Origin of the sequence: Pectobacterium versatile, from assembly GCF_020166435.1 — a bacterium.
Lineage (GTDB): Bacteria > Pseudomonadota > Gammaproteobacteria > Enterobacterales > Enterobacteriaceae > Pectobacterium > Pectobacterium versatile.
In genome coordinates, this window is sequence record NZ_JAINZP010000012.1 from 1 (window position 1) to 57,671 (window position 57,671).

Annotated in this window: 48 protein-coding genes and 1 pseudogene (1 of these 49 running past the window's edge); 25 read left to right on the plus strand and 24 right to left on the minus strand. The window is 50.3% G+C overall.

Annotated features, from left to right (window positions below; all coding sequences use genetic code 11):
• Positions 1-102 precede the first annotated feature (102 nt).
• On the plus strand, positions 103-1,206 hold the full coding sequence (locus K7X24_RS14315) for a hypothetical protein (protein ID WP_224555458.1): 1,104 nt from the start codon (positions 103-105) through the stop codon (positions 1,204-1,206).
• A gap of 659 nt (positions 1,207-1,865) precedes the next feature.
• A complete protein-coding gene (locus tag K7X24_RS14320; protein WP_224555459.1) occupies positions 1,866-3,338 on the plus strand; it encodes a hypothetical protein in 1,473 nt (490 codons plus the stop codon).
• Positions 3,339-3,514: 176 nt separating this feature from the next.
• Here the strand turns inward: K7X24_RS14320 and K7X24_RS14325 are convergent.
• Positions 3,515-3,712: pseudogene (locus tag K7X24_RS14325) on the minus strand (Tn3 family transposase); the annotation flags it as partial.
• Positions 3,713-3,893: 181 nt separating this feature from the next.
• Between K7X24_RS14325 and K7X24_RS14330 the strand changes: the two are divergent.
• Both K7X24_RS14330 and K7X24_RS14335 read left to right on the plus strand, forming a co-directional pair.
• On the plus strand, positions 3,894-5,375 hold the full coding sequence (locus K7X24_RS14330) for a GIY-YIG nuclease family protein (protein ID WP_411961346.1): 1,482 nt from the start codon (positions 3,894-3,896) through the stop codon (positions 5,373-5,375).
• Between the two features lies 1 nt (position 5,376).
• Positions 5,377-6,234, plus strand: coding sequence for a hypothetical protein (locus K7X24_RS14335; protein ID WP_224555460.1), 858 nt, complete (start codon positions 5,377-5,379; stop codon positions 6,232-6,234).
• 675 nt (positions 6,235-6,909) lie between these two features.
• Here the strand turns inward: K7X24_RS14335 and K7X24_RS14340 are convergent.
• The 3 genes from K7X24_RS14340 to pth form a co-directional block, all read right to left on the minus strand.
• A complete protein-coding gene (locus K7X24_RS14340) occupies positions 6,910-8,091 on the minus strand; it encodes a tyrosine-type recombinase/integrase (RefSeq protein ID WP_224555461.1) in 1,182 nt (393 codons plus the stop codon).
• A gap of 214 nt (positions 8,092-8,305) precedes the next feature.
• Positions 8,306-9,397: a redox-regulated ATPase YchF gene (gene ychF, locus K7X24_RS14345; RefSeq protein ID WP_039314921.1), complete on the minus strand. Its 1,092-nt coding sequence runs from the start codon at positions 9,395-9,397 to the stop codon at positions 8,306-8,308.
• Between the two features lie 129 nt (positions 9,398-9,526).
• Positions 9,527-10,114 (minus strand): aminoacyl-tRNA hydrolase, encoded by a 588-nt coding sequence (pth, locus tag K7X24_RS14350; RefSeq protein WP_039489398.1) that lies wholly within the window; start codon positions 10,112-10,114, stop codon positions 9,527-9,529.
• 439 nt (positions 10,115-10,553) lie between these two features.
• On the opposite strand from pth, the gene ychH reads away from it, so the two are divergent.
• Positions 10,554-10,823, plus strand: coding sequence for a stress-induced protein YchH (gene ychH / locus K7X24_RS14355; protein WP_029368994.1), 270 nt, complete (start codon positions 10,554-10,556; stop codon positions 10,821-10,823).
• A 359-nt stretch (positions 10,824-11,182) separates the two neighbouring features.
• Here the strand turns inward: ychH and prs are convergent, their stop codons facing one another.
• From prs to lolB, 3 genes are all read right to left on the minus strand, one after another.
• A complete protein-coding gene (gene prs / locus K7X24_RS14360; RefSeq protein ID WP_010274915.1) occupies positions 11,183-12,130 on the minus strand; it encodes a ribose-phosphate diphosphokinase in 948 nt (315 codons plus the stop codon).
• A 137-nt stretch (positions 12,131-12,267) separates the two neighbouring features.
• Complete coding sequence (ispE, locus tag K7X24_RS14365; protein ID WP_224555462.1) at positions 12,268-13,140, minus strand: 4-(cytidine 5'-diphospho)-2-C-methyl-D-erythritol kinase; 873 nt, start codon at positions 13,138-13,140, stop codon at positions 12,268-12,270.
• A 3-nt stretch (positions 13,141-13,143) separates the two neighbouring features.
• Complete coding sequence (lolB, locus tag K7X24_RS14370; RefSeq protein ID WP_224555463.1) at positions 13,144-13,767, minus strand: lipoprotein insertase outer membrane protein LolB; 624 nt, start codon at positions 13,765-13,767, stop codon at positions 13,144-13,146.
• A gap of 232 nt (positions 13,768-13,999) precedes the next feature.
• Between lolB and hemA the strand changes: the two genes are divergently transcribed.
• The 6 genes from hemA (at position 14,000) to kdsA (ending at position 19,366) form a co-directional block, all read left to right on the plus strand.
• Positions 14,000-15,256 (plus strand): glutamyl-tRNA reductase, encoded by a 1,257-nt coding sequence (hemA, locus tag K7X24_RS14375; protein WP_010274925.1) that lies wholly within the window; start codon positions 14,000-14,002, stop codon positions 15,254-15,256.
• Positions 15,257-15,289: 33 nt separating this feature from the next.
• On the plus strand, positions 15,290-16,372 hold the full coding sequence (gene prfA / locus K7X24_RS14380) for a peptide chain release factor 1 (protein WP_039489407.1): 1,083 nt from the start codon (positions 15,290-15,292) through the stop codon (positions 16,370-16,372).
• A complete protein-coding gene (gene prmC / locus K7X24_RS14385) occupies positions 16,372-17,217 on the plus strand; it encodes a peptide chain release factor N(5)-glutamine methyltransferase (protein ID WP_224555464.1) in 846 nt (281 codons plus the stop codon). Before prfA ends, prmC begins: the two co-directional genes overlap by 1 nt.
• Positions 17,218-17,222: 5 nt before the next feature.
• On the plus strand, positions 17,223-17,624 hold the full coding sequence (locus tag K7X24_RS14390) for a SirB2 family protein (RefSeq protein ID WP_010304660.1): 402 nt from the start codon (positions 17,223-17,225) through the stop codon (positions 17,622-17,624).
• Between the two features lie 2 nt (positions 17,625-17,626).
• Entirely contained in the window at positions 17,627-18,436 is an 810-nt protein-coding gene (sirB1, locus tag K7X24_RS14395; RefSeq protein WP_224555465.1) for an invasion regulator SirB1, read from the plus strand.
• Between the two features lie 75 nt (positions 18,437-18,511).
• Positions 18,512-19,366: a 3-deoxy-8-phosphooctulonate synthase gene (gene kdsA / locus K7X24_RS14400; protein ID WP_224555466.1), complete on the plus strand. Its 855-nt coding sequence runs from the start codon at positions 18,512-18,514 to the stop codon at positions 19,364-19,366.
• A 93-nt stretch (positions 19,367-19,459) separates the two neighbouring features.
• Here kdsA and ydgH read toward each other — a convergent pair whose 3' ends face one another.
• A complete protein-coding gene (gene ydgH, locus K7X24_RS14405; RefSeq protein WP_224555467.1) occupies positions 19,460-20,413 on the minus strand; it encodes a DUF1471 family protein YdgH in 954 nt (317 codons plus the stop codon).
• 580 nt (positions 20,414-20,993) lie between these two features.
• Here ydgH and pntA point away from each other — a divergent pair.
• On the plus strand, positions 20,994-22,523 hold the full coding sequence (pntA, locus tag K7X24_RS14410; protein ID WP_103860657.1) for a Re/Si-specific NAD(P)(+) transhydrogenase subunit alpha: 1,530 nt from the start codon (positions 20,994-20,996) through the stop codon (positions 22,521-22,523).
• Positions 22,524-22,533: 10 nt separating this feature from the next.
• Positions 22,534-23,922 (plus strand): Re/Si-specific NAD(P)(+) transhydrogenase subunit beta, encoded by a 1,389-nt coding sequence (gene pntB, locus K7X24_RS14415; protein ID WP_103860658.1) that lies wholly within the window; start codon positions 22,534-22,536, stop codon positions 23,920-23,922.
• Positions 23,923-24,089: 167 nt separating this feature from the next.
• Here the strand turns inward: pntB and uspE are convergent, their stop codons facing one another.
• The 3 genes from uspE to ogt all read right to left on the minus strand — a co-directional run bounded on the left by uspE (position 24,090) and on the right by ogt (position 26,780).
• Positions 24,090-25,040, minus strand: a complete 951-nt coding sequence (uspE, locus tag K7X24_RS14420) for a universal stress protein UspE (RefSeq protein ID WP_224555469.1) — start codon at positions 25,038-25,040, stop codon at positions 24,090-24,092.
• A gap of 190 nt (positions 25,041-25,230) precedes the next feature.
• The gene (gene fnr, locus K7X24_RS14425; RefSeq protein WP_005968491.1) at positions 25,231-25,977 is read right to left on the minus strand and encodes a fumarate/nitrate reduction transcriptional regulator Fnr; all 747 of its coding nucleotides are present in this window, start codon (positions 25,975-25,977) and stop codon (positions 25,231-25,233) included.
• Positions 25,978-26,246: 269 nt separating this feature from the next.
• On the minus strand, positions 26,247-26,780 hold the full coding sequence (gene ogt, locus K7X24_RS14430) for a methylated-DNA--[protein]-cysteine S-methyltransferase (protein ID WP_224555471.1): 534 nt from the start codon (positions 26,778-26,780) through the stop codon (positions 26,247-26,249).
• 591 nt (positions 26,781-27,371) lie between these two features.
• On the opposite strand from ogt, the gene K7X24_RS14435 reads away from it, so the two are divergent.
• Both K7X24_RS14435 and K7X24_RS14440 read left to right on the plus strand, forming a co-directional pair.
• Positions 27,372-28,667 (plus strand): Gfo/Idh/MocA family protein, encoded by a 1,296-nt coding sequence (locus tag K7X24_RS14435; protein ID WP_224555473.1) that lies wholly within the window; start codon positions 27,372-27,374, stop codon positions 28,665-28,667.
• 118 nt (positions 28,668-28,785) lie between these two features.
• Positions 28,786-30,105 carry an ABC transporter substrate-binding protein gene (locus K7X24_RS14440; RefSeq protein WP_224555475.1) on the plus strand — a complete coding sequence of 440 codons (1,320 nt, stop codon included), beginning with the start codon at positions 28,786-28,788 and terminating at the stop codon, positions 30,103-30,105.
• A gap of 82 nt (positions 30,106-30,187) precedes the next feature.
• Here K7X24_RS14440 and K7X24_RS14445 read toward each other — a convergent pair whose 3' ends face one another.
• The 5 genes from K7X24_RS14445 to K7X24_RS14465 are packed head-to-tail and all read right to left on the minus strand — an operon-like array spanning position 30,188 to position 34,598.
• Positions 30,188-31,417: an SAM-dependent methyltransferase gene (locus tag K7X24_RS14445; RefSeq protein WP_109225206.1), complete on the minus strand. Its 1,230-nt coding sequence runs from the start codon at positions 31,415-31,417 to the stop codon at positions 30,188-30,190.
• A complete protein-coding gene (locus K7X24_RS14450; RefSeq protein ID WP_224555476.1) occupies positions 31,414-32,139 on the minus strand; it encodes a DUF1365 domain-containing protein in 726 nt (241 codons plus the stop codon). The genes K7X24_RS14445 and K7X24_RS14450 overlap by 4 nt, the downstream gene beginning before the upstream one ends.
• Positions 32,132-33,400: an NAD(P)/FAD-dependent oxidoreductase gene (locus tag K7X24_RS14455; protein WP_224555478.1), complete on the minus strand. Its 1,269-nt coding sequence runs from the start codon at positions 33,398-33,400 to the stop codon at positions 32,132-32,134. Before K7X24_RS14455 ends, K7X24_RS14450 begins: the two co-directional genes overlap by 8 nt.
• A 5-nt stretch (positions 33,401-33,405) precedes the next feature.
• On the minus strand, positions 33,406-34,122 hold the full coding sequence (locus tag K7X24_RS14460; protein ID WP_224555479.1) for an SDR family NAD(P)-dependent oxidoreductase: 717 nt from the start codon (positions 34,120-34,122) through the stop codon (positions 33,406-33,408).
• Positions 34,119-34,598, minus strand: coding sequence for a nuclear transport factor 2 family protein (locus K7X24_RS14465; RefSeq protein ID WP_224555481.1), 480 nt, complete (start codon positions 34,596-34,598; stop codon positions 34,119-34,121). Before K7X24_RS14465 ends, K7X24_RS14460 begins: the two co-directional genes overlap by 4 nt.
• A gap of 343 nt (positions 34,599-34,941) precedes the next feature.
• Here K7X24_RS14465 and K7X24_RS14470 point away from each other — a divergent pair, with 343 nt between their 5' ends.
• The gene (locus K7X24_RS14470) at positions 34,942-35,340 is read left to right on the plus strand and encodes a hypothetical protein (RefSeq protein ID WP_224555484.1); all 399 of its coding nucleotides are present in this window, start codon (positions 34,942-34,944) and stop codon (positions 35,338-35,340) included.
• A 326-nt stretch (positions 35,341-35,666) separates the two neighbouring features.
• On the opposite strand, the gene K7X24_RS14475 is transcribed toward K7X24_RS14470, so the two are convergent.
• The 4 genes from K7X24_RS14475 to K7X24_RS14490 form a co-directional block, all read right to left on the minus strand.
• Positions 35,667-38,129, minus strand: a complete 2,463-nt coding sequence (locus K7X24_RS14475; RefSeq protein WP_224555486.1) for a putative virulence factor — start codon at positions 38,127-38,129, stop codon at positions 35,667-35,669.
• Positions 38,126-41,113, minus strand: a complete 2,988-nt coding sequence (locus K7X24_RS14480; protein WP_224555487.1) for a virulence factor SrfB — start codon at positions 41,111-41,113, stop codon at positions 38,126-38,128. The genes K7X24_RS14475 and K7X24_RS14480 overlap by 4 nt, the downstream gene beginning before the upstream one ends.
• Before the next feature lie 2 nt (positions 41,114-41,115).
• Positions 41,116-42,525 carry an SrfA family protein gene (locus K7X24_RS14485; protein ID WP_224555489.1) on the minus strand — a complete coding sequence of 470 codons (1,410 nt, stop codon included), beginning with the start codon at positions 42,523-42,525 and terminating at the stop codon, positions 41,116-41,118.
• Between the two features lie 288 nt (positions 42,526-42,813).
• A complete protein-coding gene (locus tag K7X24_RS14490; RefSeq protein ID WP_010275007.1) occupies positions 42,814-43,503 on the minus strand; it encodes an expansin EXLX1 family cellulose-binding protein in 690 nt (229 codons plus the stop codon).
• A gap of 308 nt (positions 43,504-43,811) precedes the next feature.
• Here K7X24_RS14490 and K7X24_RS14495 point away from each other — a divergent pair, with 308 nt between their 5' ends.
• From K7X24_RS14495 to K7X24_RS14525, 7 genes are all read left to right on the plus strand, one after another.
• A complete protein-coding gene (locus K7X24_RS14495) occupies positions 43,812-44,240 on the plus strand; it encodes an OsmC family protein (RefSeq protein WP_010295994.1) in 429 nt (142 codons plus the stop codon).
• A 316-nt stretch (positions 44,241-44,556) separates the two neighbouring features.
• Positions 44,557-44,952: a cytochrome b562 gene (locus K7X24_RS14500; protein WP_224555491.1), complete on the plus strand. Its 396-nt coding sequence runs from the start codon at positions 44,557-44,559 to the stop codon at positions 44,950-44,952.
• 105 nt (positions 44,953-45,057) lie between these two features.
• Positions 45,058-45,612 carry a TetR/AcrR family transcriptional regulator gene (locus K7X24_RS14505; protein WP_224555492.1) on the plus strand — a complete coding sequence of 185 codons (555 nt, stop codon included), beginning with the start codon at positions 45,058-45,060 and terminating at the stop codon, positions 45,610-45,612.
• A gap of 135 nt (positions 45,613-45,747) precedes the next feature.
• On the plus strand, positions 45,748-46,944 hold the full coding sequence (locus K7X24_RS14510; RefSeq protein WP_103860674.1) for an MFS transporter: 1,197 nt from the start codon (positions 45,748-45,750) through the stop codon (positions 46,942-46,944).
• A 137-nt stretch (positions 46,945-47,081) separates the two neighbouring features.
• Positions 47,082-47,570 carry a GNAT family N-acetyltransferase gene (locus K7X24_RS14515; RefSeq protein WP_224555494.1) on the plus strand — a complete coding sequence of 163 codons (489 nt, stop codon included), beginning with the start codon at positions 47,082-47,084 and terminating at the stop codon, positions 47,568-47,570.
• A 166-nt stretch (positions 47,571-47,736) separates the two neighbouring features.
• The gene (locus K7X24_RS14520; protein WP_224555497.1) at positions 47,737-49,710 is read left to right on the plus strand and encodes a methyl-accepting chemotaxis protein; all 1,974 of its coding nucleotides are present in this window, start codon (positions 47,737-47,739) and stop codon (positions 49,708-49,710) included.
• 190 nt (positions 49,711-49,900) lie between these two features.
• On the plus strand, positions 49,901-50,782 hold the full coding sequence (locus K7X24_RS14525; RefSeq protein WP_224555498.1) for an HTH-type transcriptional regulator ArgP: 882 nt from the start codon (positions 49,901-49,903) through the stop codon (positions 50,780-50,782).
• Between the two features lie 40 nt (positions 50,783-50,822).
• Here the strand turns inward: K7X24_RS14525 and K7X24_RS14530 are convergent, their stop codons facing one another.
• Positions 50,823-51,089, minus strand: coding sequence for a DUF3811 domain-containing protein (locus K7X24_RS14530; protein ID WP_224555500.1), 267 nt, complete (start codon positions 51,087-51,089; stop codon positions 50,823-50,825).
• A 155-nt stretch (positions 51,090-51,244) separates the two neighbouring features.
• Here K7X24_RS14530 and K7X24_RS14535 point away from each other — a divergent pair, with 155 nt between their 5' ends.
• Together K7X24_RS14535 and K7X24_RS14540 are read left to right on the plus strand one after the other, a co-directional pair.
• The gene (locus tag K7X24_RS14535) at positions 51,245-51,580 is read left to right on the plus strand and encodes a nuclear transport factor 2 family protein (RefSeq protein WP_224555502.1); all 336 of its coding nucleotides are present in this window, start codon (positions 51,245-51,247) and stop codon (positions 51,578-51,580) included.
• Positions 51,581-51,810: 230 nt separating this feature from the next.
• Positions 51,811-53,070 carry a D-amino acid dehydrogenase gene (locus tag K7X24_RS14540; protein ID WP_224555503.1) on the plus strand — a complete coding sequence of 420 codons (1,260 nt, stop codon included), beginning with the start codon at positions 51,811-51,813 and terminating at the stop codon, positions 53,068-53,070.
• A 349-nt stretch (positions 53,071-53,419) separates the two neighbouring features.
• Here K7X24_RS14540 and K7X24_RS14545 read toward each other — a convergent pair whose 3' ends face one another.
• From K7X24_RS14545 to yeaG, 3 genes are all read right to left on the minus strand, one after another.
• A complete protein-coding gene (locus K7X24_RS14545; protein WP_224555505.1) occupies positions 53,420-54,619 on the minus strand; it encodes a multidrug effflux MFS transporter in 1,200 nt (399 codons plus the stop codon).
• Between the two features lie 230 nt (positions 54,620-54,849).
• On the minus strand, positions 54,850-56,124 hold the full coding sequence (locus tag K7X24_RS14550; protein WP_010295252.1) for a YeaH/YhbH family protein: 1,275 nt from the start codon (positions 56,122-56,124) through the stop codon (positions 54,850-54,852).
• A gap of 36 nt (positions 56,125-56,160) precedes the next feature.
• A protein-coding gene (yeaG, locus tag K7X24_RS14555; RefSeq protein ID WP_224555507.1) for a protein kinase YeaG crosses the window boundary here: on the minus strand, positions 56,161-57,671 show its 3' portion. It continues 424 nt past the right edge of the window; 1,511 of the gene's 1,935 nt are visible here — the last part of the coding sequence; the start codon falls outside the window, past its right edge — the gene reads right to left on this strand; the stop codon is at positions 56,161-56,163.

Here is a 57,671-nt window from a genome sequence, read left to right on the forward strand (position 1 = left end):
CCCCCAATGAACCCATAGAGAATATAGCAATAGTGATGATACCTCCTCGTGTGGGTGGATCACTATTGCCTGTTGGTGAGCCTAGGCCGCCGGGAAGATATGATGAAGAAGACATTTAATCGTGAACGAGTTGATTCACTGGCAAACGCAGTATCACTAGGATGCAATAATACCGGACAGCCATGTTATGGGCATTTCGACAAAATAGCCTGGGTAACGGACTTGTTCGACAAGCGAGAGAATCGGATGCTGATAGACCGTTTATTTCAGCTTGAGTCTGGTGATAACTATCAGGTCAGGGTTCGTACTGCTGGTAGGGATGAATGCGGCAGTCTTTATGGTCGGGTGGTTGAAATCCGGTTATCAAGTAAGCCTAAGCATCATCCTGTACTATTGATGATCTTCTTTGAGCCACTCAACAAAATACGCGGAGCAGTTCGTATGGAACTGAGCCCTCAGCATTATCAGTCCGAACAGATAACTGATTTATTCATCTGGCTGGGGCGCAAAGGCTGTATTGGGAAATACTTATACCAAGGATTGAGGAATGCATGGATAACGACCGTCCATTACGCGTTGGATGTGATGGGTATGAAGCTACATGACTTTCTGATTGGTCTTGCCAAAGCCCATGATGGCGATTTCCATGATCTTCATGGTGAGCAGGAAGGTTTACGGCTAGGAACTACCACCGTCGTAGCTTCGATATACGAAAAAATCAACGCTCCCGAGTTAAGCGTGGAAGAACGTCGGGCAACAGCTCAGTTAACACTGGATGAAAGCCAGCATGAGTGTTTTTTACGTCTGGAGCTGCGTCTGTCTCCAGGTAAGCAGAAACTGATGCTGAGTAACCTGTTGCAAATGGAGAACGTCCTATCACGATTGGCGTTCTACGATTGTAAGCTAATGAAGGATCGCAAGCTGGACGCAAACTTTGCCCGGCGTCTGAAATACATGACTGTACCACGCGCTCGTAAAACGTTCCGTCCGGCCAGAGAGGTGAATGGCAGGGCTGTTAGTCCGACCAAAGCGGCAGCTAAAAAGCGGGTAGATAAGGTGATGAAAAGGTATCTGGTGGACTTGTTCGATGCAGACGCTATCTGGCACAAACTTCCACTGGTTGTCGAGAAGCTGGGTATTCTGGGACAGCCGCAGTATTGGCAACTGGACATCCGTAAGAAATGGCTTAAATCTCGCGGGAAATAAGCGCGGTGGCGTTACGGCAAGGATGCTGCATCCTCATCTGTGGGTTGTTCAACGGCAAACCTAAAATAGCGGATAGAAAATTAAATCTGGGAAAATGAACGCCTTTTTACCATTCAAGGTTGCCAGATATTACTGCTACAAACCGGCTAACTACGGGTGTTATTGAGAGTCAGATTGGCACCTCGTACAATGGTAGGGGTAAACTGGCGATGGGTTTTGCAGATCCTGAAGATGGCAAGGATCGGCGGTTTTGAGTGAAATCGCGGTTTCAAAAGAGTGAAATTCAGGAAATAACGTGCGTCTACCACCGCAATCTATTAGCCCCTGACCGTTATTATACCGCCTAATAACGGGTAACGTTGGGGGTGACCGCTACTCCCATTCTGGCTAAGCTGGGAATTAATCGCTCCTTCAGTCTACCAGGTATATTACTGTATCTATTAAGCTCTATAGGTACTGTATCTCTATATATTGTATATATGGTTTATCCATACTATAGCCATTACCCAGTATCAGCTATCATGAGGCTCCAGCCTCCAATATTATCATCATCTAATAACCATCTGAACCTTGTTGGGTTCACGCGCGATTTTGCGTAATTCAGTTGTAAATAAATGGGGTCAGGGCATGGTGCTCTGGCCTCTATATACAGGTGAATTATGAAGCCATATATTACACATAACAATATCCTTGTGACAGATTCAACGCTGGATTATTTCAAGAAGATTGTTTTCAGCATTCCTTATAATGGTGTGCAGAGTTTACGGCGTCCTTTTTATCGTAATATTTCAGTATTTCTCCAGCACGTTATTTGTGTCGCTACCTGTAGTCGTAAGAACAGGAAAAAAGCAAAAATTAAGGCGAATAAAAAATGGTCTTATTCTGTGCCAGTACCGTTTGAGCTGGGACGGGAGAAACTTCCCGGTGTCTTTAAGAAAAGTGGGCCGACCCATGAGCGCGCAATGGAGGCGCTGGCAGGCGCGGGAATCATTAAACTAACCGGTTATTCCAATGCTAAAAGTTCATGCCGGGAGTATGCTGTTTCTCAACGTTTTCTGCGTAAGTTGTTTGGCAACGACCGCGAGGCATACCTTAGCCGTGAGGATCGCTACCATTATCTGACTGACATTTTCACCAAGCGTAAAAGCTACTCATTAGATGAACTGATTGGGATTGCCATTGAACGCGGTCAGCATGCTAAACATAAACAGTCGAAACGCGATATCCCAAACGTTGCCTTCAGGAAACGGGTAGTCGATGTATGGAACAACCTTGAACCGCTGGAAATCAATCTGGAGGCACTGCTGGATTACTATAACGAGAATCCCACCAAGAAGAACAAAATATTCATTTTCAACTTCCTGTCGCGACTGGCTGAAACAGGTGTGGATCTGGTGAAGGAGTCACCGTTGACGGTCTCTTACAGGCAATCTTATAAGACTGCGTACATTGGCGGGCGATCCTTTGAGATTGGCACTGGCTTTCAAAGTCTGCCTTCTGACATGAAGTGGGCGTGTCTGGCACGTGGTGTTAATTATGACATTAAGGGATGCCAGCTCGAGATACTACGACATGAGCTGTTGAGTATTGGCATTTCGGCCGAGTCGCTGGAAGTTCTGGAAACTCAATATATCTGCCGGGTATTGCGTGTTGCGGAGGAACTGGTGAAGCAATTCAGGTTTTCCAGCGTATTCAACGTCGGGTTCGTCTCATTATCGCTTAAATCCAGCACCCGACGTCTGTTGAATCGTGAGTTAGGCAAGCTCGAGGCTGAACGAGTACTGAAGCAATGGAAACGCCTTCTGAAACCTTTACGAGATGATTTGGGGTTGCTGCTTGATCACTATGAGGGCACAGCTAAAACCAATCGTTACGGTAAATGCGTTACCAACGCGGTAGGGCAATCTTTCAACATTACCTGGAAAGATGTGGCAGCGCGTAAACGCTGGAAGTCAGATGTGATGCGCCGGAAGCTGCTATCGCATATGTTACAGGGGCTGGAAAGTCAGGCTGTATACGATTATGTTGCCAGCCATAAGGGTGTTTGCGCACTGGAGCATGATGGGTTTGTTTCATATGAGGAGGTAACGGACTGGTCACATCCATACCTGTTGATTGAGAAAAAACATTAGGGAAGGTTATGTCATTTACTGTCCGGGGAGTTGGGCTGCTTTGAGCGATTAGCAGATGTTGCCTGTTATGGAAACCGTAAGCCCCTTCCCCAGAGAGGAACATGGTCTGGTAAAAGTGTAACGATATTACACACGGTTATTTAGGGGGCCGCTTGGAAAACGGAAATTATCCCACGTTAAGACTGCTTTTTGTACAATTTGGCATCGACTGTGCGTAATGGCCGATATTTCCCGGACCCCAGCTTAAGATTATTACGCCAGACGTAATCTCCACTCAGATTGATATGTTCCCAACCCAGGGGAGAAAGATGAGATACCAGTTGCTCATTAATCGGGATGCCTTTTCGTTTCAATGACTCAATGGCTCTTTCTATAGATGCATGGCTGACGATTCCAACGTAGAATCAACTCTAACTAGATAAAATCAACAGATTGATCACCCGTAACGGACCTGAACACGTTCATTCGGAGCCTGCCATTCCGGTGCTTTCGTTATTTTGTTGCATTTCGAGTGGGAAATAGGCCTTTCAACCACAGCCAGAGAGACACACCATTATGTCATCACCTACCATGGTTCAGGAATACCCGGAACTCAATACTCTTAACCCCCTGCTGAACAGTATTGTTGATAAAACCGTTGATAATGTTGCACGAAAACTGATCGGCGGTTTTCGTAATAAACGAAATTCTCAACCGAATGCCAAGGCCCCCAACCTCAGTACAACGGTGGATGATACGCTTAACGCCACGTCGTCTGCGAGTGTGCTTGCCGTGGCGAATCGGGGTGTTCAGTGGAAGGAAATGATAAGCAAAAGTTTCACTCATGGCATTTCCTCTATTTCCACCATGAAGTTTGATGGTCAGTTCACGATCAAGAATGGTGTGCCGGAAGGCCTGAAAGATGTGCCGAATTCCCCGGGGGTCTATGTGGTTTATGACAGCGCCGGTGAGGTGCGGTATATCGGCGATGCGAAGGATTTACAGAAACGGTGGCATGCCGGGCATCTGAATGAAAATAAAAACGCCGAAAAGAATGGCACAGAATACAAAATGGCGGCGGAGTTTGAAGAGGGCTGCACCGTCAAATTTATGGTCATGGATTCGGCAGAGACGGCAGCGGCGGTCGAGGCTAACATTTTAAAAAATGAGAAACCCCCGGTAAATAAGAAAGAAGAGCTGTGCACAGAACAGGGTACGCGTTCTAATATCGAAGCAAAAAAAATGAAAGATGCGGCAAACGAGGCGGGAGGTCTGGCCTTTGGCGCAGGGAAAGAGGCATTAAAAAATGTCGGGTGGGATGTGTTGGAAACGCTCAGTACCACGATGATTAAAGCATTGAAGGATGAAGTTGTTGACCTGTTTATCACCCAGAAAGCGCAGGTGAAAATCCGTCTAAAACGCTTTTTTGATAAAATATGGCAGGTTATCGTTAACCTGATAAAAGCCCCGTTAAATCTGCTTAGAGGTTTATTCGAGTTCGTGTTAAATGCACTGTCTCAGGCCATCGGGAAAATTTATCAGTTAGCAAAAAATATCTATGATCTGGGCATGGCGGCACTCTCGCTGATGAAGGGGAGCAAAACCATGACCAGGGAAGAAACCATCTATAAGGTCTCTGAGGTCATTATCACCAGCGGGACTCTGGTGTTCTGGGATGCGGTAGAACCGGTGATTGAATCCGGTATGGTGGCTCTTTTTGCTCCACTGGCTCCCTTTGCCCCTTATATTTCTGCCTCCCTGTGCGCGATGGGATTTGGGCTGAGCAGTTACCTTTTGGCCGATATCGTCCCTAAAGCCGTCAGCCTGATACTCTCAACGGAACCTGCCTATACTGCAAAAGGACGGGAGGCTTTCCAGCAGTTGATTGCTAACCATGAAACTAGTATGGGTATGGTGGCTGAACTGCAAAAATATGCAGGTAGCGCGGTGAATCTGATGAGTGAAACCCGGGAGCATACGGCAGAACTGAACAATGATGTCATCAGACTGACTCGCTTCTCTCTTGCCGAAGAGATTAAAAAGCTGGGAGCGCAGTAATATGACGGTTGTCACGATTGTTGAGAAGAACAAAGACTCCAGCATCGCCAGTTTCAAAAAAAATCTCCACGAAATAGGCAAAAAGCTGAAAGAGGAACGAGAGAGAAGTAAAGGGATACAAGAAGCGGCAGATGACTTCAATAATCGGGGTTTTTTGGAGCGTTGGGGTGGCAGTCTCACCTCGAGAAATGACACTGACTTAGCGACGATGATTGCAAGCTTGGGTGGCAGTCTGAATATCACCCAAGAAGTGATCGAGTGTTTATTACAAATCCAGTCAGAAAAAAATGTCGTGCTGAAAGAGTTTCATCTGGCGTTAATGAATACGATTCGAGACTTGAAACACAACGACACGATGCTGGATCTCAGCAGCCGTGAAAACTCACTGGCTATTCTTGAACATCTGAAATCCCAGGTGGAAGACAAACTGGAACAGGCACAGCGTGTCGAGGAACATGAAGAGGAGATTAACCGGTTACAGTCATTGAGCTGGCAGCAGGAGGAGATACTTCAACGTTTGCAGGCAAGTCAGGATGAGCACGCAACACAGCTTGCCCTCCTGAAGCAGGTTGTCCCAAAATTCGAGCGACAGCAGCAGGAGCAATGGCAACAGTCAGGGAAGCTGGCTCTGGCCCTTGAAGAGCAGGCGGATCAGTACCAGCAACAGTTGGCCTTACTGATGGACAAGCTGACCTTGCAGGAAAACGTCGCAACAGGCATGGCAGCGCGGGTCAGCGAATTAGAGAAGACGTCTCGATTAAAACGTGCAGGACTGCGCGATTACTTGCTGTTTGCGACTAGCGCTCTTGCCGCCGGACTGGTCGTTATCGAAGTGATGCGTTTTAACGGCGTTATTTAACGGCGAGGTTTACCCATCTATCTCCGCTGGGATGGGAACACATCAACCTGAGTGGAGATTGCGTCTGGCGAACAAACCTCAAGCTGGGACAGGGAAAATACCGTTCGTTATGCTCAGTAGATAGCAGTCTGTACAAAAAATAGGCTTAACGTATGATGTTTTCCGTTTTCCAAGTGGACCCCATTTAGAACCATTTAAGCAGCGGTAAACAGCGGTCATTCGGTCTGAGTGTCTCAAAGTTTTTTGCAACATATGGACATTGCTAATGAGCCAGCTGTTAGACATTCCTATCGAGCCTTGACAATCTATGTAACAGCAAAGTTGTAATGTCCGTTCTGGGCTAGGTTTAAGACGTCCGTCACGAGATTTACCATCAAGAGATTCTGATAACGGCCCATGCAGCGGAGTTTTTTACTTTGGATGACGTCAACCGACTTAAAATCATTCAGGGTGTTGTCGACCGGCACCTGACAACGCAGATGGCCGCGTAGCGCCAGGGTACCTCCTATCAGCTAAATCAAGCCAGGGCATGTGAAAATTTCGGTTGCTTGATAATGAGGTTAATCAACATCCGTTATTCATGCTTTATACATAATATAGGTTGAATTGTAGGTTATTTTAAATAATCACAAATTTAATATATTAATCAACGGTGAAACACCAACGCATCAGCGTTTACGAAACATCAGTACTGCTTACCCATTCATCAAGTTTATCAGCCCATTCCTGCATCATCACTTTACGCTCATCAAGGTAAGTTGCATGGTTGTATGTGCGGCGAACATTATTGGTATCCGCATGGGCAAGCTGAGCCTCGATAGCATCAGGCCGATAGCCCATCTCGTTTAAACGTGTACTGCCTGTGGTTCGGGTCGCATGTGGGCTATACGTTCCGCTCCAGCCGAGGCTTTTCAGTAGCTGACGAAGAGAGTGTGATGTCATCGGGCCACGCGGATTATCTCGGCCCGGAAAGATGTGTTGTCGATGTCCGGTTAATCCCTGTAACGTTCTGAGCATGCTGACCGCTTGTGAGGGAAGGGGAATAACGTGTTCTCTGCGGGCTTTCATGCGCGTTGCCGGAATGGTCCACAGTCCGTTATCAAGGTCGAATTCTGCCCATTCTGCTTCGGTTACTTCGGCTGGCCGCGCCAGCGTCCACCACATTAGCCACATGCAATAGTTAACCTGGTATGAGCCGCGACTGTTGTCAAAACAGCTTAATAACTTTCCGATTTGCTGAGGATTCAGTGCCTGTTTGTGCTGTGTCTTATTGGCGGGAAGGGCCTTGCGCACCGGCCATACAGGATCGCTATCAGCTCTGAGCGTCGCGACTGCCAACTCAAAAACCGATGAAATGGTGCGGCGGGCTTCAGCGGCAACGGTCGGAGCGCCGCGTTTAGCGATTTCCTGAAGAATTTTAAGAATGTGATGCGGGGTGATTTCCCTGATAGGAAGTTTGCCGATGGCGGGGAAAACTACACGCTCAAGCATATCAAGGCGGCGTGTTTTGGTGATGTCGGCCCAGTCTTTCATCTGCAACCACTCTTTGGCGATAAGCTCAAAGGTGTTGGAGGCATCGTTGACCTTGCGGATCTTATCTAACTGGCGAGCCTGTGTCGGGCTAACTCCATCTGCGACTTGTTTACGCGCTTGCTCACATTTCTCGCGAGCTTCGGCAAGTTTGACCGTCGGGTACTCACCCAACGCGAACATGCTGGATTTGCCGTTGAGTTTAAACCGATAGCGCCATGCCTTTTTGCCGTTGGGTTTCACTTCGAGGTAGAGACCGTTGAAGTCATTGAGTCGATAGAGTTTTTCTTTCGGCTTGGCAGTACGGCATTGCGTATCAGTGAGCATAGCGAGTCCTTGTCTATTTCTTATACCGCTATTGTACTCACCTAAAATGAAGATGGAAACTGATTGTACTCATGCCTGTACTCATTTTTGACTGCGCTGTCATGAGATTAAGTGAGACGCCATGAAAAGAAAAATCCACGCAATTGCGTGGATTTTATGGGGTTTTCTGGTGTTCATGTGATGTTGTGATATCCCATGAGAAAACCGAAATGATTTAGACGTTGAACAGGAAGTTCATCACATCGCCATCTTTAACGATGTATTCCTTGCCTTCTGAACGCATTTTTCCGGCTTCTTTCGCGCCTTGTTCACCTTTGTAGGTGATGAAGTCTTCATAGGCGATAGTCTGGGCGCGGATGAAGCCTTTTTCGAAATCGGTGTGAATCTTACCAGCGGCCTGCGGGGCGGTGGCGCCGACAGGGATGGTCCAGGCACGAACTTCTTTCACGCCAGCGGTGAAGTAGGTTTGCAGGTCAAGCAGTTCATAGCCTGCACGGATTACGCGGTTCAGGCCCGGCTCTTCTAAACCTAATTCAGCCATGAATTCTTCACGGTCGGCGTCATCCAGTTCCGCAATATCTGATTCAACGGCGGCGCAGACGGCCACAACGACAGAACCTTCAGCGGCTGCGATTTCGCGCACTTTATCGAGGTATGGATTGTTTTCGAAACCGTCTTCGTTAACGTTAGCGATGTACATCGTTGGTTTCAGCGTCAGGAAGCTCAGGTAGCGGATAGCTGCTTTGTCTTCATCGCTTAAATCCAGTGAGCGCAGCATGCCAGCGTTTTCCAACTGCGGTAAACATTTCTCCAGCGCGGCCAGTTCAGCTTTAGCATCTTTATCGCCGCCTTTCGCTCTCTTCTGCACGCGATGAATGGCGCGTTCGCAGGTGTCGAGGTCAGACAGTGCTAATTCAGTGTTGATGACTTCGATGTCATCAGCCGGATCAACTTTGTTGTTTACGTGGATAATGTTGTCGTTTTCGAAGCAGCGTACAACGTGGCCGATGGCTTCCGTTTCACGAATGTTAGTCAGGAACTGGTTACCCAAACCTTCACCTTTGGACGCGCCTTTTACCAGACCAGCGATATCAACAAATTCCATGGTGGTAGGAAGGATACGCTGCGGCTTAACGATCTCAGCCAGCTTGTCCAGACGTGGATCGGGCATCGGTACTACGCCGGTGTTCGGCTCGATGGTACAAAACGGGAAGTTGGCCGCTTCGATGCCGGCTTTGGTCAACGCATTGAACAGAGTGGATTTACCGACGTTAGGCAGCCCAACGATACCGCATTTGAATCCCATGTTTATATCACCTTAAATAACTTATTAATCAGGCAATTACTATCTCTTGCCTGTCAGAATGGAAATATTTCGGCCGATTATACACGGAATGGCGATTTATCTCGATCTGCCATCCGCATTCTGACCAGATTATGCCGCTTTGAAGGCATGCAAGCGGTTCATCGCTTTGATCATGTCTTCTTTCATCAGGATTTCTGTGCAGCGTACGGCTTCGTCAATGGCATCGTCGATCAGCGTCTGCTCGCTCGTTGGCGGTTTACCCAGCACAAAACCGGTCACTTTGCTTTTATCGCCCGGATGGCCGATACCGATGCGTAAACGATGGAAGTTCGGGTTGTTGCCCAATTTACTGATGATGTCTTTCAGACCGTTATGGCCGCCGTGTCCGCCGCCTAACTTAAGTTTGGCAATTCCCGGTAATAAATCCAGCTCATCGTGGGCAACCAGAATTTCATCAGGCTGGATGCGGTAGAAAGTGGCCATTGCCGCGACGGCTTTGCCGCTCAGGTTCATGAACGTGGTGGGAACCAGCAGGCGTACATCTTGCCCAGCCAGATTCAGGCGAGAGGTGTAACCAAAAAATTTGCTTTCTTCTTTCAGCGGCTGACGGTAAGACTCCGCCAGACGATCGACAAACCAAGCACCCGCATTATGACGAGTGGCGGCATATTCCGCGCCAGGATTAGCCAGGCCGACAATTAATTTAATGCTGCTCACGGTATATTCCAGATTACGTGCTTAAACTTACGCAGGGTAGTGTGATAAACGAAAGCGCTAGTTTACACACCGCATGAGGTATAGCCAAATATACACGTCATACTTCAAGCTGCACGTGCGTTGGCTTTCCTCGCTCACCCCAGTCACTTACTTGAGTAAGCTCCTGGGGATTCACTGCGTTGCCGCCTTCCTGCAACTCGAATTATTTAGGGTATATCGGTGTTGGAATGTGAAAACATTGTTATTTGTTTAGTGGTGTGATTATTCGGATTTTTGTCTATTTGTTTGTTTAAACGTAAAAAAATATTAATCATTCCCCTTATCTGTGATCCCTCCCGCAATCATCTCAGTACATTATTGTCTATAATTACATCAACAATAAGACAGTAAACAGTAATGGCACTCCGATTCATCCACAAAATTAATCTGGAGGTGGCAGATGAAACGCAAGAACGTGACAGTACTAGGTAATGTATTGATGGGTATCGGGATGATCATGATGATTGGCGGCATCGGTTTTTCTATCGCCAGCCAGTTCCCGAAACTGAATGTTCCTGAATATATGACTTACATTGATCTGGTCAGTATTTTTTCTGGCGCAATATTTTGGTTGGCGGGGGCGCGTATTAGCGGGCGTGAAGAAGTCGCAGACCGTTATTGGTGGGTTAAGCACTTTGATAAGCGTTGCCGCCGCCAGCGTCATCCATAACCGTTAATGAAGTTATAGGCGTTAATGTACATTGAACAATAGAGCCGCTGTAGCCTCGCTATGGCGGTTTTTTGTTTTTTATCGTGGTATACACTAAATAATTCGCGTTTCAGGCAGGCGGCAAGGGAAGGACAAATTCGTCGGGAACGAATTTGACCAGCCAAAGGCCTGGCCTTCGGTGAGAGATAGGATGTCTCTCATTTCATCCCGATGAGCTTACTCAAGTAAGTGATTCGGGTGAGTGAACGAAGCCAACGCACATGCAACGTGAAGTATGACGTGTATAGAAATAAGAAAGCCACCTTGTTACAGGTGGCTCCATCATTATCGTTTTTGATCGGTTACCCGATCAGCGGCGATTAATGTTCAAACATCGCAGAAATGGATTCTTCGTTGCTGATACGACGAATCGCTTCGGCCAACATCCCGGACAGCGTTAGCGTGCGAACATTCGGCAGTGAACGAATGTTTTCCGCCAGCGGAATGGTATCGCAGACAATCACTTCATCAATTACAGAGTTCTTGATGTTCTCGTAAGCATTGCCTGAGAAGATCGGGTGTGTGGCATAAGCGAATACACGTTTAGCCCCACGTTCCTTCAGCGCTTCCGCCGCTTTGCACAGCGTGCCACCGGTGTCGATCATATCGTCAACCAGCACACAGTCACGGCCAGCGACGTCACCGATGATGTGCATCACCTGAGAAACGTTGGCACGCGGACGGCGCTTGTCAATGATCGCCATGTCGGTATCGTTCAGCAGTTTAGCGATTGCGCGAGCACGCACAACGCCACCGATATCAGGAGAAACCACGATTGGGTTTTCCAGATTCTGTTGCAACATGTCTTCCAGCAGGATCGGGCTACCGAATACGTTATCTACCGGCACATCAAAGAAACCCTGAATCTGCTCAGCGTGCAGATCCACAGTCAGAACACGGTCAACACCCACGCTGGACAGGAAGTCAGCAACGACTTTCGCGGTGATTGGCACACGTGCGGAACGCACGCGACGATCCTGACGAGCATAGCCGAAGTAGGGGATAACGGCGGTAATACGTCCCGCGGAAGCGCGACGCAGAGCATCGACCATCACAACCAGTTCCATCAGGTTGTCATTGGTGGGTGCACAGGTGGACTGGATGATGAAAATATCACCACCGCGTACATTTTCATTGATTTGCACGCTGACTTCGCCATCGCTAAAACGACCGACAGCGGCGTCGCCAAGGCTAGTGTACAAACGGTTGGCAATACGTTGTGCTAGTTCCGGGATGGCGTTACCAGCAAAAAGCTTCATATCAGGCACGAGAAGAACCTCAGGCTTGCGTCCAGAGAAATATTGCACCTGCCAAGCAAGGAAAAACAACAGGTACAACATGCATACGGGTGTATGAATTAAGTTTGCTACAGACTGGCCGCGTGGCAGCCGGTGTGTGGCAAAACCTAACGTTGCCCAGAAAGCGTACGTTGTAGCGGAGAGATATTAACACCTCTTGCGACGAAACCGTTTAACCATTCCGGGGCCTGGTCAAGCACCTGACGGGCTGCGAACTCGGTGTCAAACTCTGCAAACACACAAGCCCCCGTTCCAGTCAGGCGCGCCGGGGCATATTCTAGCAGCCATGAAAGTAGCTGTTCAACCTCACGAAAACGTTTTCTTGCGATAGCTTCACAATCATTGACGAAGGTCTGGTTTAATAAAGTTTCTAAATCACGAATTGGCGAATTCCGCGTCAACTCAGGATCGCTGAAAATCAACGGTGTGGCGATACTAACACCAGGGTGGGCGACCAGATACCATTTCTCTGGCGGATTTGCAGGTGTTAACTGTTCACCGATACCCTCGGCAAAGGCGGCATGCCCACGAACAAAGACGGGAACATCCGCACCTAATTGCAGGCCCAGTTCGGCCAACGTATCAACGTTCAGCCCGCTTTGCCACAAATGGTTGAGAGCGACCAAAACGGTAGCCGCATTGGATGATCCGCCGCCCAGCCCGCCGCCCATTGGCAGGTACTTATCGATACTGATGTCTGCGCCGAACCGGGCAGTGCGAAGTGTATGGTATTCGCAGTGCTGCTGTAATAAGCGTGCGGCGCGGACGATCAGGTTTTGCTCGTTCTCTACCCCGTCGACAGGGGTAAGTAGGTTAATCTGGTCGTCATCACGCGGCCGAATCGTCAGAGTGTCACCATAATCCAGAAACTGAAATAGCGTTTGCAACAGGTGATACCCGTCCTCTCTCTGACCGGTAATGTAAAGAAACAGGTTCAGTTTGGCGGGGGCAGGCCATGTCTCGATAACCGTCGGTTGCATCGCTTATTTAACCATCCAGTTATTCATCTTCAGCTTAATACGCTGTTCACCTTGAACCAGCTCCAGACTGGTTGGCAGCGGAGGTGTCAGCTCAGTGTTGTAGCTCTGATAGCTGACATTCCAGTTTTGATTGCCCTGGCGATAGGTGATGGTTTTCAGCAGGTAGCGTTCATCCAGCGTGAATTCGGTCGCATCACCTGGGATGCCGAGAATCCACTGGCGCAGATTGTTCAGTGGGATCGCCATGCCAGTCAGTTGCTGAATCATGTGTTCGGCATCCTTACCCACGTAACGCTTGCCTTGATTGTCGGTGATTTGCACGCCGTCAGGTTGGGCACGCAGTTCTAATTCGGTGCTACCGAGCGGGTTGGTCAACAGCAACCGATAACGCTGCGGCGGTGTGTCCTGCCAGAAGAAATTGGCTGATACTCTTTTACTATCGGAGATATAGGCAAAAGCACCGCGCGTCTGATATTGGCTGAGTTGCTGTACGTTTTGCTGATGTTGTTGCCACTCTGGCGACGTTGGGCTTTTACCCGTTTGAGTCGGTTGATTAACGCTACAGGCGGCTAGCAATACGCTGGCTAAAGGCAGTAAACGCAGGCATCGGACGGTTTGGGTTGGCATGTTGGTCGTATCCTGTAAATGAACGAAGTTCGTGAGACATGTCACGCTAACGGGCTTACTACTCAGCGTCAATGATTGTTATTCGTTAATGATATTTATTATTTTTTGTCAAAAAACGTATACCTCAGATGAGGTGTATCGCGTGCTGTCGCTTTTCTTGCTCTCCTGCATCAAGTAGAATGCGATTCAAACGAAATCCATACTAAGATCGGTATTACTCAGAAACAGCCTAATGACCCTGCTTGCGCTTGGTATTAATCACAAAACCGCACCGGTTTCTCTGCGTGAACGTGTTGTGTTCTCACCAGATAAATTAGGAGTGGCCCTCGACAGTCTGCTACAGCAACCGCTGGTGCAGGGCGGTGTTGTGCTGTCTACCTGCAATCGTACGGAACTCTATCTTAGCGTTGACGAACAGGAAAACCAGCGTGAGCAACTGATTCGCTGGCTGTGTGAATATCACCAATTGCGCCCAGAAGAAGTCAACGGCAGCCTGTACTGGCATCAGGATAACGCCGCTGTTAGCCATTTGATGCGCGTTGCCAGCGGTCTGGATTCTCTCGTGTTAGGTGAACCGCAGATTTTGGGGCAGGTGAAGAAGGCCTTTGCCGAATCACAGCGTGGTCATTCTCTGTCCAGCGAGCTGGAGCGGCTGTTTCAGAAATCCTTTACCGTTGCCAAGCGGGTTCGTACGGAAACGGATATCGGTGCCAGTGCGGTATCGGTGGCGTTTGCTGCTTGTACGCTGGCGCGGCAGATTTTTGAATCACTGTCGGATGTCACGGTGCTGCTGGTTGGTGCCGGAGAAACCATTGAACTGGTCGCTCGCTATCTTCGCGAGCACAAAGTGCAGAAAATGGTGATCGCGAACCGCACCCGTGAACGCGCACAGGCGCTGGCAACGGAAGTCGGTGCAGAAGTCATCACGCTGGCAGAGCTGGACGAACAGCTCGTCCATGCCGATATCGTGATCAGTTCAACGGCAAGTACACTGCCGATTATCGGAAAAGGGATGATGGAACGGACGCTGAAAGCGAGACGGAATCAGCCAATGCTGATGGTAGATATTGCGGTACCGCGTGATATTGAGCCGGAAGTTGGCAAATTGCCTAACGTTTATCTCTACAGCGTGGACGATCTGCATGCGATCATTCAACATAACCTCGCGCAGCGCAAAGCGGCGGCGGTACAGGCTGAATCTATCGTGCAGCAGGAAAGCTCCGACTTCATGGCGTGGCTGCGTGCGCAGTCCGCGGTGGAGACCATTCGCGATTATCGCGCTCAGGCCGATGAATTGCGTGCGGAAATGACGGCCAAGGCGCTGGCTGCCATTCAACAAGGCAATGACGTTGAAGCGGTGATTCAGGAACTGACACACCGTTTAACCAACCGTCTGATTCACGCGCCGACCAAATCCCTTCAGCAAGCCGCTCGTGACGGCGACCAACACCGATTACAAATTTTACGTGACAGCCTTGGGCTGGACTAGCATTCATCTCTATTACAGGATTTAACCGCCCGCATGAAGCCTTCTATTGTTGCTAAACTGGAAGCGTTACAAGAACGCCATGAAGAAGTCCAGGCGTTACTCGGTGAGCCCAGCGTCATCGCTGATATGGATCGCTTTCGCGCGTTGTCGCGAGAATATGCGCAGCTCACTGATATTACCCGCTGTTTCCAGCAATGGCAGCAGGCGCAAGAGGATCAGCAAACCGCAGAAATGATGCTGGACGATCCTGAAATGCGCGATATGGCACAGGAAGAGCTGAAGGAAAGCAAAGCGACGATTGAAGCACTGGAGCAGCAGCTTCAGGTGCTGTTGTTGCCAAAAGATCCCGACGATGAGCGCGGCTGTTTTCTGGAAGTGCGCGCCGGAACCGGCGGTGACGAAGCGGCAATCTTTGCCGGCGATCTGTTCCGTATGTATAGCCGTTATGCTGAAGCACGCCGTTGGCGTGTTGAGGTGGTGAGCGCCAGCGATGGCGAACATGGCGGTTATAAAGAAGTTATCGCCAAAATCTCTGGTGATGGAGTGTACGGCCAGCTCAAGTTTGAATCCGGTGGCCATCGCGTTCAGCGTGTTCCTGCGACTGAATCTCAAGGGCGTATTCACACCTCGGCCTGTACGGTCGCCGTTATGGCGGAAGTGCCGGAAGCGGAGATGCCGGACATCAACCCAGCGGATTTGCGCATTGATACCTTCCGCTCTTCTGGCGCGGGCGGTCAGCACGTTAACACCACCGATTCCGCCATCCGTATTACCCACTTGCCAACCGGTATTGTCGTGGAGTGTCAGGATGAGCGTTCACAGCACAAAAACAAAGCCAAAGCGCTGTCGGTGTTGGGCGCGCGTATTCGTGCCGCAGAAGTGCAGAAACGTCAGTTGGAAGAAGCGTCAACCCGCCGTAACCTGCTCGGCAGCGGCGATCGCTCTGACCGTATTCGTACTTACAATTTCCCGCAGGGAAGGGTGACCGATCACCGCATTAACCTGACGCTTTACCGGCTGGATGAAGTTATGGAAGGGAAACTGGACACGCTGATTCAACCAGTCGTGCAGGAATACCAGGCCGATCAGCTTGCTGCGTTGTCCGAGCAGGAATAATGACGTATCAGGATTGGTTAATCTCGGCCACGGCACAGCTCGTGGCGGGAGAAAGCCCGAAGCGAGATGCGGAGATTTTGCTGGGCTTTGTGACTGGTAAGTCCCGCACGTTCCTGCTGGCGTTTGGTGAAACTGAGCTGAACGCGCCTGAACAGCAGCAATTAACTGAACTGCTGGCGCGTCGTGAACAGGGCGAACCTATCGCTTATTTGATCGGCGTGCGCGAGTTCTGGTCACTGTCGCTGGCTGTTTCGCCCGCCACGCTGATTCCTCGACCTGATACCGAATGTCTGGTCGAACAAGCCTTGCTACGCTTGCCTCAAACGCCGTGTGCCGCGCTGGATCTGGGCACCGGAACCGGCGCGATCGCGCTGGCGCTGGCGAGCGAACGGCGTGATTGTCGGGTGACTGGCGTTGATGTTCAACCTGATGCCGTTACGTTAGCGACAAAAAATGCCCAGCAATTGGGGCTCGACAACGCTAGTTTCCTGTCAGGAAGTTGGTATTCACCGCTTGATCACACGCGTTTTGCGCTTATCGCCAGTAACCCACCGTATATCGATGCGGATGATGTGCATCTGTCGCAGGGAGATGTCCGTTTTGAACCTGCCAGCGCACTGATTGCCGCCGACAACGGACTGGCGGATTTACGCACGATTATTGAATCCGCTCCGCATTATTTAGACGACGGTGCCTGGCTGCTGCTGGAACATGGCTGGCAGCAGGCTAACGCGGTGCGTCAGCTATTGCAGGCCCGAGGATTTACACAAATAGAAACCTGTCAGGACTATGGTGGCAATGACCGCGTGTCGTTAGGTCGCTGGTTGGATACCCCAATTTATTAGGAGCAATGGACGTGATAACTCTTTACCCAGCCACGATATATCTGCATCTGGCAACGGTTGGTATCAGTATTTCCCTGTTTGTGATTCGTTTTTTTTGGCTGTGCCGGCAATCCGCTATGCTGCAACAGCGCTGGGTGAAAATCCTGCCGCATATTAACGACACCTTGTTATTAATCAGCGGTATTGGTTTAATCGTTCTCAGCCATACGTATCCGTTTACTCCCGAGCAAAGCTGGCTGACGGAAAAACTGTTTGGCGTTATCATTTATATCCTTCTTGGCGCTATCGCCTTGGGGAAACGCCCTCGTAGCCAGAACGTTCGCTGGCTGGCGTTTGTATCTGCTTTAATATGCTTTGGTGTGGTCGTGCTGCTGGCACTGACGCAGTCACCGTTGCTGATGGAATAATTATGAGTGCTATTGCTGATTTTGAATTCAACCAGTCACTGCTAAGTGATGGTGTCGTGTTGGTTTCACAGGCGATTCGCCGCGACTTTCCCGCTCAGGATGTGCGGCAAAATCTGCAACAGCTGGTTGAGAACGCTCGAGCCGCTATTCCTGACGGTCTTGAGCAAGATCTTCAGCTTGAAAAACTGATTGAGCTGTTTTATCACACCTGGGGATTCGGTGGTGCGGGCGGCGTTTATCGCCTATCTGATGCGCTGTGGCTGGATAAGGTGCTTGAATCTCGTCAGGGCCTGCCTGTGTCGTTGGGTATCATCTTTTTGCATATCGCCAATGAACTCGGTCTGCCGCTGATGCCAGTGATTTTCCCGACGCAGTTGATTCTGCGTGCCGACTGGCTCGATGAAGAGATGTGGCTGATCAATCCGCTAAATGGCGATACGTTGAGCGAGCATGTGCTGGAAGTGTGGCTGAAAGGTAATATTGGCCCGTCAACCCGTCTGCTGGATGAAGATCTGGATGAAGCTGAAAATGTCCTCATCGTGCGTAAAATGCTCGACACGCTGAAAGTCGCCCTGATGGAAGAAAAACAGATGGAGCTGGCGCTGAGAGCCAGCGAAGCGGTGCTGCAGTTTGACCCAGATGATCCCTATGAAATCCGCGATCGCGGCCTGATTTATGCTCAACTGGATTGCGATCATATTGCACTGTCCGATCTCAACTATTTCGTTGAACAGTGCCCGGAAGATCCGGTGAGTGAAATGATAAAAGTGCAGATTCACTCGATAGAGCAAAAACAGATTGTCTTGCATTAAAAAAACAGTCTTACATTAAGAAACCGTTTTGCAGTAATGCAGCGTTAATTTATTTCCCGACATGAAGGTAAAAGTATGACGAATAAAGTGGTCAAGATAGGGGATATCCCAGTCGCCAATGATCTGCCTTTTGTGCTATTTGGCGGCATGAATGTTCTTGAATCACGCGATCTGGCGATGCGCATTTGTGAGCATTACGTCACGGTCACGCAGAAGTTGGGCATTCCTTATGTGTTCAAGGCGTCATTCGATAAGGCTAACCGCTCCTCGATTCACTCTTACCGCGGTCCTGGTCTGGAAGAAGGGATGAAAATCTTCCAGGAACTGAAACAGACCTTTGGCGTAAAAATCATCACTGACGTGCATGAATCGCATCAGGCACAGCCCGTTGCTGATGTGGTTGACGTTATCCAGCTCCCTGCATTTTTAGCACGCCAAACCGATCTGGTGGAAGCGATGGCGAAAACCGATGCGGTAATCAACGTGAAAAAGCCGCAGTTCGTCAGCCCGGGTCAGATGGGTAACATCGTCGATAAGTTCATCGAAGGTGGCAACGATCAGGTAATTCTGTGCGATCGCGGCAGCAACTTCGGTTACGACAATCTGGTTGTTGATATGCTGGGCTTCAATGTCATGAAGCATGCTTCCAACGGTTCGCCGGTGATTTTTGACGTGACGCATGCGCTACAGTGCCGTGACCCGTTTGGTGCGGCATCCGGTGGCCGTCGCGGGCAGGTGACCGAGCTGGCTCGTGCCGGTATGGCTGTCGGTTTGGCGGGGTTATTCATTGAAGCTCACCCCGATCCTGCCAATGCGAAGTGTGATGGCCCATCCGCGCTGCCGCTGGATAAACTGGAGCCGTTCCTGCAACAGATCAAAGCGATTGACGATCTGGTGAAAAGCTTCCCAGAACTGGATACCAGTAAGTAGTCTGTGTAGTTTCGGCCTATAGAAAAACCCGCGATTCGCGGGTTTTTTGTCTTATAACGCTTCACCGTTTTCTACGGCACAGTGCGATGGCTGTTATTTATAGAGGTCGGCACTGATTGTGAGATTGTTACCTTTACCTTCCCACTGTCTGGTGATGTGGTAGTACTTGGCACCTTTGTCACCTGCACGTTTGGCAACGGCCTCAGACACCTGTGTCATATTGGTGTAGTTGCCACGGAACTGAATAGAGTCGAAAGGCACCATCTGTGCTGCCGTGGCGTTGTTCAATTCCTGAATTTGTATGCCATCAGGTAATGTTACTGTGTAACGTCCGCCTTTTGACGACTGCGTTTCGAAGAAATTACCTACGTTGCGGCTAGGGCTGCCGGAGTTGGCGACACCTGGGATTTCCACTTTAGCGGCTTCTGCACCACCCGCAGCTAACGCTGCGCGGCCTGCATCAGAATCCGCTGGAATCACGTCCGTGCTCTGGGTCTGGCGCTTCGGTGCATCGGCTTTATAAATGTATGCAGTGACTTTCTGGTTGGCACTATTCGAGTTCACATCAACCTGACGGACTATGTAGAACGAATCGGCATTTTTCTCTTTTGCCGCTTTCGCAATGGCGTCATTTACGTCCGGCTGGCTGCGGAAGAATCCGCCAACGGTTACTGTGTCATACGGTTCCAGCCCGTAAGCCACATCTTTCGGCAGCTCTTTCACGCCGTAGAACGTGCGGAATTGGGTGTCTTGATTCGCTTTTGGTGCATCTTTGCGATACAGGTCGACCGTGACATTCCAGTTGCCACTCGAATTAGCATCATCCATCGCTTGCACATAAAACGACTCTGCGCCCAGTTTGTCGGCGCGTTTTGAGGCTGCGGCTACCGCTTCATTGATCGCGTTAAAACGTCCTTTAAACGTAATTCGTTCAAAGGGTTGCAGAGATTCTGCCTGCTCAGGCGTAAGTTCCTGTGCAGCCTGCGCTGAAAATGCCGAGAGTGATAACAACAATGTGGATGCAATAACAGTAGTCTTCAGCTTCATAAAAAATCCTTTCGCCTTCCTGCCACTCGAATTATTTAAGGTATAGCAATCAACCTGTAACGGAATAGGGCTGATTATCGCACGGAATAAATTCTTGTGCTTTAGCATTTTCAGCGGGCTGAAAAGCCGTGATACTTCGGCTTGGAACAAGAAAAGTGCTAATAATAACGGTTAATGATTGTTTTGACATCATAAGGGATATTTATACAAATTATCGCATTAACAACCTTGTAACACATCGTTTTTGTGAAACAGCCCAGAAAAATACTTCTGTAATAATGCTACAAAAGGCAGAGAAGACCATGATTTTCGACCAAGAAAGGCTGACAGAACCTGTGATAACTCGGCTTTTCTGTGAAATTCATTTTATTTATGGATCATCGATCACATTTTCAGTACGTTATAAATGAGTTCGCCTACAGTGAGACGCCTCAAAAAACGTGTGGTAAGAAGATGATAAGACCCTCTTCCTACCGCGTGAATGTGGGGATATAGGGTGCAGCAGGTCTCGGCGAATTCATATAACAGAATAGGGTGAGAATAATAACCTTCGTTAAAAATAAGCGAAAAGGGTATCAGCATGCGTATTGGTGTACCAAGAGAGCGGTTGGCCAATGAAGCCCGTGTAGCAGCGACGCCGAAAACGGTTGAACAGCTGCTGAAACTGGGTTTTACGGTCTCGATAGAACGTGAAGCGGGAAAACTGGCAAGTTTTGACGATGCGGCATACGAAGAAGTCGGTGCGTCGATTGTTGACAGTTCGGAAGTCTGGCAAGCCGATATCGTCCTGAAGGTGAATGCGCCGCAGGATGATGAAATCGAACTGACCCGCGCGGGCAGTACGGTTGTCAGCTTTATCTGGCCAGCGCAGAACCCAGAGCTGCTGGCAAAGCTGGCTGCCCGTCAGGTGACGGTGATGGCGATGGATTCCGTCCCGCGTATTTCGCGCGCGCAGTCACTGGATGCGCTCAGCTCGATGGCCAACATCGCGGGTTACCGTGCCATCGTTGAGGCCGCCCACGAATTTGGCCGCTTCTTTACCGGACAGATTACCGCCGCAGGTAAGGTTCCGCCTGCTAAGGTCATGATTATCGGTGCTGGCGTGGCCGGTTTGGCCGCGATCGGTGCCGCAGGTAGTTTAGGCGCTATCGTTCGTGCTTTTGATACCCGCCCTGAAGTAAAAGAGCAGGTTAAGAGCATGGGGGCTGAGTTCCTCGAGCTCGACTTTGAAGAGGAAGCGGGTAGCGGCGACGGCTATGCCAAAGTCATGTCCGAAGCCTTTATCAAAGCGGAAATGGAACTGTTTGCCGCTCAGGCAAAAGAAGTCGACATTATCGTCACTACAGCCCTGATCCCTGGAAAACCGGCGCCACGTCTGATCACCAAAGAAATGGTGCTGAGCATGAAGCCCGGCAGCGTGATTGTCGATTTAGCGGCGCAAACGGGCGGGAACTGCGAACTGACCGTAGCCGATCGCGTCACCGTGACGGAAAACGGCGTCAAAATTATCGGTTACACCGATTTGCCTAGCCGTCTGCCGACGCAATCTTCACAGCTTTACGGCACGAACCTGGTTAACCTGCTGAAATTACTCTGCAAAGAGAAAAATGGCGAAATCGACGTCGATTTTGACGATACCGTGATTCGCGGTGTGACCGTCATTAAAGAAGGTGAAATTACCTGGCCAGCACCGCCGATTCAGGTTTCTGCACAGCCACAGCAGGCAAAACCTGCCGCTGCGGTGGTGAAGGAAGCTGCCAAACCGACGTCGCCATGGAAGAAATATGCGTTCCTCGTAATCGCTATCCTGCTGTTTGGCTGGCTGGCCGATGTCGCGCCTAAAGAGTTCTTGTCTCACTTTACCGTTTTTGCGCTGTCCTGCGTGGTGGGCTATTACGTTGTCTGGAATGTCAGCCACGCATTGCACACGCCATTAATGTCAGTCACTAACGCAATATCAGGCATTATCGTTGTCGGAGCATTGTTGCAGATCGGCCACGGCGGATGGGTGTCGTTCTTCTCGTTCATTGCCGTATTGATCGCCAGCATCAATATTTTCGGTGGTTTCACCGTGACTCAGCGCATGCTGAAAATGTTCCGTAAAAACTAAGGGGTAACACATGTCTGGTGGATTAGTAACTGCTGCATACATTGTTGCCGCAATTCTCTTTATTTTCAGTTTGGCTGGGTTGTCCAAGCACGAAACGTCGCAACAAGGAAACATCTTTGGTATCAGCGGTATGGCGCTTGCGCTGATCGCGACGATTCTGGGACCGGATTCTGGCAACGTGGGTTGGATTATCGTCGCGATGGCGATCGGTGGATCAATCGGTATTTATCTGGCGCGTAAGGTTGAAATGACCGAAATGCCAGAACTGGTCGCGATTCTTCACAGCTTTGTGGGCTTGGCTGCGGTACTCGTTGGCTTTAATAGCTTCCTCGACCACGGTGAAATTACCGATCCGGTGATGGTTAATATCCATTTAACGGAAGTCTTCCTGGGTATCTTCATCGGTGCCGTGACCTTCACGGGCTCGGTCATCGCGTTCGGTAAACTGCGTGGCAATATCTCCTCCAAGCCATTGATGCTGCCTCATCGCCATAAAATGAATCTGGCGGCGCTGGTTGTGTCCTTCCTGCTGCTGCTGGTTTTCGTCAATACGGGCAGCGTAGCGTTGCAGGTACTGGCACTGATTCTGATGACAGCGATTGCACTGGTATTTGGCTGGCATCTGGTTGCATCGATTGGCGGTGCGGACATGCCAGTCGTCGTTTCTATGCTGAACTCCTACTCTGGTTGGGCGGCAGCGGCAGCGGGCTTCATGCTGAGCAATGACCTGCTGATCGTGACCGGTGCTCTGGTGGGTTCTTCTGGTGCGATTCTGTCTTACATCATGTGTAAAGCGATGAACCGTTCCTTTATCAGCGTGATTGCCGGTGGTTTTGGTACAGATGGCGTTTCCTCTAGTGAGAGTGAAGAGGTGGGTGAATACCGTGAGGCTTCAGCGGAAGACGTGGCTGATTTACTCAAGAACTCAACTTCAGTCATCATCACTCCGGGATACGGTATGGCCGTCGCGCAGGCGCAGTACCCTGTGCATGACATCACCGCAAAACTGCGTGCACGTGGCATCAACGTTCGTTTTGGTATTCACCCCGTTGCAGGGCGTCTACCGGGTCATATGAACGTGCTGTTGGCTGAAGCAAAAGTCCCTTACGACATCGTGTTGGAAATGGATGAAATTAACGACGATTTCACCGATACCGACACTGTGCTGGTTATTGGTGCGAATGACACCGTTAACCCGGCAGCGCAAGAAGATCCACACAGCCCAATCGCGGGCATGCCAGTGCTGGAAGTGTGGAAAGCGCAGAATGTTATCGTGTTTAAACGTTCGATGAACACCGGTTACGCTGGCGTACAGAACCCGCTGTTCTTTAAAGAGAACACGCAGATGCTGTTTGGCGATGCCAAAGACAGCGTTGAGGCGATTCTGAAAGCACTGTAAGCGTGACAGGAAGTAGAAAACGAAAGGGGCGAGTATCGCCCTTTTTTACATCTTAAATACGTTCTACTCATCATACTTTCACGTGCATGTACGTTGCATGACATTGCCAAAAATAATGCCAGCACTGAGGCTGGCATTGTTCGATTCGAACGTGATGAAACGTGCGATCAGCTGTTATCGCTTTCTTCCTGCGTAATTGGTGAAACGAAATCATCGGGTTTGACCGCGAGCAGGTCGCACTTCAAGTGATCAATAACATGTTCGACGGTGTTGCCGATAAAGGCGGCGGAAAGTCCGGTTCGCCCCAGAGACCCTAATACCACGACGCCTGCCTGTAAATGCTCCGCCAGATCGGGAATCACGTCTTCCGGCAACCCTTTTTCTACGTGTGTGACGCGTTCATCCAGACTAAATTTTTGCCGTAGCGATTTCATGGCAATAAGGTGCTGGCCTCGAATCGCATCGTTGTAGACGCTGGGATCGAAATCAGGCAATTCAATGGCGATATTGATGGGGGTAACGGGGTAGGCACCAACCAGATGAACCTCGGTTTGGTCAACCTGTTGCGCCAGCTCCAGCGTTTCCGATACTAATTTGATATTGAGCGGATCGTGATAAGGATCTTCGCTGGCCAGATTGACCGCAACCAGTGCACGGCCTTCGGTCGGCCATGGCTGATCTTTTACCATCCACACAGGGCAAGGACATTTGCGTAGTAGCTGCCAGTCTGTTGGCGTAAAGATAACCGCTTCCAGCCGATCGTGCTGATGTGCCATTTTCAACAACAGGTCATGTTGCCCAGAAATCACTTCCCGAATAATGGATTCAAATGGTTTATTGTGCCAAACCACTTTGATTTCTATCGAAACGCCAGCGTCAAGGTAGTATTTGCACTGTTCCGCAATCCACTCGGTCCGCTGCTGAATAACGCCCTGACGCATCTCCACTCTTTCATCGGGGGAAAGCAGAGTCGTCATTTCATAAGAGAAATCATAAATCGGCAGAAATGCCTTGATACGGCCGCCAAGTCGCTGAACCAGGTAAACCGCCCGACGCAGCGCTGGTTGGTCATCCTGATTTGGGTCAATAGCTACCAGTAAGTTCTGATACTTTGCCATAGCTCCTCCAAACAGCTGTTACTCCACAGCCTGTCATTCAAGAGTACCGCAATGGAATCGTTTTGGACAACAGAGATAAGCCGCAGAATAACAAAATAGGAAATATCACGGATGGGGCGGAAAAGAGAGGATAAAATTGACGTTGCCACAGTAAAAAAAGCGGCAACGTCAAATGGTTAGGCTGGAAAGATTATTTTCGCGAGGAACCGGCTAATTCGGAAAGCGCATCAATATTCTCGATCGTGATGTATTTTCCTTTTACCGCCAGCGTACCGCTTTTCTGGAAACGCCCCAGCAGACGGCTGATGGTTTCAACGGTTAGCCCCAGATAGTTGCCGATATCACCGCGAGTCATGGTCAGACGGAATTCACGCGGCGAGAAACCGCGCTGAGCAAAACGGCGGGATAGGTTGTAGACAAACGCCGCCAGACGCTCTTCAGCATTCTTTTTCGACAGCAGCAGAATCATGTCCTGATCGCCACGAATCTCGCCGCTCATCAGGCGCATCATCTGTTGACGCAGGTTAGGCATTTTCCCAGAGAGATCGTCCAACGTCTCGAAAGGGATTTCGCAGACCATTGAGGTCTCCAGCGCCTGAGCGAAACTCGGGTGTTGAGCGGTACCGATGGCATCAAAGCCCACCAAATCACCCGCCAGATGAAAACCTGTGATCTGCTCGTCGCCTTGCTCCGTGATGGTGTAGCTTTTTATCGTCCCAGAGCGGATGGCGTACAGCGATCTCAGCTCATCGCCTGCTTTAAACAGCGCTTGCCCCTTCTGGATAGGCTTCTTCCTTTCAATGATGTTGTCGAGCTGATCAAGCTCGTGTTCATTTAGGGTGAAAGGGATGCATAGCTGACTGATACTGCAATCCTGACAGTGGATTGCACAACCGCCAGACTGGATGCGTCGGATAATTCGCTTTTCCGGGATCATGGGCTTTGCTCAGGCAATAATTGATATTGGTCAATTTTAACAGCTTTTATCGGCTGTGATAAGACCGACAATCATCGGAATAGACGAATAAATAGTGAACTAACTATAATTTTTCGATTTTACTGAAAAATATTTCGATATATCAGCGCCGCGTAGCGATAATATTTTCGTCCACCGCGTTACCGAACGGTTAACACGTTGATTAATCCGAATCACTTACGGCCATAAGCAATTCGGAGGAGTATTTTCGCCTGTCTGAAGCACAAAAATTATAATGGCAAATTATTTTGGCGAGGTAAAAAACCTTCGTGTGTCAATAACCACTGCTTACGGTGAATGCCACCGGCATAGCCGGTCAGTGCGCCGCCAGTGCCGATGACTCTGTGGCACGGAACCACGATGCTGACAGGGTTTGAGCCGTTTGCCATGCCGACCGCACGCGCCGCACCGGTACGCCCTAGCAGGGTCGCGAGCTCGCCGTATGTGGTAATTTCTCCGCAGGGAATTTGACGTAATTTCCGCCAAACCTGCTGCTGGAATTCCGTCCCTACGGAGGCAACTGGCAGCGTATCAATAATCGCTAATTCGCCATCAAAATAGCGTTGCAGGCTGTCTGTCAGACCACCGGGATTATGGCGTGACTGTAACGAAAAGGGATCATTTCGATAACTGCGGTTGAGTGAGCGAAATAAATCATCCTCATACTCGCGCCACTCGACGGCCCGCAAATGATTATTTTCATCAGCAATAATCAATAACTCTCCAAGCGGAGTTGCCATCGTGTCCTGAAAAAAAGTCTGCATAGTGATTCCTTACGCGCTTGTCGCTTTCTTGTATCTCTCATTAGTTACGTGTCGATTATCCGGCATCCTCAGACGGATTGAAAATAAAATGCGAGATATGTCACTCAGTGAGGTGAAAAAGGAGAAAGCCATCACGATAATAACCCCGTATAGCTCCGGCGTGTTCTCATGTCTGGCAAGATAGAAGGGGGATTTGGGTAGAGAACGTTTCGTTTTTCATAACAGGTTGGTTTCGGCGTTGCGAACGATGCCGTTCTAGCGAAAATCCCGTTGATGCACGAACACTTAAGAGAGCCAATGCACATTCAGTATGAGCATATTGAGTGCATCCTGTCTGATATTATTAATAAAATCAAATGTTAATATAGAAATGCTCAATTTGTATTTATGAGAACTGGAGCATGTCAATCTTGATTCTACTGCCAGATAACATCAGCACATGGCAATAATGTGAAGGTGAGTGATGTGGGTATGCTCTATTTTTTATGGCAAAGGTATATGCCACGTGCCTGTCAATTCGGTGAAATTTTTAGCGCCCTGTTTTATGTACGAATAGCTATGTGCTCTATGTTATTGGAGGAAATACGCAGAATGAAAAAAAAATATGCCGTAGTGGGAACGGGGGGCCGAGCGGGCCTCTATCTGGAATCTATCGCCAGGGATTATCAGGATCAGGGACAATTTGTTGCTTTTTGCGATACCAACCAGACACGAATGGATTACGCCAACCGTATTGTCCATAAATTTGGACACGATAATGTGGCGACGTACTATGCCGATAAGTTTGAGCAGATGATCGCGGAAACCAAGCCAGATATTGTTATTGTGACGTCTATAGACCGCACGCATCATCATTATATTATCCGAGCAATGGAATTAGGGTGTGATGTTATCAGTGAAAAACCGATGACGATTGACGAAGAAAAATGTCAGGCCATTATTGATGCGATTAATCGTACCGGACGTAAATTACGGGTAACCTTTAACTACCGCTACGCGCCGCATCACAGCAAAGTCCGCGAATTAATTGCCGCAGGGCTGATTGGCGAAGTCTATTCTGTCCATTTTGAGTGGCTGTTAAATACTGAACACGGGGCAGATTATTTCCGTCGCTGGCACCGTGATAAACGCAATAGTGGTGGGTTGCTGGTGCATAAATCTACCCACCATTTCGACCTGGTCAATTTCTGGCTAAACAGCGAACCGGAAACGGTCTACGCACAAGGCGATTTGCGTTTTTATGGTAAAGCTAACGCTGAAGCTCGCGGCGTCACGGAATTTTATTCACGTTCACATAATAGCGCGGAGGCGGAAAACGATCCGTTTGCGTTGCATATGAATCAAAGCGAACAGCTGACCGCCTTATATTTAGACGCTGAACATGAAGACGGTTATTACCGCGATAAAAGCGTGTTCGATGACGGGATTAATATTGAAGATGTACTGAGTGTGATGGTGCGCTATAAGAGCAAAGCCATCATGACCTATTCATTAAATGCCTATTTACCTTGGGAAGGGCTGAATGTGGTGTTTAATGGTAGTAAAGGGCGATTGGAAATGAAATTGGTGGAAAAATCTTACGTAAACGGAGGCGGAAAAAAAGAGGATGAAGGTGCGCTGAATGAATGCGAAATAAAGATCTATCCGATGTTTGACGAGCCTTATGTCGTACCGGTTGAATTTAAAGCGGGCGGACATGGCGGCGGCGATCAGGTCATGTTAAACGATCTGTTTGGTACACCGGAGCCCGATCCCTTACATCGTGCAGCGGATTATCGTGACGGGGCCATGTCTATTTTAACTGGTATTGCCGCCAATCGGTCATTACGCACCGAACTGCCAGTGAAAATAAGCGAACTGGCCGTTAACCTGAAAAAAGGGAATTAATGAAAACACCTGCCTGAAGGCTATTTCAGGCGGCAAGCGATTCCGCATCCGTAGTACCTGTCTACCCTTAAAAGGGCAGCGGGTGGAAACCTCCGAATACAATTATAAGGGTTTTATTATGGCGAAAAAACGGAACACATTATCTCCCCTGCTCCTGCTTTGTGCCGCTCTTCCACTGGGCGCTACATTTTCTCATTTTGCTGACGCTGCCGAGATCCGCATCTCCTGGTGGGGTGGTAATCAGCGGCACGAGGCTACGCTAGCTGCTATTAACGCGTTTCAAAAAGCCAACCCGACGATTACTGTCAAAGCCGAATATGCTGGCTGGGACGGCTATCTCTCCCGCCTGTCAACCCAGATGGCTGGGGGGCAAGAACCTGATGTCATGCGTATTGACTGGAACTGGCTGCCGCAGTTTTCGCGCAATGGCGACGGTTTTTATGATTTGAATAAGCAAAAAGATATTCTGGGACTGGGAGATTTTCCGCCTAGCGCTCTGAAAGCGGCGGACGTAAAAGGGAAGCAGCAAGGTCTCCCGATTTCGATGACGTCCCGCAGCATGATTTACAATAAAACTACTTGGGACAACGCGGGCGTCGCTTACCCGAAAACCTGGGATGAACTGTTTGCCGCTGGTCCCGTATTTAAACAAAAGCTGGGTGACAACTATTACCCACTTGGTGTTGCCCAAGGGTCAAGCGATGTGTTGGATATTCTTACGCTCGGCCGTAGTTACATGGCACAGAAATACGGCATTGATATGATCGATGAGAAAAAGCAGAGCATTGCCTATAGCCGCGATCAAGTACGGGAACTCTTCGGTTTTTATAAAAAGCTGGTTGATTCCCATGTGATACCCGATCAGCGCTATTTCTCCTCGTTCGGCCGTACCAACGTCTATGAGATTCGTCCTTGGATTAACGGCGAATTAGCTGGGATGTATTTATGGGATTCTGCCATCTATACCTACTCCAGTAATATGCCAAAGGATGCCGTGTTGGAAACGGGGCCGTTCCTCACCATGCCCAATGCCAAAGATTCGGGGCTGACCACCAAACCGTCTTCGCTGTTCGCCATCAGTAAGAACAGCAAGCATCCTAAGGAAGCGGCGATGCTGATGAGTTTCATGCTGAGTAACCCGGAGGGCGTGAAGGCATTAGGATTGCAAAATGGGATGCCTGCTAACCCGAAAGCGCAAAAATTGCTGGAAGATATCGGCGTGATTAACCCCGGTAATCTGTTAGCGAATGCCTATCGGGCGGCCGCGGAGCAACCTGCGTCTAAGGTGCCAGTTTCACCGTTTATGGAAAATCAGGAATTGGTTCAACTGTGGACGAGCAGTCTGCAAAAACTGGATTACGGTAACGGAGAGGTGAATAAGGTTGCCGATGATTTCCTGAACGGCGCTAACCGTATATTAAAACGTGCTATCCGCTAACCACTGCTGTTAATGTGCGATGCCATATCCTTTGCGATATGGCATCGCGACATTTTTTACGCCGTGCCTGCATGCCCTTTGCTCATGGCCTTTCTGCAGTGAGCTGTACCGTACTGATGGTGCGTGCGCGAAAACCCGCTTCACAATAGCAAAGGTAAAACACCCACAGGCGCTGGAAAGGTTCATCAAAGCCCTGAGCATTCAGCATATGCCACTGTTGATAAAAGCGCTGCCGCCATTCGCTGAGGGTGCGAGCGTAGTCCTGACCGATATCAAACAGATCGCGGGTGATAAAATCGGTATGCCGCGTCATGGTGGTCGTCATCGCGGTAATTGAGGGCAGAAAACCGCCGGGAAAAATGTAGCGTTGGATAAAATCGACGTTACGGCAGTAGTGGCTGTACCGCTGGTCGGCAATCGTGATCGCCTGAAGCACCATGCGGCCTTGTGGACGCAGCAATTGCTGGCAGCGTTTGAAGAAAGTGGGTAAATAGGCTTTTCCGACCGCTTCGATCATTTCGACCGACACCAGCTTGTCATACTGACCGGTCAACGCGCGGTAATCCTGTAACAGCACAGTCACTTTATGGCTCAGGCCTGCTTGCTGAATGCGCTCAACCGCGTAGTCATATTGCTGTTGTGACAGCGTGGTCGTGGTGACGTGACAGCCATATTCACGCGCGGCCAGTTCGGCTAATCCCCCCCAGCCGGTGCCAATTTCCAGTAAATGATCCGTTTCACAGAGCGCCAACTGTTCGCAGAGACGGCGCAACTTGGCGCGCTGTGCGTCTTCCAGCGTCATTTCGGGTTGCTGATACCAGGCGCTAGAGTAGAGCATCTCGCTATCGAGAAAGCTGCGGTAAAAATGGTTGCCCAGATCGTAGTGAGCGGCGATATTTTTCTGCGCCTGCTGTGGGCGGTTACGGCGGCACCAGTGGATAAACCGGTGAAATGGCCCCGTCAACCAGCCAAAACGCGTTTCAAGCGTATCGATTAGCGCCTGATTCTGCGCCAAAAGCTGGAGAACGAGCGTGAGGTTGGTTGAGCTCCAATCACCATCGATATAGCTTTCGCCGGCAGCGATACTTCCACCGAGCAGTACACGGCGATAAACGCGATGGTTATGTATCGTGATTTCACCTTGCAGCGTCGCGTGTTGATCCCCGAATAACGTTTCATTGCCTTCTGGTTCGCGAAGGCGCAACCCTCCGCCGTCTATTCGACTAAGCAGAAGAAACACCACTTTTCTGGCCCGAGTATAGCGAGCGGTATTGCTCGGGTGACGCACCAACTGTGTTTCCGTTGAACTCATGGGGTGTCCTTTTTTCCAGACTGCGGATGAGGATAAACGGGAGAACGTTTAATCCACAGTTTCAAAGCCTGCCAATATATGGTGCAGGCGGTTTTCATCGTCATTAACGGTAGAGACCAAAGCTGAGCACGCAGGGCGGCACGAGTGAGCGGCTGACGATGCAGCACCAGCGTCGCATCAAACTCGCGTCCTTGTCTGTGATTCTCGATGTGGATCCTCAGACGCGCGTCGGGCGGCGTGAGTCGCCAGTGATACACCATCTCCATTGGGTTAAAAGGCGACACATGAAACGCTTTGGAAACAGGCATAGAACCATCGGGGACGACAGCATAGGTGTGACGTTCGTTCCAGGGGGTATTACGCACTTCTGCCAATAGCCAGCGTAGTTCGTTATGCTCATCGTACAAATAATAGAAATTGACCGGATTGAAATAACAGCCCAGATAGCGTAGCTGACACAGCAGCAAGACCTTCCCCGTGAGGCGTTCCCCGGTCAGTTCCGCAATTCGATCCTGCGCTTTGGTTTTGATGTCGCCGCCACCGAGGTAATCGCCGCGACAAAATGACGCAGGGGAAAAGCGCTCCAGCGCAATCCCCACATGCGGCAAGGCAGGGATCTCATCTAAATCGATTAACGTCATGAATAACGCATAGTCGAAACGATGTGTGACGGGCGTGAAGCGTCGGTGGCGAACCTTGCCAACATACAAGGCGCTATTCATCTTGCACACTCTGATGGAGGAGGTTGACGACATCCAACGCGCTTTTGACGCCGTCTTCATGAAAACCGTTGTACCAATAGGCGCCACAAAACCAACTGCGGTTGTGCCCATTAATACGTTCACGCTGCTGCTGGTACTCGGTCGTCTGTTGAGTAAACACCGGGTGATGATAAACCGCGTGGTGCAGTATTTTATTCGGGTCAATATCCTGCTGGGGGTTTAGCGAGACACAGAAGGTGGTGGATGAACGAATACCTTGCAGGATGTTCATGTTATAGGTCACGGAGGCCCGCACGCGGCTAAACGCCTGATCGACCGGCAGACGGTAATTCCAGCTTGCCCACGCTCGCTGATTATGGGGAAGAAGCTGGGTGTCGGTATGCAAAACCACGCGGTTAGGCTGATAGCGTATGCCGCCGAGGATACGCTGCTCATCGGGCGTACTCGTTGCCAGCAGCGCCAGCGTCTGATCGGAATGGCAGGCGAAAATCACCTGATCGAATCGGTACGCCTGCTCGGCGGTATGCACCGTAGCACCTGCATCATCGCGTGTTACCTGATTGACGGGCGTCTGGACGTGGATCGTCGCCCGATTGTGGATGCGCTCTGCGAGTCGCCGCACATATTCCCGTGAACCACCGGGAACCACCATCCATTGCGGGCGATTGACCAAATCCAGTAACCCGTGATGGTTGAAGAAGGTCAGGAAAAGCGACAGCGGGAAATGCCGCATATCCTCAAGCGACGACGACCAGATTGCTGCACCCATCGGCAAAAGATAGTGCTGGGCAAAGAACGGCGAGAATTTTTCCTGCTGCAACAAATGGCTTAGCGTCAGCCCCTGATAATCACCGCTGGCAAGATACCGCTTGCAGACGCGGTTAAAGCGCACAATCTCCGCAACGAAACGATAGAAACTGGGGCGGATCAGGTTGCCGCGCTGGGCGAATAGCGTGTTTAACGTATGGCCGTTATATTCCAGACCTGAAACTGGATTACTAACCGAAAAGCTCATTTCTGTCGGCTGACCGGTTAACCCCAGTTCATCCAGCAGCGCAATAAAATGGGGATAGGTCCGCTCGTTGTAGACAATAAATCCCGTGTCGATGGCGTAGGTCGTGCCATCCTGAACCACATCGACCGTTGCCGTGTGGCCACCCAGATAATTGTTCGCCTCAAACACCGACACCTGAAAGCGATCGGATAATCTGAGCGCGCAGGTTAAGCCAGCAATACCGCTACCAATAATGGCAATCTTCATACGTTTTACCTTACTAACCGGCTGGCGAGCAGACGTTGCCATGACTGTGGGAGCACTGAAATCGCGTTGAGCAACAGCGCAAAGCGCAGAGGAAAAGTGATCTCACGTTTTTTCTTTGCCAGACCACGGCGAATAGTTTCTGAGGCTTGTGATACGGAAATCAGCATCGGCATCGGGAAGTCATTACGTGCGGTCAACGGGGTATCGACAAAACCGGGTAAGATCAGGGACACGGTGATATTGCGAGCCTGCAAATCCAGCGATAGGCTGCGGGCGAAGTAGGCCAGCGCTGCCTTTGACGCGCCATAGGCTTCCGCTCTTGGCAGCGCAACGAGGCTGGCGGTCGAACCAACCAGCGCCAGATGGCTACCGTTGGCAAGCTGTGGCAATAACACCGACAGGCAATTCACCGGGCCGATCACGTTAGTTGTCAGCACCCGACTGACTTTTTTCGCTTCAACGACGCCGTTATCCAGATACTCACAGGTTCCCGCACTGAGAATCACCAGATCGACCGTGACGCCGTCCAACGCCTGCTGTGTATCTGCCAGATTCGTCATATCAAATGCTATCGTGCGAATGGTTGGGAAGGCGGCAGTTAATGCGTTAAGTCGTTGTTCATCGCGCCCGCAGGCGAGGACGTCCCAGCCGTCTCTGGCATAATCCAGCGCCAATTGCTGGCCGATTCCAGAACTCGCCCCAGTAATCAACACGCGTTTCATGTCTGAAGTCTCGACTTCAGGTGGCTGATGAGCGAGCCAAGCAGGGGAACATGCTGATAAAGCATTGCGCCCATGTCGTAATAATCACGGTGATAGATAACGTTGTTGTCGGCGAAGAGCAGGTGGCTACAGCCCGCTAATGTCAGCGGCGCGTTGCGCTTTAACGACGGATGCGCGTAGTGCATCGTCCAGAACATTGTCGCACCGCCGCGGAAGGTATGGATATCGACGATCTCGAACTGACAGTAGCTCAGATTATCGAGTGAATGAGAAAAGTAGCGATGCAAAGCACTCAACCCATGATGGCTGGAAACGGGGTCGATGAAGTGAATATCCTGATGATAGATATCACTCAGCTCCGTTAATCTCTCGGCTGTCAGCTCTCGATAAAATGCCCTTATTTTCAGCAGAATAGGCTCATATTCATCATTCTCTACCGAGATGTCGTCTTCCTCACGCGCTTTTTCTATCGTCATAACCACTCCTGTTAAGGTCACCCACTCCCACGCGGTGGAAATGGCTAACAGATAGAGGAACATCAACGCTTATTAATTGAAAGATATCAACTTAGGTATAGATTGAATCCACCGTTCGTCAAATAAGAATTTGAGGAATGGTTAAGAGGCAGTGATTCTTTAATTATCTAGAAAATAAAGTATTTAATTATTTTAAAAAAAATTATTAATGAGTAAATCATTTCTGATTGTCGATTTTATTTAATTTGCAAATTTTAAAAAATTAATTATATTAATTCAGATTTTGATTTTAAGACTTAATTTTTATGTCTTGGATTTTTTTAAAAACAAATGAGAATAAATCATGTCAATATTTTTTCAATCAATAAATAGTAAATTTAACACTTCATCTGATTCATGGGAGAATATCCCTGGGCTTTCTTTGAATTTAAAGGATCTTGCCCGTGCAGGTTCAAAAGAAGCATTAGTTACATTAACAGTTCCCTCTCCATACGCTACCGGTAATAATAATCCAGGGATAGATTTCGCAATTACTATTAATGGTAATATTCTTTCATTTGGTTCAGTGAGTTACTCTGATAAAAACCCTGCATCTCCCGGGAGAATTCCATTTTCTATTCAAATATTTGTAGATTTACAGAATCATGGTCAATCGGGTACAATACAAGCACAATGGAAAAGTGTTCGAGGCAGTACAGTACATATTGACAGCCCTTGCAGTATTAGTGCTGTCGTTAATTAATTATAATTAATAAATTTACCCCACCCAAAAAATATATCAATGCTGATTTATTATTTATTAAATCTATTAGTTTGATATCAAATATGTAGTAACGAAAAATCAGAATATCAAGGTAATGATATTTGATATTCTGATTTTTACAAGGAAGGTATTATATTTTTTACGTTTTGAGCCTATCTTTCCAGTGCATAGTCATTAATTAAGTATGCCTGAAATTTAGTTGATTTCCCCTCAAATCTTGTATTGCAGAAAAAAAGAAAACATGGCGCAAAATGTAGTGACAACGTCACGCCATGTTTCCTAGATCGACAGCGGTAGACTGAACGTTATTTCTCCGCGGGTTTAATCAACGTCAGAATCGTGCCTAGCTGTTCACGCTGTTCCGCGCTGACTTCGCGCGCAGCGGAATAGCCCGCATTCTGAATAATCATCTCATTCAAACCCACCAGCCAGTCATAGATATAAAACGCCGTATTGTTGGTTGGCGTGAGCGACAGCTTGGTTAAGCGCTGTGAAGCCCCAAAGCTGACCGCCTGTTTTTCGGGTTTAGCGAAAATTTTATGACCGCGATTGATACGGCTGGCAGGGCGCAGGGATTCATCAAGCTGCTGGAAACCGAGCCAGGCAACGAAGTCACCGAGAATAGTCAGCACGCGTGAAACCTGACGGTCTGCCTTATTCTCGCGGTTGATGCCCAACTGCTCGCCGTCGACCAACATGTCAACCAGCGCCTCTTCGATCCGTAAGCGGATACTGCCAGTAATCAATTCTTCAACCAGCATTTCGATCGTCGCTTTCGGCACGTTCAGCAAATCGAGAAGCGGGGCATTTTCCGGCAGGCCACGCAAATAGTTAATCCAATAACGATAAACACCGTGTGCGTAGTCCGCCTCATAGCTGTGGTCGACCGTCAAAATCGGCGGAGCAGGTTGATCGATAGCGATCGGTTCATCGGCAAACAGATCGATTTCGATCCCGACACCAAACGGATCGCTATGAGCGGACGGGGCGGAGAGGTCTTCGGCATCAGCGTGGAAACCGCCATAGCTTGCCCCTTTCTGCTGCAGATACAGACGGCGCAGCTCATCACGCGAAGGCAGCAGCCGTTCCAGCAGTTCACCGTGTACACCGGTTCGGGTCTGGAGCGATTTGAGCAAGGTCTCTGCGATGCGCTGTTTTTCTGCCGGATCGTCAACATCAACGGGCAGATACCAGTTACCCAGCAGGTTATCGCTGAGTTCACGTTGGAGTTCGCTAAGCTGTTCGCTGATGCGCCCCAGTTTTACATCCCGGTGAACTTCCGCGCCCAGCCACGTTGCCATCCGCGCTACGCCGCGTTTATCCATCGCCAGCATCGTTCCCCAGGCATCGCCCGGATTACCTACATAGCGTTGTACCGCGGCATCATAGTTTTGCCCGTGCGTAATGCGACGATCGTGGCGGGTGACCGCCCAAATCAGCCCCGGTTTACGGTGACTACGAACCTGTGCGTTTTCGCCTTGAGTCTGTTTAACCCAATGATCCAGCGCCTTGCCGACCACTTTAACGTCGGCGCGGTTGCCTGCGGCGCTGCATACCATCAGTACGTTCATTTCCTGATTATCGGTATAACGCTCCAGCAGATAGGCGCGTTTCGCCCGCAATAGCGTGTGCGCCAGTGGATGCTGTGTGCTTTGCTGTCTTGCTGGTGGCTCGTCCCGCGTCTCGCGGATCTCACCAAAACCGGGGAAGTCCAGCACATCGACCTGCTCGAACAGCGCTTCTTTAGGCGGCAAATGCAGCGGGATAAGCAACTCCGCCGTCAGCATCGTTAACTCAGCCAGCGAAAGCTCCGTCGTTTTCCCCGCGCGGCCATTCTGAACCGGCCGCACCAGCACGCCGGGATCGTCGGCACTGTGTAAGCGTTCCAGCGCCGAACCGTCGATCAGACCGTCTGCCGGATTTAACTCATCATCCACCAGTATCCGCAGCGGCGCTAACAGCTTGCGCGTACCGGCCAGATGTTGCAGCGTGTGGCTGAAATGACGATAGGCGGTGGTCAGCGAATTCAGCTCGCCCCACAGTACAGAGAAGAGCTGGGCGCGATCGTCAACGGTGAGATAAGGTGCTAATTCAATCGCAACCGGCCAGAAGTGGGCTTCCAGCTGTTTTTGCCGTTTGACATCATGACGCGCGAGGTAGTCCCAGAGTTCGACGACTTCATCGCGGCTCATCCCTTCAACGGGTTCTGGCTGACGGTGCATCAACAGCGTTTTAATGTGTTCAGCAATATGGCGCTCGTCCAACTCTTCAAACGTGGTCTCTTGATTGAGATCGTTTAAAAACGCGTTGGCCATGATCTTGCCGATATCCAACTCACTGAGCAGTTGCAACTGAACGGGGAACGATTTGTTCTTCACGCCGGACTGTCGGCTAAACCGCGTAACAAGCGCGGTTGCCCGGTCGGACGGATTAATATGATCGATAAAATCCAGCTGTTGCCCCTCAAACGAGGTTTCCAGCTTGCCGTTTTCGCCCCCGGCCAGCGATGTGATCAGGTAGGACTTTCCCGCCTGAGATAGGCCAAAAAAGCCGATGGCAATGTCTTTCTGCGCCACGTCGGACAGGTGCTGTGCTTTATTGTGATTACGGCGCAGTTTGACGATCAGACGGTCAGCTTCGATATCCAGACGCGGGGCGTTCTGGCGAGTGCTGTCAACCCAGTCGATGGCCTGTTCAACACCTTGCGCGACGGCCTGTAGCTGGCCGTGAAGTCGGGTAGAGAGCTGTTTGGGCGTTAATCGTTTCATTTTTTAAATACACTCCCACTATCGATCCAATAATGGGTCGCACCTGAGCCGTTAGCGGATAATGTGTTCAATTTGAGTCGTAAATGCTGTGGTGGAACGCGGGTGCCGTCTTCCAGCACCGCATCGGCAATCTCAAAGCGTTCGGGGCTGTTTTGATCGTCGCTTTTCGTCACGGTCAACCGGACGCGCAGCTTACTGTCGCCGACGACCTTACGCGCTAAATCCTGATCGACGATTGAGAGCATATAGAGCGAAGACGCAGGCCAGCGTTCGTTGTCCAACTGGCGGAAGCCGAGGCAGAGTGAACCACGCACCTGGAAACTGAGTTTCGGGTCAAGCTCGAAATCCGGCGCATCCAGATCGATATCGCTGTAGTAAACGTTATCCAGCGTCAGCGCGTTGCTGCTGTCCATCATGCCGAGGTAGCGCACTGTAGAATAAGGTTGGAAATCACCAACCTTAAAGTAAAAGCCCGGTAGGCGCAGATCGAGCGCCAGCAGGCACAGCATCGCGCCGACGGCGGCAGTGGATTTCGGGTTATCGATGCGCCCACGTTTGTTAAACGGATACCAGTCATTGGTGTGATAGCCATCCAGCGAAAGCATTCGGTTAATCGGCAGCGGTTGCAGGTGGCGGAACAGCGCTTGAATCCCTGGGAAGCGCGAAGGGCGACCCGTCAGTAGCAGTACATCGCACGAATACAGCGATACCACTTCAGACATCAGGCGCAGATTCTGCGTGATGTTCATTTTGTTAGACAGGAATTCGCCGTGCAGCTTGTTCAGTTTGAGAATCAGCGGCACTTGCAAAATATCGAAGACCTTGTCGCTGACTGGCAGTTCGCGCTGCACTTCCGTATTGATGTATTCCAGCACTTTTTCCGTTGGCGCCTGTTCCAACAATTCGCCGAAGGTCGATTCGATCTCGGCGCTGGTGTCCAGCGGATCAAAGCGCTCATAGGCTTCAAGAATCGCGCGACCAATCGGGATGAAGACCTGTAGCGTGACCTGCTGGCGCAGCGTGAGCTGCGCGTCCATACGGCCTTCATTGCCAAACAGTTTCGCCATTAGCGCATCTGGGCTGGCCATTCCGGCGGTTTTTAGCGCAGTCTGTAGCGCGGGGAGGATATAAAGCTGAATCACATCCAGCAAGATATCGTCGCCCGCGACCTTAAAGCCTTCACGGAACAGCAGGCGCGGAATAATTTTAACGTTGTTGCCGACGCCGTCATCGAGCAGATATTGCGTAATGGCGAGGTCGGTGGTGCCGCCGCCGATGTCGATTGAGGCAATACGCAGCGTTTTACCTGCGGGTTCACCTTCATCGAGTTCTTTATCGGGGCGCGCCATGCTGGCGAAGAAATCTTCCGCACGGCCACCAAAGTTCACCTGCGCTTCGTTATACAGGTAAACCATCTGTCCACATGTGGCTTCATCCCATTCGATTTGCACGTCAGGCACCGGAACTCGGCTCTGCTGCTTGTCGGCTGGCGTGGTGAAATCCTCATCCATCGGGTGCCAGTCCATCGCTTTCCAGACCAGCGCGATCGCTTCATGCATCCGGCGGCGGAAAATTTCACGCTCGGGTTTCGGCATCGCGGAAGGCAACGTCAGAATGATATTTCGTAATTGGCGCGGTGCGCTGCTGTGGATCATCTTCAACCGCTGAGCGGCGCTGTTCATCTGCATCAGCGCTTGGGCCAGCAGTTCGGAGAGCATGAATGTCATGATCGAACTGCGGCTGTAGTGCGGTGAAAACACCGGTAAGCGCTCTTCCAACGGCTGGTTATAGAGCGGCTGGCCTTCATCATTCAGCATGATGGTCAACGGCATGGCTGTCGCTAACGGTTCAGTCTGCGAATGGGCGTCCGTCTGGCTAAAACGCCAGCCTGGGGTATAGCTTTCTTCATCCCACAGATAGCGGCGCGGGCTGGAAATACCGCTCGATCCTTCCGTTCCCTGACGCAGCAGCGCCATGCGGCTGGCTTCGCGTCCGACGCGGGTGATTGACGGCCAGATGAACGCGTCATCACGGCCGCTTTCCACGGAGAAATTGTCTTTACCGAACTTCGCCTGTGAAAATTCAACGCGGCTCTCGAAAAGTTCGTTATACAGATAATGTGGCTCACTCAGATCGCGCAACTGCAGTTCATAGGTCTGTTTCAGGCCGTTGCTTTCGTCCGCATGGTCCTCAACTAAAATGCCGCAGGTGTGCGAGTTACCGACGTCTAAAATCAGGTCAACGTTGACGGCGGGTTCCTGCAGCGTGCTGGTATTGATCCGAATTTCCGGTATTTCGAGCTGGTTGCCCAGCATATCCAACACATTCAGGTAATGTGCCTGATATTCAAACCCTCTGAGTGCCACTTTTATATCGTGGCTGTCACGGCTTTCCAGCGCTTTAACCCGCTGAGCAAAGACTTCGCGCAGCCAGCCGTCGACCCAGGTTTCATCAAGGAATTCACCTAGTTCGTCGCTGTGATAAGCCAGCGCGAAACTCCCGCCGGTTTTGATGTCATTGGCATTAGGTGCCAGCGACTCGTACTCGTGGCCTTCTGGGTAGGTTTTGGTATCGAACGCCAGACAAATACGGTGCGTATTGCCGTCCTGATCGGGTGTATCCAACGCAAGAATTTGCATCCGCGCCCAGTTATCCGGCCCGCCCATGAAGGTGCGCGGCGGATTAAAGCGGAAGAAGGGCAGCGGCAGCCAAATGTTCTCCAGCAGCTTCAGCGATTGCTCAAGCGAAATGCTCAGCTCAGGCTTCACTACTTCCGGCGGCATCCCGGTGGCAGAAGGCAGCAGGAATTTATCCGACTGTTCATCATACAGCAGGTGCAGCAGAGGGCCGTTGGCACTTTTACGCACATAGCGGTTAGGCTGCTCAGCCGAAAACTGCGGCTTTAAGGCAAAATCCAAAAACTGAATTCCGCTGTCCTGAATCAACGTAATGCGTTGTTTATAATCGGTAATCGTCGCCAGCATGATTATTTACTCTCGCGCTTTATCGTCATCGGGAAAACGGTGTTTTCGTCATAGCGACCAATACACTCTGCCGCAGCGCCGGAGGCACCTTGTTTACAGACCAATTCCGGCATTTGGAAACGAGAATTATCAGAGCAGCGGGCGCCGGAACGGCTGTTGATGATCAGATTGCCAGAGCTCATTAATCCTGCCTCAACGTTAGCGCGACACGTGACACCGTCACCATGAGTGATGCGTGCCGTGCCTTTTCCATTTTGAATCTGGTAGCGCAGGCTAGGCGGCCTGCCGGTAATCGGCGCTTTGCTATCAACAATGACGCGCCAGTTGCCGTTCAGGAATTTGATGGAACCGATTTTCACCGCGTCGGCTGGCATGACGAGATCATCTTTGCCCGCAGGAATCACTGGCACTGGCTCGGCAACGGGTTCAGCCGGCGGCGCAACAGGCTCTTTTGGTTCCGTGACCGCAGGTGCTTCCGGTTTTACCGCTTCTACTACAGGCGCAGCAGCAACCGGTGCCGTAGCGACTGATGGCTCAGCGGTTTTCACAACCTCTTTTTCTGCGACAGGTGGAACAGGCGTGCTTTCTTGCTGTGGCGCTGGTTCAGCCGGCGTAGAAGAAGGCAGGGCACGTTTTTCTGGCTTGACCGTCGCGGCTAAATCGGATGTTGGCTTGTCGTCTTGTCCTGACACGCAGCCACGTATTTGCAGTGACAAAATCGCTAATAGTGCGGCGGCAGGTAACAGCCACCACAGGCGGAAGAACGGCGCGCGAGCAGGCACTGCCGCAGCGGCGACAGGCGCAGGCGTTGGCTCGGCGGCACTGACAGGCTGTGGTTCGGGTTCTGGCTCGGGAACGGGTTCAACCAGCGGTAATGTTGGGGCGCTTGCTGCGGGGGCGGGCGCAACAAAAAGCGGTTCCGCTTCCTTGATGAGCGGTCGCAGGCAGTCCAATGCATCAAGACGGGATTTCTTATCGAGATTGACGAAGCCCCAGAACGTTAAGACCGGTTTACCATCAACCAGATAGACGTGGTTCGCTCCAGGGAACTGTATCGCTTTTGCCAGCAGGACACCGAAGAGTTTCTGCCCCGCTTTTTCTGCATTTTGCGCACGCTGGCTGATGTCGGCAACCGCAGCTTGATAAGTTTCCAGTAACGCCAGCGCCTTTTCTCGTTCTTCTTCGCTCGCGGCAATCCAGGAGGTGACTTTACCGTCAACCGGCGAATACCAGTCAATGCGGTCGCCATGCTCGTTGGGTTGGGGAATCGCCAGACAATCGGCAATCTGCTGCTGTTTTCTGAGACGTAACGTTTCCCGCAATTGAAGTGCTGATGCGTAAACTGGCTGGCCGTTCTCACCCAGCGCCAGAAAATCATCCAAACTTCCACTACGTAAAAATAATTTTGCCACGCAAAAGAGACCTTTTGTAATGATGCCTAAAGCAGAAAATAGAGTGTAATCTGCGACAGGGTATACTGTAGTGCGAATGATGGCTAATCAAACGCTTAAAGAAGTGATAAAACTAACAAATATTTGGGCAATAGAAAAAGTGGGAAACGAGAAGTGTACTCACGTGCAGCAGATGACGTCCAGATAATATGATGAAAACACTGACAAAAATGAGGCATTCTCTTTCAGCTATGATTTGCAGAAATGAGGGATGCTGCGCGACGCCAGCCTCCCTCAAGGCAGTGAGAATTAAAGCTGGACGTTACCCGTGATCAGGTAAGCAGATGAGGTGCTTTGTGACATCGGCGGCAGTGTATCACTGAGGACGTTGCCTTTTACGTCGGTAAATTCAATCGGAATATCGTTCATTCCAACGTGCTCAACAATAAAGTGGTTATAATCGGTTTTCTGTGCAGCAATCCATTGGTTATTGCGCATATATTTCATCTCAATAACGGGATATTTTACGTTCCTGAATTGCACCGCAGCCCAATAAGGGTTTGAACCTTCCTTTATTCGATAAATAACGTTGCCATTTACCGGCGCTTCGATCAGCGTCCAGTCGATATTAATTTTTCCATCCCGCAGATCGCCTATTTTCTCAAAGGCGTTAAACGATAAATCCAAGGCACAATCGCCACCTTCAGGATAGAGATCGGTGACATAAACCACCGTACTGCCTTTTGGCCCATTCACTTTCAGATAGGCCCCAGCCAGTGACGCCTTCACGCCACGATAATCCAGCTGGTTTCGGTTTAACGCCGTGATCTCCATGTTCTGCGGGATCGGATCCAGTAAAAGGGCACCGCCCTGATAGCCAGAGCCCGTTGCGGTGGCGTAGCCGTAACAGATGTCGTCCAGTTCCCACTGGGCGTGGGCGGTATTAATCAGGGGAATAACGCATAGTGCAGACAAGGCTAATGAGGTTATTTTATTCATGTTTCACATCCAATATGATTCAAGATTAATAACATAGGTGAGTGGTAAAATAAAAAACCAAAACGGAAATCCATTTTTTGGCCTATTGATAATAGGAGTTTTGTATAAATAGGTAAATCGGTTTTATCTTAAAAGAGTAAAGCAGTGAATATATCACTGAGTTTATTTCTATAGAGTGAAATAATTATATGCGTGAATAATCGATTTGGATTTATTCAGAATGTGTTCTACGGTTTAAAGGGTGACAACATTATTTCGCGCATGCAACTTGAAGCATGACGGGTATATAACGATGAAGAGGAGACAGCATGACCATTCATAAGAAAGGGCAAGCGCATTGGGAAGGGGATATCAAGCAGGGAAAAGGCACCGTCTCAACGGAAAGCGGTGCACTGCAACAGCAGCCTTACGGCTTCAATACCCGTTTTGAGGGTAAGCCCGGCACGAACCCGGAAGAACTGATTGGCGCAGCGCATGCGGCCTGTTTCTCTATGGCGCTCTCGCTGATGTTAGGCGAAGAAGGGCATAAACCTGAATCGATCGATACCACGGCGGATGTGGCGCTGGATAAAGTCGATGGTGGGTTCGCCATCACCAAAATTGCGCTGCACAGCACGGTGAAACTGCCGGGTATTGATGAAGCCACGTTCGATAGCATCATCCAAAAAGCGAAAGCGGGCTGCCCGGTATCAAAAGTGCTCAAAGCCGAGATTACGTTGGCGTATCAGTTGAATTAAGGACAGCAGTTGAACTAAGAAAAAGCCGCTGAACTAAGGCTGTTCCACGTTTTACCGATAAAACTGATGTTGATAGAAAGGCTTACCGGCGTCGCTCGGTAAGCTTTTTTTACATTTATACAATTAAAAACAACGAAACGATTAAAAATAATTTAACATCTTTACGATAATAACCATAAAATTAGCATAGTCATTGCTGCATGATGCGGGCTATGGCGTAGGACGCAATATAACAAGAGCAATATTGGGCTGGCCGGTTTGTGGTGGTCAGATTCTCTGAGTATGTCGTGCTGTGGAACACAAGCGAGAGTTCAAGATGAATAAAATGACCAAATTCTGTTTTTCTGTGCTGTTGGCCGGTAGTTTGCTGACCCCTGTTTTGGCAAATGCCACCACGTCGGAAGATATGCGCGGTATGCAGAAAAGTTATACCGCCGCCACTAAAGCGGACGATGCCGCCGTGCTGAAAACCGCGCTGAGCACATTCCGTGAGCACGTTGAGCACGCTAAAACGCAGGTGCCGCCTGATTTCGCCAAACAGCCTGCCGATGGCCCAGACAGAAAAGCCTATGTGGAAGGTCTGGATAAGATTTTGCAAAAAGTGGACAGCGCACAGGCTCTGGCGGATGCCGGTAAACTGAGCGAAGCCAAAGCGGTATTAGCTGAAATCAATACCTTGAAAGGCGAATACCACAGTAAATTGAGAGGCTAAGTCGCTTTTCGTTTACCATAAGCCGCCAGTGAGTTCGAACTCACTGGCGGCTTTTTTTATTATAAATGTTACGACAGTCAGGATTGCCAGCTAAGGGGAAACAGGATGATGTCACCACCACACGATGCAACGCATGATGGCAAAGATACACAAAGCAGAATTCTTGAGGCCGCGCTGGAAGTCATACTGGATCACGGCGTGAGGGGGGCAACCTACCGAAAAATAGCGCAGCAGGCCGGATTGTCGCCGGGGACGCTAACCTATCGCTACAGCAGTATTGAATTGCTGTTGAGCAGCGCCTTCATCTATATGGTCGATGGGATCTCGCACGCGTTCCGTGTTCGCCTCAAGCAGGCAAAGGATATCGACAGCGCGCGCGAAGCGGTAGTTGACCTGATTTGTGGAGACATCTGGGCAACGCCGCGTCACCTGACGTTAAGTTTTGAACTGTACGCGCTGGCATCGCGGAAAGAAGAGTATCGGTTGATATTGCAGGAGTGGATGACGCGCAGTAGAACATCGCTTCACCTCCATTTCAGTATCGCAACCGCGTGCTCATTGGATGCGATGATTGAAGGATATACGATTCATAACTATCTCAATAATGAAGCCGTCAGCCGAGAAGATATTCTCAATACGGTAATCAAACTGACCTCTTGATTCTGCCTGACGCGATCGTGTCAGCCATCTCCCATTAAAAAAGAACGTAGTGAAACAGGTGCAAAGTGGTGCATATTCGTGCGATAGTTATTCGTACATATGTACGAATTGGTTTAAATAAAGACGACGAGAACCATGATCACAAAACCCGTTATCAATAAATTTGCCCTGTTCGGGCTGATGTTCATTCCCGGTTTTACGTGGGCAACTTGGGTGACTCGAACCCCCGTTATGCGTGACGTTCTGAATGCCTCAACGGAAACGATGGGCATGATTCTATTTGGTTTTTCATGTGGTTCCATGCTCGGCGTATTGGGTGCAGGAAAAGTCATTAACGTTCTCGGCATTCGTAAAACCATGGCCGGTGGATTCCTGTTGCTTCTGCTTGGGCTACTTATGCTTGCTGCGTCGCTTTCGATTCAAAGTACGCCCAGCGCTTTTATGGGATTGTTGATTTTCGGCGCGGGAGTCGGCTTGGTTGATATCGCTATCAACATTGAAGGCGCGGCGTTTGAACAGCACCTGAATAAAAGCCTGATGACTACGCTGCACGGTTTTTTTAGTCTCGGAACGCTGGTCGGCGCGCTGACTGGGATGGCGATGACGGCGTTTGGTATCAATACTACGCTGCATTTTGTGGTGGCCGTAACACTGTCGATACTCACTGCAATGTTGCTGATGCGCCAAATGCCGTGGCTGAGCGATCTGGCCCGTTCTGAGCAAGAAGAAAAGGGCGACTACAAGACGCAGGTCTTCAACGAACTTAAAGACAGTCGCTTGCTGATTCTCGGTGTGGTTATTCTTGCGATGGCGCTTGCAGAAGGTTCTGCCAACGACTGGCTACCGTTATTGATGATCGATGGTCACAACTTTGGTCACACGTCGGGGACGCTGGTTTATGTCGGATTCACTGCTGGTATGACGCTGGGCCGTTTTGCCGGAGGATATTTTGTCGATCGCTTTGGCAAGGTTAATGTGCTCCGTTTCAGCGCCGCTTCCGCCGCACTTGGGCTGACGTTGGTCATTTTCTCTAATGATCCACTGCTGGCCGCCGCTGCGGTTATCTTCTGGGGTATTGGCGCCTCGCTGGGCTTCCCGCTCACCATTTCCGCCGCAGGAAGCGGGGAAAACAGTGCCGTTCGCGTCACGATTGCCGCAACGCTGGGCTACTTTGCTTTCCTCGTCGGCCCGCCTGCGCTGGGCTTCCTTGGCGAGGTTGCAGGGTTACGCATCGCCATGCTGCCGGTGCTTGTCATGGTGATTCTGGCCTTTATCTGTTCGTCTTCCGCCCGTGAACGTGCGGCCAAAACGGCATCTGAAACCCCATCCTGACGTTTCTGCGCGGTTCCGTTTCGTGTTACCGGAACCGCATAGTATCTTCCATGCTATTGATTACATTGATAATGAATGGTGTGATGCATCACAGTCAGCGAGGCTGACCATCACTCGGATTTGGAAAAATAAACACAATGGTAAATTTAACGGATATGGCTGAGGGGGATTACCCCGAATATCGCCAGTTTTTTATTCTTGAATATGCTCAGGATCTACAGGAATCCCGAGGATATGACGCAGAAAAGGCGAGGGCGATCGCCACGCAATCGATCGATATTGCGTTACCGCAGGGCGTTCACACTGCAGCTAATAAATTATGGTGCATTCATTCCTCAGATAACGCAGACGGCATTATCGGCTACTTGTGGGTCGTTCTGAAAGAAAACGCCGCCTGGGTCTCTGATTTTTGCCTTCTGCCTGTATGGCGGGGTCGAGGTTTCGGTAAGGCCTCGCTTGCTGCGCTGGACCTAGCGCTCACTGCGTTGGGTATTGGCGAAATCGGGCTGAGAGTGGCTGTGCATAATCCGGTTGCCAAGGCGTTATATGAAAAAAATGGCTTCCAGATCACTGGTTTTAATATGCATAAAAGTCTGGAACCGAACCCTCCATCAGATCGCCATTAACCCAATGAAATAGGACAAGCGCACCCCAACGACCACTGTCCCCAACTCCTTTCTTGCTCACCTCTGCGCCGCTAAAGTTCAAAAAAAAGACGCCGATAAACAAATAGTAGGAGCTCATTGCAACGGAATGTTGATTACGCTAAGTATCAACTCTAGGGGAGCCATAATGGCCAAACAATTAATACAAAAAAAAACAATGAGTACCCGCGCTCAAGTCCTGCTAACTGGCGCATTAACCATCGCACTCGGTTTCGCTGTCACCATCGGGGTGCTCAGCTGGCAGTCCAGTAAGGAACAAAAGTCTCTGGCCGAACGCTATTTACAGCAAATAGCCCAAAGCGAAGCATTAAGAATTCAACAGGAACTCAACTACGCCCGGGATGTGGCGCATAACCTTGGACAAGGGCTGGTTGCGTTGCCCGCCGCAGGCATTAAAGACCGCGCCGTGGTCGATAAAATGACGGAATATGCCCTGCGGGATAACCCAGAATACCTCTCGATTTCAGTCATTTTTGAAGAGAATGTGTTTGACGGTCGTGATGCTGAGTTTGCCGATCAGCCCGGCCAGGCACCTAAAGGCCGCTACGCCTGGTTTGTCGATCGCGATCAGGCTGGTAATTACAAGATGCATCCTCTGCAGTCCTTCCTGACTCCCGGCCAGGGCGATTACTACCTGTTGCCGCAAAAGAGCCAGAAAGATACGCTCATTGAACCCTATTCTTATGCTTACAATGGCGTTCCAACGCTGCTGACGTCAGTCGCCGCACCGATTGTCAGTCAGGGTAAACTGTGGGGTGTCGTCACTTCAGATATTTCTCTTGCGTCATTGCAGCAAAAAGTTAACCAGATTAAACCTTGGGAAGGCGGTGGCTACGCGATGCTGTTATCCAGTGCGGGTAAAGTCATTTCTTATCCTGATAAGTCACAAACAAGCAAAGACTGGCAAGGCCCGACGGATAATTTCACTTCTTCCGTGGTACAGCACGATGATGCGATTTTGGGCGAACAAGCGCTGGTGACTTGGCAGCCAGTTACCATCGGTAATAGCACCGAAAAATGGTATCTGGGGATTGTTGCACCAGTGAGTCAGGTGATGGCCGCTTCTGAGCGACAGCTGATAAATGCCGTTATCATGATGGTGATCAGCATTCTGTTGGTGAGCGCGTTGCTGGGCTGGGTATTCAGCCGTAAAGTGCTTAAACCGATTGGCGGCGAGCCACTTGAAGCTGCAACCATCGCGCTGGCTGTGGCGGAAGGGCGACTGAGTAATGTGATTGACGTGAAAACCAACGATCGCAGCAGCCTGTTCTTCGCGCTGCATACGATGCAATCACAACTGCGTCAGGTGGTCGGACAAATCAAAGACGCCAGTAATTCCGTGCGACAAGGCGCAGCGGAAATTGCCAGCGGTAACCTCAACCTTGCATCGCGTACGGAGCAACAGGCTGCTGCACTGGAGCAAACGGCGGCGAGCATGGAAGAGATCACCGCAACGGTGAAACACAATGCTAACAACGCGCATCAGGCAACTACGCTAACAGAAAATGCCACGAAGATTGCTCAGCGCGGCGAATCGCTGGTCAGTCAGGTGGTTCAGACGATGGCGCAGATTGACGAGAGCGCGAAGAAGATTGGCGATATTACCGCCATGATTAACAGCATCGCTTTCCAGACCAACATTCTGGCGTTGAACGCCGCAGTAGAAGCGGCACGAGCGGGCGAGCAGGGAAGAGGATTCGCCGTTGTGGCATCGGAAGTTCGCAGCCTCGCACAGCGCAGCGCCAGCGCGGTGAAAGAGATTGCCGCACTGATTGAGGAATCCAGCCAGCGTGTTGAAAGCGGCGTTAAACTGGTGAACGATGCCGGTAAAACCATGCAGGATATGACACACGCCGTCAGCTCGGTGCAAAGTATCATCGGTGAGATTGTCACGGCATCGGATGAGCAGGCGAAAGGCATTAGTCAGGTCACGATTGCCGTCAATGAAATGGATGGTGTGACGCAGCAAAACTCCGCATTAGTACAGCAGATGTCAGCTGCAGCCAGTTCGCTTGAAGATCAGTCCATGTCGTTAACGCAGGCGATAGAGCATTTTCGTTTGGAACAGCAGCATGTGTCACCTCATGCGCTCTTAAAGTAAAAAGTGACATCGTCACTCGGTAACCTAACGGTTGCTGGGTGACATCTTTAATCCTTCTGTGATTTTTGCTCCACATCCCCCCTGAATTTTCCCCAATATCGTGTGTGGCATTCACCACTCCGCGAAAGTTGTATCGAGCCTTTAATTAAGGCAAATTGAATCATCCTGATATTGTTAAGAAAAAATAACCATGCACTTGAATTACCCCTGTCTGAGAGCGTTCATGGAGATTGTCCGTAGCGGCAGTTTTGAAATTGCGGCTCGTAAACTCCACGTCACGCCGTCTGCCATCAGCCAGCGTATCAAGCAGTTAGAAGATCAGCTTGGTCAGGTACTGATCGTAAGGAGTAATCCCTGTCGAGCAACGCCGACGGGGCAAACGTTACTTCGGCACGCAGAACAGATAGATATGTTGGAGAGCGAGCTTTTCAGTACGCTTGAAATGCCAGTCAGACCGAGTATTTCAGTGGCTGTGAATGCGGATTCAATAGACGGATGGTTTCTGGATGCGATGGAAAATGCCTGTCACCAATCCAATATTTTGCTCGATATCCTCGTTGAGGATCAGGAGCATTCGGCAACCTTGCTGCGTGAAGGTCGAGTCATGGCGGCGGTCAGTGCCAGCCCGGAACCCATTCAAGGTTGCAGCGTGGAATATTTGGGAACCATGCGCTATCGCGCCTACTGCTCACCGATTTTTCACGAGACGTACTTTGCTGACGGCATCAATGCGGACAGTTTGCAAAAAGCGCCGCTCCTGATATTTAACAATAAGGACAGATTACAATCCTTATTTATAGAGTCGCTGGTTCCAACCGCGATCGAACCGCCACAGCAATTCGTTCCTTCAACGGCGGCCTTTGTCGGTGCCATTTTCAGAGGGCTAGGGTGGGGGATGATCCCAGAACATATGGCATCATCGCATACGGAAAAAGGCGAATTAGTACCGTTTCAAGCCGGAAATCCTATCGATATTCGACTGTACTGGCACCGTTGGAATATCCGCTCTGCATCGTTGGAAGCATTAAGCCAGAGCGTGCGAACGGCGGCCGTTCGGCATCTTTTCCGGTAATGGTGTCAAGCCAAGGACACGAGCGACCGCGACGTAAACGCTATCGGCGGCCCCGTAGGTTTGTACTGGCTGACCATTCATAAGTTGCTGAGGAATCAGGTTTAAACTTATTTTTCTTCTTCTCGGCCTTTGCCTGTTTTGCTACGGCTTCACGTTCCTTCATCAGCTTATCGATGTAATCATCTTTAATATGATTACTCTCAGAGTTGGTCAGCGGGCGGTCCTGTTTTTTTCTCGCCTGATCGAGTAACGTCTTAAGCTGACGTTGTTCACTTTCTGTCATGTCTTTCTGAGTCAGTCTTGGCATGGGGATGGACCTGATAAGCGGGCTAGAAAATACATTGTAGAGGAAAACGCTCTGAGGCCCAGATAAATCGTAAAGCGACCCTTCCTGATTTCTTGATAATTGGCACACCACTTATTTATTCAGGCATAGTAGAAAACACATAGTGGAGAGAAACCATGTCACCAGAATTGGCCGTAGCGGCACAGTTTAAGGCCTATAACGAACATGACATCGATGCATTCGTGTCATGCTTTTCACCAGATTTCAAAGCATACCGCATGCCAGCAGAAACGCCATCGATGGTAGGAAAAGAGGCGTTGAGAGAGTTTTACGTTAATAACCGATTCAACAACCCAGAACTGAGAGCGGAATTGGTATCTCGTACAGTGCTAGGTAATAAGGTATTTGACCATGAATTAATTCATGGGCTTTCACCAGAACCAATAGAAAGTATCGCCGTCTTTGAGATAGAGCAGGGCCTTATTAATACCGCCTGGTTTTTCTTTCCTTAGTAAATTTAAAAGAGAGCTGCCACGCTCTGATCCTGAAACACATCAAGAATTTGATTTATTCAATAAAGCCGACCAATAGATAAATGTTATCGTCGAGGTTGGTGACAATTCCTTCCCAAATGCTAGAGTAGTCTTCAGTTTTACCTTTTAACTAGTGTTTTATTCCATTAAATAAGCATTTTTCCAGTAGATTAGACGGTCTTTAACGGAGAGAAAGGGAGAGCGGTAGCATGCGGGTTGTGATTCTGGGAAGTGGCGTCGTTGGCGTAAGTACCGCCTGGTATCTTGCGCAGGCAGGGCATGATGTTACCGTTATCGACAGGCAACCGGAGCCCGCGTTGGAAACCAGCGCTGGGAATGCCGGACAAATCTCCCCTGGCTATGCCGCGCCTTGGGCTGCGCCGGGAATACCGCTGAAAGCGATAAAGTGGATGTTTCAGCGCCATGCACCGCTGGCCATCCGGCCGGACTTTACGGCTGCACAGCTTTGCTGGATGTGGCAAATGTTGATCAACTGCGATGCACGCCACTATAAAACCAATAAAGCGCGGATGGTGCGTCTGGCGGAATACAGCCGCGACTGTTTGCAAGCGCTGCGGCAGGATACCGGCATCCAGTACGAAGGTCGGCAAGGTGGAACGCTGCAACTGTTCCGCACTGAGCAGCAGTATGAAAACGCGACACGCGATATCGCCGTGCTGGAAGAGGCTGACGTACCGTATCAACTGTTGACTCGTCATGAGCTGGCCTCGGTTGAACCCGCGCTGGCGAACGTGGCGGGTAAACTGACTGGCGGGCTGCGTTTACCGCATGATGAGACGGGCGACTGCCAGCTGTTCACTCGCCAATTGGCGGCGATGTCCGCCGAGGCCGGCGTCACCTTTAAACTGGGGCGTAACGTTCATCAGTTGCGGGTTGAAGGGCAGAGCGTCACGGGCGTGCAGTGCGACGACGAAATCATCGTGGCAGATGCCTATGTGATGGCCTGCGGCTCCTATTCCACTGGATTACTGCGTCAGTGGTTTGATATTCCGGTCTATCCGCTGAAGGGCTATTCGCTGACGATCCCGCTAGCAGATGACGCCTCGGCACCGGTTTCTACCGTACTGGATGAAACCTATAAAATAGCGATTACCCGTTTTGATCGTCGAATCCGTGTTGGTGGAATGGCTGAAGTCGTGGGCTTCAACACTGAGCTGAATCCCAAGCGCCGTGAAACGCTGGAAATGGTGGTGCGCGATCTCTATCCTCATTGCGGCCCGATTGAGCAAGCAACATTCTGGACGGGACTGCGTCCGATGACGCCGGACGGCACGCCGCTGGTAGGGCGCTCACCGCTGAAAAATCTGTATCTGAATACGGGGCACGGCACGTTGGGCTGGACGATGGCCTGTGGATCGGGGAAGTTGCTGGCGGATATTCTGTCGGACAAATCACCGGAGATTGAAGCCGATGATTTGTCCGTGTCTCGCTATACTCGTCATACTTAAAGTTGCATGTGCGTTGGCTGCGCTACTCGGCACACTTGCGTGTGCCTCCCACGTTGGGGCTGCTGCAAGCAGCGTTCAAACCTGCCTCTGGCTGGTTTGTCACTCACCCGAATCACTTACCTGAGTAAGCTCATCGGGATGAAATGAGAGACATTCTGTTTCTCACCGAAGGCCCGCCGCTGGCTGGACAAATTCGTTCCCGACGAATTTGTCCTTCGCTTGCCGCGTTACAAGGCTTATAAATAAGCCTCGCCCTAACGGGCCAACGCCTTGCGTTGTTCAAACGTTTACGTTTGTCCTGAAACTTTAATTATTTAGAGTACCTATCTTTTGTGTTCTGTTTTTTGAACTACGTGCGGGGCAGTGGCGTAATGCTGCCCTTGTGGTGCCGCGTGAGCAGGCGGGCGCGTATCGCCAGTAAGGCGGCACAGAGCATCACCAGCGCCAGTGATATTTTTGACGGCAAAGGGAGCGCCATAGCAATCAGCCCTAGCGCTGCACCGCCCGCCATTTGCACAAATCCTACCATCGCTGACGCAATTCCCGCCTCATTGGAATAAGGCTCCAGCGCATAGCTGGTGGACGGCCCGATCAAAAATGCCAGACCAGCACAGGCCAGCGCGACGGGCAGCATGTAGGTTGGCCAGGTGTTTTGCATCGCTTCGGGTAAGAGAACGACGCCGCTAAGCAGCGAAAGAAAACCCGCCCCCATCAGCAGGCTACCGATAGCCAGACAGCGCGGCCGGCCGACTTTGCGGATAATACGATTTGCAAAGAAGCTGACCAGCATGATCCAAAAACCGTTTACGCCAAAGGCAATGGAAAACTCAAGCGGCGTGAGCTGGGCCTCATTCATCAACACTACAGGAGAGAAGGTGACATAGGTTAACGCCATCCCCATCGCGCCCGCGTTGACTGATGCGAATCCCAAAAATTGGCGATCGGATAACAGACGTGCGTATTGGCGCAGCGGCAAGCCGTGTACGGGCAACGTTGAATCCGGTCGCGTTTCGGGAAGAAAGCGGATGACGAGTGCCAGAACCAAAATGCTGTAGCCCGCGAGGAACCAGAAGGGCGCACGCCAGCCGAAGGCTTCGGCCAACAGCCCGCCTAATAGCGGTGCCAACGCGGGTACAATGTTCAGCGCACCGTTAAGAAAACCATAGGTTCTGGCGGCATCATCACCGTTTAGTTTGTCACGCACGCTGCTGAAAATTGCGACCGCGGTACAACAGACGGCCAGCCCCTGAAAAAGGCGTGAGAGGATGAACAGCGTGGCGCTGGTAGCCAGTGCAGCCATGATCGCGCCGATGAGATAGATAATCACACCAGCCAGCGCCATAGGGCGTCGACCGTACTTATCGACCAGCGGCCCCGCCAGAAGTTGGCCTAATCCCATGATCAGAATAAACAGTGCGACGGTGGACTGAATCAGCGATTCTGGGCTGTTCAGCGCCACGGCGATGGCGGGAATAAGCGGTAAATAGATGTCAATGCCCAGCGGGCCGAGTAGAACCAGAGCCAGTAAGATCAGAACAAATCGTTGCATAACAAAACAGAAATCTACGTTTTATGGGTTTGACAGGGTAATGCGCACACTGGCGGAAAGAAAGCGTTATATTTGTGACAATGTCACAAATATGTCGTATGAGATGACATTGCGAGGCAGCATGAAGACGGTAATCAACAGTGCGGATATCGTCTATCTGAGATTCAGAGAGAAAAAATCAGCCAGCTAACGATTAATCATCAACAGATAACTGGCCGACTGAGAGGGAGTTAATGTCCTACCGTTTGTTTACGGAAGAGTTCACGGAAGACAGGGTAAATATCATCCTGATCGCGGATATGCTGCATAGCGAAATTATCGAACGTATCGCGCAGCGTTTCATATTCGCGCCAGAGCGTCTGGTGTGAACGCCGGGTGATTTCAATGTAGCTATAGTAACGGACCATCGGCAGAAGCTGATTCGCCAGAATCTGGTGACACAACGGGGAGTCATCAGCCCAGTTATCACCATCCGAGGCCTGTGCCGCGTAGATATTCCACTGTGACGGATCGTAACGCTCGCGAACCACTTCCTCCATCAGCTTTAACGCACTGGAGACAATGGTGCCGCCGGTTTCCTGAGAGTAGAAGAACTCCTGTTCATCGACCTCTTTGGCCTGCGTATGGTGGCGAATGTAGACGACGTCGACGTTTTTATAATTTCTGCTGAGGAACAGATACAGCAGAATATAAAAGCGCTTCGCCATGTCTTTCGTCGCCTGATCCATCGAGCCGGACACATCCATCAAACAGAACATCACGGCCTGGCTCGACGGCTCGGCCCGGCGCTCGTAGTTCCTGTAGCGCAGGTCAAACGTATCGATAAACGGCACGCGGGCGATTTTCTGGCGCAATTCGGTAATTTCCTGACGCAGCCGTTCCTCTTCCAGCAATTGTGCAGGTTCGGTATGCGCCAGCTGTTCCAGTGACTCTTCCAGCTCATGCAGCGTGCGCCGTTTACCCGCTGTCATCGCCATACGGCGTGCCAGCGAGTTTTGCAGCGAGCGCACCACGCTGATATTGGCAGGAACACCGTTAGCGGTGTACCCGGCGCGGTGCGTTTTGTACTCGGTCATCTGCCGATGCTGGGTCTTCTTCAGATTTGGCAGCGCCAGATCTTCAAACAGCAGGTCCAGATATTCGTCTTTGGAGATTTGAAAGACAAATTCATCCTCGCCTTCGCCATCTTTACTGGCATCTCCCTGACCGGAACCACCGCCGCCACCTCCTTGTGGCCGCTCGATTTTGTCGTTCTGTACAAAGTGATCGTTGCCCGGGTGGACGCGGTGGCGGCGTCCTCCACGGCCCTGATGGAACATCGGTTCGTTGATGTCTGCATTGGGGATCGAGACGGACTCCCCGCTTTCGATGTCGGTCACCGAACGCTTATTAATGGCCTCGGAAATCGACTGTTTTATTTGCGACTTATAGCGGCGCAGAAAGCGTTGGCGGTTCACCGTGCTTTTGTTTTTGCCGTTCAGTCGTCGGTCAATAAAATAGGCCATGTTTCCCCCAAACGCTGTTGCCAGCATCGTGCGTCATTATGATGATTTCCTCACCCGTAGATACCATTCGCACAGCAAACGCACCTGTTTCCGGGTATAGCCTTTCTCCATCATGCGATCGACGAAGTCATCATGTTTTTTCTGTTCATCCGTTGAAGTTTTGGTATTAAACGAAATCACAGGCAGCAGCTCTTCCGTATTGGAGAACATCTTTTTCTCGATAACCGTGCGCAGTTTCTCATAACTGGTCCAGTTTGGATTCCGGCTGCTATTGCTGGCACGGGCACGCAGGACAAAGTTGACGATCTCGTTACGGAAGTCTTTGGGGTTACTGATGCCCGCCGGCTTCTCGATCTTTTCCAGCTCGGCGTTTAATGATTCGCGATCAAACAGTTGACCAGTATCTGGGTCACGGTACTCCTGATCCTGAATCCAAAAATCCGCATAGGTAACATAACGGTCAAAAATATTCTGTCCGTATTCGGAATAGGATTCGAGATAGGCGGTCTGGATCTCTTTACCAATAAACTCGGCGTACTTCGGTGTCAGATAGCCTTTCAGGTGCTCCAGATACTTCTCTGCCAACTCCTGCGGGAACTGCTCGCGCTCGATCTGCTGTTCCAGTACGTAGAACAGGTGCACCGGGTTGGCCGCGACTTCGCTGTGATCGAAGTTAAAGACGCGCGACAGAATTTTGAACGCAAAGCGAGTCGACAGGCCGTTCATTCCCTCATCGACGCCTGCATAGTCGCGATACTCCTGATAGGATTTCGCCTTCGGATCGGTATCTTTCAGGCTTTCCCCGTCGTACACCCGCATCTTGGAGTAGATGCTGGAGTTTTCCGGATCTTTCAGGCGTGACAGAATGGAGAAACGGGCCAGCGTTTCCAGCGTGCCGGGCGCGCAAGGGGCATGCGTCAGCTCGCTGTGATCCAGCAATTTGTCGTAGATTTTGACCTCTTCGGAGACACGCAGGCAGTACGGCACCTTCACGATATACACGCGGTCAAGAAACGCTTCATTGTTCTTGTTGTTACGGAATTGCACCCACTCGGATTCATTGGAGTGCGCCAAAATAATCCCGTTGAACGGCAGGGCGGCAATGCCTTCCGTCCCGTTATAGTTGCCTTCCTGTGTTGCGGTCAGCAGTGGGTGGAGCACCTTAATCGGCGCTTTGAACATTTCGACGAATTCCATAATGCCCTGGTTCGCGCGGCACAACGCGCCGGAGTAGCCGTAGGCATCGGGATCGTTCTGGGCAAAATGTTCCAGCTTGCGGATATCGACTTTACCGACCAGTGCTGAAATATCCTGATTATTCTCATCACCGGGCTCGGTTTTCGCGATCCCAATTTGCGCCAGAATTGATGGCCACACTTTGACAACTCTGAACTTGGTAATGTCGCCGCCAAATTCCTGAAGGCGCTTGGCTGCCCACGGTGACATGATGGTACCGAGGTAGCGCCGTGGGATGGCATACTCTTTCTCAAGTATCGCGGCATCTTCCTGCGGGTTGAACAGGCAGAGCGGGTGGTCATTCACCGGGC

What these genes read in the sequence shown, in the direction of transcription:
- K7X24_RS14435 (WP_224555473.1), top strand. Translation starts at nt 27,372, where the DNA reads ATGAAAAAAAAATATGCCGTAGTGGGAACGGGGGGCCGAGCGGGCCTC.
- K7X24_RS14460 (WP_224555479.1), bottom strand. Translation starts at nt 34,122, where the DNA reads ATGAAACGCGTGTTGATTACTGGGGCGAGTTCTGGAATCGGCCAGCAA.
- prfA (WP_039489407.1), top strand. Translation starts at nt 15,290, where the DNA reads ATGAAGCCTTCTATTGTTGCTAAACTGGAAGCGTTACAAGAACGCCAT.
- K7X24_RS14340 (WP_224555461.1), bottom strand. Translation starts at nt 8,091, where the DNA reads ATGCTCACTGATACGCAATGCCGTACTGCCAAGCCGAAAGAAAAACTC.
- K7X24_RS14455 (WP_224555478.1), bottom strand. Translation starts at nt 33,400, where the DNA reads ATGAAGATTGCCATTATTGGTAGCGGTATTGCTGGCTTAACCTGCGCG.
- K7X24_RS14475 (WP_224555486.1), bottom strand. Translation starts at nt 38,129, where the DNA reads ATGAAACGATTAACGCCCAAACAGCTCTCTACCCGACTTCACGGCCAG.
- K7X24_RS14530 (WP_224555500.1), bottom strand. Translation starts at nt 51,089, where the DNA reads ATGCCAAGACTGACTCAGAAAGACATGACAGAAAGTGAACAACGTCAG.
- pntB (WP_103860658.1), top strand. Translation starts at nt 22,534, where the DNA reads ATGTCTGGTGGATTAGTAACTGCTGCATACATTGTTGCCGCAATTCTC.
- ychF (WP_039314921.1), bottom strand. Translation starts at nt 9,397, where the DNA reads ATGGGATTCAAATGCGGTATCGTTGGGCTGCCTAACGTCGGTAAATCC.
- kdsA (WP_224555466.1), top strand. Translation starts at nt 18,512, where the DNA reads ATGACGAATAAAGTGGTCAAGATAGGGGATATCCCAGTCGCCAATGAT.
- K7X24_RS14520 (WP_224555497.1), top strand. Translation starts at nt 47,737, where the DNA reads ATGGCCAAACAATTAATACAAAAAAAAACAATGAGTACCCGCGCTCAA.
- K7X24_RS14545 (WP_224555505.1), bottom strand. Translation starts at nt 54,619, where the DNA reads ATGCAACGATTTGTTCTGATCTTACTGGCTCTGGTTCTACTCGGCCCG.
- hemA (WP_010274925.1), top strand. Translation starts at nt 14,000, where the DNA reads ATGACCCTGCTTGCGCTTGGTATTAATCACAAAACCGCACCGGTTTCT.
- K7X24_RS14480 (WP_224555487.1), bottom strand. Translation starts at nt 41,113, where the DNA reads ATGCTGGCGACGATTACCGATTATAAACAACGCATTACGTTGATTCAG.
- sirB1 (WP_224555465.1), top strand. Translation starts at nt 17,627, where the DNA reads ATGAGTGCTATTGCTGATTTTGAATTCAACCAGTCACTGCTAAGTGAT.
- pntA (WP_103860657.1), top strand. Translation starts at nt 20,994, where the DNA reads ATGCGTATTGGTGTACCAAGAGAGCGGTTGGCCAATGAAGCCCGTGTA.
- K7X24_RS14315 (WP_224555458.1), top strand. Translation starts at nt 103, where the DNA reads ATGAAGAAGACATTTAATCGTGAACGAGTTGATTCACTGGCAAACGCA.
- K7X24_RS14525 (WP_224555498.1), top strand. Translation starts at nt 49,901, where the DNA reads ATGCACTTGAATTACCCCTGTCTGAGAGCGTTCATGGAGATTGTCCGT.
- ydgH (WP_224555467.1), bottom strand. Translation starts at nt 20,413, where the DNA reads ATGAAGCTGAAGACTACTGTTATTGCATCCACATTGTTGTTATCACTC.
- K7X24_RS14445 (WP_109225206.1), bottom strand. Translation starts at nt 31,417, where the DNA reads ATGAGTTCAACGGAAACACAGTTGGTGCGTCACCCGAGCAATACCGCT.
- K7X24_RS14515 (WP_224555494.1), top strand. Translation starts at nt 47,082, where the DNA reads ATGGTAAATTTAACGGATATGGCTGAGGGGGATTACCCCGAATATCGC.
- K7X24_RS14535 (WP_224555502.1), top strand. Translation starts at nt 51,245, where the DNA reads ATGTCACCAGAATTGGCCGTAGCGGCACAGTTTAAGGCCTATAACGAA.
- K7X24_RS14450 (WP_224555476.1), bottom strand. Translation starts at nt 32,139, where the DNA reads ATGAATAGCGCCTTGTATGTTGGCAAGGTTCGCCACCGACGCTTCACG.
- K7X24_RS14490 (WP_010275007.1), bottom strand. Translation starts at nt 43,503, where the DNA reads ATGAATAAAATAACCTCATTAGCCTTGTCTGCACTATGCGTTATTCCC.
- K7X24_RS14550 (WP_010295252.1), bottom strand. Translation starts at nt 56,124, where the DNA reads ATGGCCTATTTTATTGACCGACGACTGAACGGCAAAAACAAAAGCACG.
- ychH (WP_029368994.1), top strand. Translation starts at nt 10,554, where the DNA reads ATGAAACGCAAGAACGTGACAGTACTAGGTAATGTATTGATGGGTATC.
- K7X24_RS14500 (WP_224555491.1), top strand. Translation starts at nt 44,557, where the DNA reads ATGAATAAAATGACCAAATTCTGTTTTTCTGTGCTGTTGGCCGGTAGT.
- K7X24_RS14330 (WP_411961346.1), top strand. Translation starts at nt 3,894, where the DNA reads ATGTCATCACCTACCATGGTTCAGGAATACCCGGAACTCAATACTCTT.
- K7X24_RS14440 (WP_224555475.1), top strand. Translation starts at nt 28,786, where the DNA reads ATGGCGAAAAAACGGAACACATTATCTCCCCTGCTCCTGCTTTGTGCC.
- K7X24_RS14465 (WP_224555481.1), bottom strand. Translation starts at nt 34,598, where the DNA reads ATGACGATAGAAAAAGCGCGTGAGGAAGACGACATCTCGGTAGAGAAT.
- uspE (WP_224555469.1), bottom strand. Translation starts at nt 25,040, where the DNA reads ATGGCAAAGTATCAGAACTTACTGGTAGCTATTGACCCAAATCAGGAT.
- K7X24_RS14470 (WP_224555484.1), top strand. Translation starts at nt 34,942, where the DNA reads ATGTCAATATTTTTTCAATCAATAAATAGTAAATTTAACACTTCATCT.
- K7X24_RS14390 (WP_010304660.1), top strand. Translation starts at nt 17,223, where the DNA reads ATGGACGTGATAACTCTTTACCCAGCCACGATATATCTGCATCTGGCA.
- K7X24_RS14505 (WP_224555492.1), top strand. Translation starts at nt 45,058, where the DNA reads ATGATGTCACCACCACACGATGCAACGCATGATGGCAAAGATACACAA.
- fnr (WP_005968491.1), bottom strand. Translation starts at nt 25,977, where the DNA reads ATGATCCCGGAAAAGCGAATTATCCGACGCATCCAGTCTGGCGGTTGT.
- ispE (WP_224555462.1), bottom strand. Translation starts at nt 13,140, where the DNA reads ATGCAACCGACGGTTATCGAGACATGGCCTGCCCCCGCCAAACTGAAC.
- K7X24_RS14495 (WP_010295994.1), top strand. Translation starts at nt 43,812, where the DNA reads ATGACCATTCATAAGAAAGGGCAAGCGCATTGGGAAGGGGATATCAAG.
- K7X24_RS14540 (WP_224555503.1), top strand. Translation starts at nt 51,811, where the DNA reads ATGCGGGTTGTGATTCTGGGAAGTGGCGTCGTTGGCGTAAGTACCGCC.
- K7X24_RS14320 (WP_224555459.1), top strand. Translation starts at nt 1,866, where the DNA reads ATGAAGCCATATATTACACATAACAATATCCTTGTGACAGATTCAACG.
- lolB (WP_224555463.1), bottom strand. Translation starts at nt 13,767, where the DNA reads ATGCCAACCCAAACCGTCCGATGCCTGCGTTTACTGCCTTTAGCCAGC.
- K7X24_RS14335 (WP_224555460.1), top strand. Translation starts at nt 5,377, where the DNA reads ATGACGGTTGTCACGATTGTTGAGAAGAACAAAGACTCCAGCATCGCC.
- prmC (WP_224555464.1), top strand. Translation starts at nt 16,372, where the DNA reads ATGACGTATCAGGATTGGTTAATCTCGGCCACGGCACAGCTCGTGGCG.
- K7X24_RS14510 (WP_103860674.1), top strand. Translation starts at nt 45,748, where the DNA reads ATGATCACAAAACCCGTTATCAATAAATTTGCCCTGTTCGGGCTGATG.
- ogt (WP_224555471.1), bottom strand. Translation starts at nt 26,780, where the DNA reads ATGCAGACTTTTTTTCAGGACACGATGGCAACTCCGCTTGGAGAGTTA.